Source organism: Bacteroides sp. 11BF, assembly GCF_019633765.1.
GTDB classification, from domain to species: Bacteria; Bacteroidota; Bacteroidia; order Bacteroidales; family Bacteroidaceae; genus Bacteroides; species Bacteroides hominis.
In genome coordinates, this window is the sequence record NZ_JAFKPJ010000004.1 from 57,672 (window position 1) to 115,342 (window position 57,671).

Consider the following 57,671-nt stretch of genomic DNA (forward strand, 5'->3'; position numbering starts at 1 on the left):
GTTTACAGCAAACATAATGGTGCTGATCATGGCCAAAGCTACTAATGATAATACTTTCTTCATTCTTTGTCTTTTATTGTGTATTGTTCAATAACTCCTTTCAGTTCGCTACCTTGGATCATACCGGAATGTCTCCAGACTGCTTCTCCCGTTTTGAAAAGGATGAAAGTAGGCACTGCCTGGATTCTGTATTTTACCGCCAAGTCCTCATGGGTATCCACATCTATTTTTACAATGCGGGCTTTTTCTCCTATCTGTTGTTTCAAATCTTCAAGAATCGGTTTCATTGCTTTGCAAGGTCCACACCATTCTGCAAAAAAATCTACTAAAACGGGACTTTGTGACTGTATCAAATCTTCGAATTTTTCCATAATTTTTTCCTTTCTTTTGGTAAATATAAGCCCTCGTTTAGACAGGGCAAATATAGCTATTTGTTTTATTATAATAACAGAGAAACCCCGATTTTGTTCATCATATAGTAACCTTGCATTCATCCTCCTGTAATCTGAAAACAGGATCTTTGCGTAACGAAAAAACAAAAAGTTATGCATTTACGCACGTATTATCCCACAGTAGTTCTTTCGGATATTCATCTGGGAACACAGCATTCTAAAACAGAAGAGGTTACTCACTTTTTGAAATCGATTAATTGTGACCGCCTGATCCTGAATGGTGATATCATCGATGGATGGCATTTACAGAAAAGCGGTTTGGGAAAATGGAAAGCTAAACATACGGACTTCTTTAAAGTGATTATGAAAATGATGGAGAATTTCGGAACACAGGTGATTTATGTTCGTGGCAATCATGATGACTTTCTGGATAATCTGGCACCTTTGAACTTTTATAATGTCCAAATTGTGAAAGACTGCATCTATGAGAGTCATGGCAAACGTTATTATGTGACCCATGGAGATATTTTCGATACAGTGACCACCCAAATGAAGTGGTTGGCGAAACTGGGAGACACTGGATATACTTTTCTGTTGTGGTTGAATAAAGTTTATAACGCCCGCAGAATGAAGCAGGGTAAGCCTTATTATTCTCTTTCTCAATCTATCAAGAATAAAGTGAAGACCGCTGTTTCTTATATTTCTGATTTTGAAAAAGAGCTTGTAGGACTGGCAAAAGTTAAAAGGTGTGATGGGGTGATATGCGGGCATATTCATCACCCTGCCAATACTTATTGTGATGGTATTCATTATCTTAATTCGGGTGACTGGGTAGAAACACTTTCGGCTTTGACAGAAGATGAAGAAGGAAACTGGACTATCCGTTATTTTGATAGTGAACTATTGAAAGAAAATAATAACAAAGAGAAAAAAACTACACCAATAACTAAAGCATCATGAAATTTTTGTTTATCGTTCAAGGAGAGGGGAGGGGACATTTTACCCAAGCCATTACTCTGGAAGATATGTTGTTGCGTAATGGACACGAAGTAGTGGAAGTACTTGTCGGGAAAAGTTCATCACGTACTTTACCCGGTTTCTTTAACCGAAGTATTCAGGCACCCGTAAAGCGCTTCACCAGTCCGAATTTTTTGCCTACCACTGAAAATAAGCGGGCTAATCTGAAAAAGAGTTTTGTTTATAACCTGATACGTACACCGGAATACTTTCGCAGCATGTGTTATATCGATCAGCGTATTAAGGAAACAGGGGCGGAAGTCGTGATCAACTTCTACGAACTTCTGACTGGACTTACCTACGCACTCTTCCGTCCCTCTGTTCCTTATGTCTGCGTCGGGCATCAATATCTGTTCTTGCATAAAAACTTTGAGTTTCCACGGAAATCTATGATCCAACTTTCCATACTTCGCTTTTTTACACGTTTGACGAGTCTGCGTGCCAATAGGCGGTTAGCGCTTTCTTTCCATAAGATGAATCCGGACCGGGCAGAAGGTATAACCGTCGTTCCTCCTCTGCTTCGTAGGGAAGTGACTGCCATCCAACCGGAACAAGGCAATTATATTCACGGATATATGGTTAATTCCGGTTTTGCAGATAGTGTAGAAGCCTTTCATGTCTTACATCCTGAAGTACCTATGCATTTTTTCTGGGATAAACAGGATGTTGACGAGGTAATCAAGGTAGATGCTACCCTAAGTTTCCATCAGATTGATGATGTGAAATTCCTCAACCGAATGGCCGGTTGCAGAGCATATGCCAGTACGGCCGGTTTTGAATCTATTTGTGAGGCAATGTATTTGGGAAAACCTGTGCTGATGGTACCTGCCCATATCGAACAGGATTGCAATGCCTATGATGCTTACCGGTCCGGTGCCGGAATTATTGGCGAATCTTTTGATTTGGAGTCGTTGCTACGTTTTGCCGGGACGTATGTTCCCAACAAAGAGTTTATTCGTTGGGCCCGTAGTAGTGAGCGGCAGATTATAGGAGAACTCGAACGACTTATCGACCAGCAGTCGGTCATTACTGTACCTACATTAACTAATTATTTTCCGATATGAAATTGAATAAAACTGATTATGTGCTTGAACGTACATCCGATGGAGGTTATTATGCCTGGCTTACTGTAAGTATGCAGTGTAATGCGTATGGTGATTCACCTGAAGAAGCAGTAATAAATCTGGAACAAACCATGGAAGATATGGTTGAAGAGATGTATTTGGTAGAAGATTTTGTCTGAAGCTATCAGGTAATCAGTGGGAGTGAAGAATTTTATTGAGAAATACTTTCATTGATATTTTAAAGAAAGAGAGTACACTTTAAGTGAAGTGCACTCTCTTTTTATATTATTCCACAATATCGAGTTCTTTGATGATATGTGAAGCGCCTGCATATTTATCAATAATAAATAGAGTATAGCGAATGTCAACCACTGCTGCACGTTGTGAAGAAGGACGGAAAGCAATATCTCCTGTCAAACCTTCATAATTACGGTCGAATCCGGTACCAATCAGTTGACCTTTTCCATTGAATACCGGACTTCCGGAGTTTCCTCCTGTGTTGTCTGTATTGACAATGAAACATACTGGCATTTCTCCGTTTTTCATAGCGTAGCGTCCGAAGTCTTTCGCCTGATATAGTTGTTTCAGTTTGGTGGGTACTACAAACTCCCAATTGCCAGGATCTTCTTTCTGCATCACACCTTTCAGAGTCGTATAGTAGTTGTATACTGTTCCGTCAGCAGGTTCGTACGGCAATATCTGACCATAAGTCAATCTGAGAGTCGAGTTTGCATCCGGATAGATAGGTGTGCCGGCGGCCTGGCGCATGTCCATCATACCTTTCACCCATACTTTGTGGGCGGCATCATAGTTTTTATTGGCATCTTTCATTGCGAGAGCTGTTTGCAGTAATCCGTCTGTGATGGAGTATTTGAAGAGAACCATCCAGTCCTTATCGAGTTTGTTCAGAGTAGGACGAGCGATAAACTTGTCGAAGTTTTCTTTCGACCCGAAGATTGAATACTTGAAGCAAGCATCGATAAAGGCATTCTTATCTCCTTTGAAACGGCTGTTTATTACTTTGAAAATACCGATCTGTTGATCTTCCGGAATATATCCGGCATAGGTTTCGAGCATTTTTTTGCCTACGATTTGTTCTACTTCCGGGAAAGGGACAGATGCAAAATATTTATCTGCTGCAATTTTCAGTTTATCGGTTTCTTCTTTAATTTTTGAAGCATTTTTACTTTCAAGCGCTTTTTTCAATCCGTCGGTTGAAGGGATTTTCATAAAATCAAGTGCAGTTACCAATGCTTCGTTAATAGCCTGTTGATGATACATCGCATCATGGCGGTGAGCTACAATCGAACGTATTTCGTCGAAGGCCTTCTGGTAAGAATCATCTTTCTTCTCACGTCCCATTGCCAATAACTGTTCTTGTTGCTTTTCTTTGGTATCCAACACTTTCAGGCGAACAAGCCCTTCGTTCATGCCAATGGCATTTTTCCAGTAATTAGCTGAAGAGGCATATTTGCTTGCGTAATGTATGCGCACCGCAGGATCTTTCAGCATTTGTTCCATCAGTACAGCTTGTCTTGCTTCGCGTACATGATGGCGCATGAAGTTAGTGGTTTGCATCCGTTCTTTTACTTCGTCGGCAATCATGTAGCGCCAGTTACGTCCGGGAAATCCCATAACGAAGGTGAAGTCACCCTCTTTTACTCCTGCCAAACTAATTGTCAGGTGTTTTTTTACTTGTAGGGGCACGTTGTCTTTAGAATATTCTGCCGGCTGGCCACTTGGGTCTGCGTAAATGCGGAATAAAGAGAAGTCTCCTGTGTGACGCGGCCACATCCAGTTATCTGTGTCAGCTCCGAATTTGCCAATAGAGGAGGGAGGAGCACCTACCATGCGGATGTCACTGTAGACGGTCTTTACAAACAGATAGTACTTGTTACCGCCATAAAACGGCTTTAGTTCCAGGCGTGTTGCCGGTGTGATTTGGATTTTTTCCGCCTTTACGAAACGGTCGGCAACCGTTGCCAGATATTTGGGAGACAAATAATTGACTCCGTTAGGATCATCATCTTTTTTGAGCTGTTCATTTACATAGTCCGTTACGTCGAGAATACGGTCGATAAAGGTTACTGTCAGTCCTTTGCATGGTAACTCTTCGTTTCGGCTCATTGCCCAGAATCCGTCTGTTAGATAGTCATGATCTACACTGCTGTGTTGCTGGATCGCCCCATATCCGCAATGGTGGTTGGTCAGTACCAATCCTTCTGCTGAGATAATTTCACCGGTACATCCGCCTCCAAAATGCACAACAGCATCTTTTAAAGCTATTCCGTCCGGATTGTAAACCTCTTCAATGGGGATTTGTAATCCAAGGTCCATCATAGCAGCTTCATTCTGCGCTTTCAGGTCAGTAAGCATCCACATTCCTTCGTCGGCACTGATGGTCAGTGCCATCAGTGCGAACGTAGTAGATAATAATTGCTTTTTCATCATTATTCAACAATCGTCATTTCGTTAATCAAATGTCCGCATCCTCCCAGTTTTTCAAGAATAAATAGTACATAGCGAATATCCAGATTGATACAGCGTTGCAGGTTGTTATCGAAATTGATGTCGCCACTCAGTGATTCCCAGTTACCATCAAACGCACAACCAATCAGTTCTCCATTTTCATTCAGTACCGGACTTCCGGAGTTACCACCGGTAATATCGTTAGTAGACAGGAAGCAAACAGGCATTTCACCATTCGGTAATGCGTAGCGTCCGAAGTCCTTTTTCTCAATCAGCTCTTTCAGTTTGGCCGGGACCACGAACTCACGGTCTTCCGGGTTCTCTTTTTCAAGGATTCCATCGGTTGTTGTGTAATATTTATAATATACACCGTCTTTGGGGCTATATGGCTTCACATTTCCGTAAGTCAGTCGGATTGTGAAATTTGCATCGGGATAAGATGGTGTAGGCAATTTCATTTCACCCAGTCCACGGATATATGTTTTATGTAATAAAGCCAGTTCTTCCGGCAGTTTGCCCATCTGTGCAGCCAGGTCGGTATACTTATCAAATTTAGCACGTGAGTATTGTGTGGCTATATCTTTTTCGATTGCCTTTACAGTTGGCTTTTTGATAAACTTATCAAAATTAGACTGATTTGCTAAAATTGAAGTATTATACATTGCATCCACGTATGCATTGTAGTCTCCTTTATATTCTTTTTCAATCACCTCGTAGATAGCGGGACGCTGTCCGGCAGGAACCATCTCTGCATAAAGTGGTAGCAAAGCTTTGGCTACTTTACGATCTACTTCGTGGTCGTAATCTTTATTATGGATGTTGTCAAACACCTCTTTTAATACCGTGATGTTAGCCTGAATATTAGAGTCGTTTTTCTGCTCCAACGCTTCTTTCAGTTTATCCATCACCAGATAAGGACTGCCAAATTCAATACCGCCGAAGAATGTTTCGGTCAGGCAGGTTTGCTGATATTTGATCGGAGAGGTTTTTGATACGGCTTCATTGATCTTAGATACTACCTGCATATAGTCAGTGTTATTTTTTTCTTTGGCGAATTGTGCAAATTTTGCTTCCTGGTCTGCTTTCGTGCCTAAAACATTATTATCGATAATGGCTTTGTTCATACCGATAGAATTTTTCCAATAATTGCTGGAACCTGCATATTTGTTGGCATATTGAATACGTACTTTGTCGCTGGCATTCATGGCTTCTTTCAGTACGTCCTGACGGGTGCCGCGGATGCGGATACGGGGAGCATTGCTTGCTTCCATACGCTCTTTCACTTCCGATACAGTGAGGTAACGGCTGGTACTTCCCGGGAATCCCATAATCATTGCATAATCTCCCTCTTTCAGCCCTTTGATAGAAATGTTCAGGTGCTTTTTAGTTTTCAAGGGTACATTGGAAGCATTGTATTCTGCCGGTTCTCCGTTGGCATCGGCGTAGATTCTGAACATTGAGAAGTCACCGGTATGGCGTGGCCACATCCAGTTGTCGGTTTCTCCGCCGAATTTGCCGATTGATGAAGGCGGGGCGGCAACCATGCGTACATCCGGATATACTTTCTTATAAAACATGTAGAATTTGTTTCCGGCATAGAAAGGCAATGCTTGCGGAACGATTCCTTTTTTTCCTTTCAGATCACTCTTTTCGAACAATTCCTTGGCCAGTTTATTGAGAAAAGCACTGCTGAATGATTCTGTCTCGGTGATTTCTTTTGCGGCGATTTTGGCATTTACAATATTAGTGATGTCTTCTATACGTTCGATAAATGTAAACTTTAACCCCGGTGTAGGCAGTTCTTTGTCTCTTGAGGTTGCCCAAAAGCCATCTGTCAGATAATCGTGTTCAACAGAACTATGTTGTTGGATAGAAGCGTATCCGCAGTGGTGATTAGTTAATATCAATCCTTCCGGTGAAATGATTTCTCCGGTACATCCCCCACCGAAGATACCTACAGCATCTTTCAGTGAAACTCCGTTCGGATTATACAGGTCTTGGGCTTCAAGTTTCAGTCCCTGTTTTTTCATCATATCGATAGAGTGTTGTTCCTGCATCAGTTGCAGTAACCACATGCCCTCGTCCGCCTTTGCGGAACAAACGACCAACGCAGTCAGCGCCAGTAAGTAAAGTTTGAGTCTGTTCATTAGTTTATTAAAAAATTAGTATGATTTGTTGCTTTTCTATTTTAATCTATGATCAATTTGTTTCCTTTGATAGCGTCCATCACATTAGCGGGCGGACGTTGGTTCATTAGTTCATTTTTCATAAAGTCCATGTAAGGAGCCACATGTTTGAAGAACTGATGATATCCTTTGCACAGGTAGTTGAGCCCCGGTTCGCCGTTTGCTGTACGGCTGAAACGATTCTTAGGGCATTCACCATTGCAGGCAAACAGAAATTCGCATTCCTTACATTGGGTGGGCAGTGAATTCTGTTTCATTTGTCCGAAAGACGTCTGGCGTTCGCTGTACATCATTTCTACCAGAGTCTGATTGTAAATGTTTCCCAATTTGAATTCCGGAAACACAAAATGGTCACATGAATATACATCGCCATTGAACTCCATTACACCGGCATGTCCGCAAGTTTTTGCCATAGAACAGACACCCGGTTGTTCTCCTACCCAGTTGGCAAGCGTAGAGTCGAAAAGTTGGATATAATAGTTACCTACATCTTCTTTCACCCACTCGTCGAAAAGTGTACAGAGAAAGTTTCCCCATTGTTCAGGAGTAACGGAGAATTCAGCTATTTTTCCATCTTCCCGTTGTGTCAGGGATGCCAGATGGCGTCCGTCTTTATGGGGAAAAATTCGTTCCACTATTGGGGCAAACTGAATATAATGGCAATCTAACTCCTTGAAAAAATGATAAAAGTCGAGCGGATAGTCTGCATTAAAATCATTCACTACCGCCATGGCATTCCATTCTACTCCATGCTTTTTTAAAAGATTGATACCATTCATGACTTTCACAAACGATGGCTTTCCAAGTTTGTTCTTTCGGTATTCGTCGTGAAATTCCTGAGGCCCATCTATCGAAACTCCTACCAACCAATTGTTCTCACGAAAAAAATCGCACCACTCGTCGGTTAGCATGGTACCGTTGGTCTGTATACAGTTGTCTATACTTCTTCCGCGAGCATATTTTTTTTGCAGTTCCATCGCTTTCTTATAGAAAGAGAGTGGACGCATCAATGTTTCTCCTCCGTGCCAGGTGAAGAGTACCTGCGGCATAGTTTGCGAATTGATGTATTGTTCGATGAACTTTTCGAGTAATTCATCACTCATCACATGTTTGGGATTTTCTTGATAAAGTCTGGACTTTTCCAGATAATAACAATAATCACATGCAAGGTTGCATACAGCCCCTACGGGCTTGAGCATTACGTATAGCGGCTTGGCAAAGGGTGCGTAGGTAGTAGACATTTTCTATATTATACGATTACAATTTTACGGGTTAACGGGCTGACTAATTCAATAACTCATTGACTATTTGTCAACTCCGAAAGTGCAAATTTAGATAAAGTAAATGAAAAATCCGTCCTTATATAGATGTTTATAAGGATTATTAAAGAAAAGAGTCTTACAAGTTTTAAATATTGATAAAATGTTTCATTTGCTTACGAATCCGTTGTACCTTTGTCACCGAAAAAGTTGTGTATCCTATGAATAAAGTATTGCCTTTTTTACTTTTGCTTTTTGTTTTCACTTCTTGTAGTCGTAAGTATAAGATTGAAGGCGCCTCTTCTGTAACCAGTCTGGATGGTAAGATGCTTTTTATTAAAGTGCTTCAGAACGGTGAGTGGCTTAATATTGATTCTGCAGAAGTGATACATGGATTGTTTTCGATGAAAGGCAAAGTGGATTCAGTAGTGATGGCTACACTTTATATTGGCGACGAGAGTATCATGCCTTTGGTAATTGAAAAAGGTAATATTCAAGTTTCAATTACAAATACTGAATTGGTTGCGAAAGGCACCTCCTTGAACAATGCACTTTATGCTTTTATTGATAAAAAGAACTCATTAGATATCCAGATAGAAGAGTTGCAACGTAAAGAGGCACGCATGGTGATGGATGGTGCTGACTTGGCAGATATTCATGAACAACTGACTCATGAAGGTGATTCGTTGATGCAGGATATGAATGGTTTTATCAAAAAATTTATTTCCGATAATTACGAAACGGTTTTAGGTCCAAGTGTATTTATGATGCTTTGCAGTACTTTGCCTTATCCGGTTATGACTCCCCAAATTGAGGACATCATGAAAGATGCTCCTTATTCTTTTAAAAATAATAAATTAGTAAAAGATTTTATTACAAAAGCGAAATCAAACATGGAGCTGATTGAAGAGCATCAGCGCATGGAACAAAATGCAACTTTAAATCGTTAAACTTTAAGTTTTTTCCGTATTTTTGCGAAAAACTTAATGAAAATGAACACGCACTTACGATTTGGTTATCTTTTTGTTGTTTTATTTGATCTTTTGGTTGTATCATGTCATTCGACGCCGGATACAGTTGTATTATCATTGTCCCAAGCTGAGAGAATAATGGAATCTGATCCGGATAGTGCTATGACTATTTTAAAGCACATTCCAACTCCTGAAAGCCTTCATGGCAAAGCTCAAGCAGATTATAGCCTACTAATGACTCAGGCTATGGACAAGAATTACATGAAATTTACTTCGGATTCCCTCATTAAATTTGCGGTTGGTTATTATGGCTCTTATACTGAAGATATTGTATCCAAAGGAAAAGCTTTCTATTATTATGGAAGAGTGATGGAAAGTCTTGATAAAGTGGAAGACGCTATGAAATTTTATTTAAAGGCGAAAGATGTACTTCAAAATACTAAGCAGTTTAAGTTGCTGGGACTTGTGACTGAAAAGATTGGAGACTTAAATCGTAGGCAAAAATTGCTTGATACAGCTCTAAATGATTATAAAGAGTCCTTTGATTATTATGCTTCGATACCAGATTCTTTATATATGATTTATGCTTATAGGAATTTGGGTAGGGGATTTTTATATAAAAATCAAATTGATAGTGCTTACCATTATTATGATAAAGCATTGTATATATCAAATCTTAAGAAATCTTCCGTTGTGGGATCAATACTTTTAGAATTAGGAGTAATTCATCGTTCTGCGAAGGATTATGCCGGTGCAGAACAATATTTCTTATCTTTTATAGAAAAAGAAAAAGATCAGGGAAAATTATATTCAGGATATTTGGCTTTGGGAAATCTGTATTTATATATGAATAGATTGAAAGATGCAGAGAAATATCTAGTATTGTGTCTTAGAAGTTCTAATCTTATTATAAAAAGAGATGCATGTGAATGTTTATATGATTTGGAAAAAGAATTGAATAATTTTAAAGGAGCCATTGGTTATAAAGATATAGCTGATTCATTACAATTACTAACTCAAGATATAGATACTCGGAATACTATGGCTGATTTGCAAAGTAAATATGATAGTGAAAAATGGCAGAAAGAAAGTTTACAAGCCAGCATTGAGAAAAAGAACATTCTCTTAATCGGTTCGTTTATAGGCTTTATTGCTATATTGGTTATTGTATATATTTATTATAAATATCGAACTAATCAGAAGTTAATCAGAGATATTAGCCAAAGGATTCGTCAGAATGCTACCGAGATAGAAATGTATCAAGAGCAAATACATAGTTATAGAAACTTACAAAAAGAAACATTACGAGATTATAGAAATCAGATAGGAGAATTACAAGGAAAAGTGTCTGTTCTTGAAGATCAGAATAGAACATTATCTGTTCATTTAGTTGAGAAGAAGGGGAATATACCAGATAGTGATGATGGTGATCTTTATGCTATCTACATGCAAGGACTTCGTATACTACTAATGTTGAGAAAGAAAGAGGACATGGAAAATGCCTCTGATAAAAAACAACTTTTGGATGGTGATTGGGATAAGTTATTTCATCTTTCCAATGCTTTACACGATGATTTCATTATACGTATTAAAAAGGAATTTCCTAATTTGACTAAGCATGATATCGAAATTTGTTGCTTGTTGAAATTTGGCATTACACATGAAGTTTTGGGACTCGCTTTTCTAACGACTTCTGAGTCGGTGACAAAAGCTAAAGGACGTTTAAAAAAACGATTAAATTTATCAGTATCCGATGATTTGGATGATTTCCTGCAGAAATATTAGTTTAATTTTATGTTGGTTGTCCGGGTATATACCTCTACTTGTTTGTGCAAATTGTTTATATATAGTGCTTTATGTGATATTAACCCTTGCTGTATTTGTCCGGGTGATTTGTTTTGCTATCTTAGCCAAATGCGCTATATTTGACGAAACCAAAACAAATAAAATATGAAATTGCGTGTTATTTTATCATTGATTGTGGCATTGTTCATTGGACAATCCATGTATGCTATGTCAAATGAAGTTCTTCGTAGACCTATTATCTTGGATGGGGAAATTATTGAGGAAGGAAATCGTTCTATCAATCCACTTATTCCTATTTCTGCAGATATCGATGGTTCTACCTTATTTATTAAGTTCTCAAAGGCTATAGGTAATGTAGATATTGCAGTGAAAGAAATTACTGATGCTAAAAAAGAAGTTTATTCGTCTTCTATGGATGTAACTGTTGCTGGTCAGGTTACTTCGTTCTCTATTGTTGATTTAACTCCGGGAACTTATGTGCTTGAATTTACCAATGCAGCTGGTGGGTATGTATATGGGCAGTTTATTGTAGAATAGTTATTATAATGAAGAGAATTTTATTATCAACATGCGACAGAACGTATACGCAACTAGGTAATCAGGAAGCCTTGGTTTCTTTATTGAAAGGTGCGGGGTATGACGTGAGCTATACATCGGAAGTAAGTGAACAAGAGTGGGTAAATTATCCTTTGATTATCGCTTTTAAAGATGAAGAGTATGTTCGTATTAAAGAAATGAATTTGCAAAGTAATTTATTGTCAGTCAATGAATTAATGGGTGATGTTTGTTTGTTGCCCTCTCGTGATAGATGGACGAATAATGTGAATGATAATGAGAAGAAATCTATTTTGATTTGGGTTAATGAGTTTCATCCCATATTGAGAGTTTTAGCTCTGTTGAAAGGATATTCCACGTGGAGTACTGCGTCTGTAGTCGATTTGAAATTACGTGATTTCACTCGGGTTGTACAAACCTTCCAAGCGCAGCTATGCCAGACCTCCGAAGTGATGGAGCATGCTTCGAAAGCTGATTTAATCATAAGTGATGGACTTTTCGCTGCTCAAGCTGTTTTAAATTATAAGCCTGTGATTATTGTTGATTCTTATGGTTGGAATGGTTTAGTTACTGATGCTACGTTTATGAGTCAATATGTTGCCGGTTTTACTGCAAAACCTGTTCAGAGTGATAGAGGGTATTTTCCATTATATGATTTATCTATTGCGATAAATAGGGCATTTGAAATGGAGCAGTCTGAGTTGAAAAGTTGCTCTAATAAACTCCTACAGGAGAATGAGCATATGTGTGAGAAGATTCTAAGAGTAGTTTCATCTCGGTGTTAACATTGATGTAACACTGGATTGGGACTTGTTTTTTTATATAGTACTATCATATGTTTTTAGTTTAATTGTTTAATACTTAAATGGTTGCTGTGTGCGGGGTGCGTGATGTATCTCGCACATTTTTTATTCTGTGTGCTTTTAGGGTTCTTATGGAGAGGAAGAAATTAATAAGATAGTCTACAAGAAGTTAACTTCTTGCAATTACGATGTTAACTTCGTAAAGTTACAATGTTAACTTCCTGTTTTTATGTGGTTTTGTCATCTACCAATATATAACATTCTTCGTTTTTTTTATCTGTTATGATCGTATATTTGCTGCCTATTTCTTCCAAAATTCTTTTTAATTTGTTGATGGCACTTGTCATATTATTGGTTGGATCAGCATTTTGAGGCCAGAATTCTTTCTTTAAATCACTTTTATTTATTCTGTAATTTGGACTGTTTAAGAAAAAAGTTAATATTTTTTGTTGCTGATTAGGCATTTTGATCGGATGGTTTTTGAATAAGACAAAATCTTTTTCAAAAACAAATTGATCCTTTAATGATAACTCTTCTTTTATGGTAGAATTAGTTTGCTTTTCTGTTTCTACACTACTGCCGACTGGTATGGTTTCGATGATATGAGGTGCAGGCTCTGCTGTATCGGCTGCTGGTACTGATGTCTTTTTTCGATACTTCCTATGATACCGTATAAACAGAATGATGATGTAGATGAGAATCAGTTCCACTATTAAATTGATGTAGATATTGGTTTTAGGCATTCGCTTCCACAAAGTTGAGAAACTATAGTCGATATACATGATGTAATCTACATTGACAATTTCATTTTCTAAACGATAGATAATCATTTCTGCATTGTGGGGGATACTACTTGGGGGCTGACTCCATATTTCTCTCTGTAAATGTTTGGAAACAATAATACCGGTATTGATATACCCTTTTATCCCATTTTTGTCTAAATTTTCAACTGTTAAGTTCTGTATGTCAGTACTCTGTAAACTGTCCATCATAAGTAAGCCTAATTGGCGTGCGAAGAATATTTCAGTATCCATGTCCTGTATTTTATGTTGATAGGTAAACAGGGTATCTTTTGAGCAGAAAGTACGAGTTTCGTACATGCCTATCTTGTTGGGTGAGTTATTAAAACCGTTTAAAGGTAAATATTTGCTCTTCTGAATTGTATTGTTAATAACTGCTTCTTTCAGAACATTTTCGACTTGTGGCCTGAAAGTTTCTTTTTCTTTCTGAATAAGAGAGTGGATGATTGTATAGGTTGAAACACCTATAGCAATCATAATAAAAAGTATGATGACCCCGATTACTAAAAATATTCTTTTATTCATATTGTCAGATCTTGTGTTGGTGCTGCAAAGTTACTTTAAAAGTTTTAATTTACCACCTTGTTTGTCGTATTAATGATAAAATCAATTGCTATTTTATTGGAACTTAATATATTGATATTTAGACGTCATTAAATAAAATGACGTTATCAATAAAAGTGTTGACGTAGAATATTTGTGCGCTTCTATTTGCTCGCTTATCTTTGCTGATATTTATTAAATTATTGGCGAAATGAAAATAAAGATTTTAGCAGTATTAGTCGTTATTACAGTAGTTGTAGTCTCTATATTTATAAGAGAAAAGAGAGAAGATCCTTCATCATTAGTAATGATGAACATAGAGGCATTGGCGACAGGAGAAGGTACTTCCCCCGCTATGTGTGTCGGATATGGTTCAGTGGTTTGTCCCAATGACGGATCCAAAGTACTATATTATTATTAATTAAGACCTATGAGATACTATCTGACATTTCTCGTTTTTCTGTTGACGTTTACTGCATGTACTTCAGATTCTCCAAAAGATAGGATGTTATATGCTTCTTTTCCGAAAGAAGAGACACTACACTCCAAGGTCATTCAGCTTGATTCAGTTTATATGCGTTATCCGTTTCGGATTCATGTATCCGGTGATCAGGCGGTCGTCTTGGATTTACATGGTAGTGATGTGTATTGTCATCTTTTTCATTACCCTGATTTCCACTATCTGTCTTCGTTTGGCAGGCGGGGAGATTCACCGGAAGAGATGCTTTCAGTAGAAACAGTGAAATGTATAGATGGTTCGTATTGGACTTTAGATGCCAACAAAGGCGAGTTAACTAGGTTTGAGTTTGTTTCGGATAGAGATTCGCTTCTGCGTGCAGAAGCGATCTCTTTCGATAAAGACAGCATTCTGCGTGCTCTCGATTTTGTTGCATTCAATGATACTACTTTTCTAATTCCCGACTATTCGGGAGATAGTCGTTTTTGCTGGGTGAACCGGCAGGGAAAGTTCTTGAAGAAAAGTGGAACAATTCCTTCTTCCAATGAAGAAGCCTTGAAGGAAGCTCGTCCGGCTTTGGCACAAGCTTGGCGTAGTTTTATCGACTACAATCCTCACAATGGTGTGTTGATTGCCGCTACTCAATTAGGAGAGATTCTTGAAATTTATAATCTTCAAAATGGTTCTCATAAAGTCTGTCAAGGTCCAAAAGGGGAGCCGGAATTTAAGTTGGCAGGTGGCTATGCAATTCCTGACGGGATCATGGGATTCTCGGATGTACAGGTTACAGATGATGCTATTTACGCTATTTTTCATGGACGCACATTTAAAGAGATCATGGCGCAACACCAAAAGGAGGGAAGAGCTACAGACGGTGGACAGTATATTTATGTATTTAATCTTGAGGGTGAACCTTTGTGTAAATACACCTTAGATCGTTATATCACAGGTTTCCATGTAGATGAAAAAAATAAGACTATTACAGCGACAGATGTTAATAATGACCAGCCCATTGTGGAGTTCCGCTTTAGTTAAGGTCAAGTGTAACAGGTTCGAAAAGGAGCGGGTAAAGCCGACTTGTCGATAGGGAAGCTATTTCCCCGCTCCTGACAACCTTTAGAAAAGGAGGTTTAACAGGCACAAATATAATAAAAAAACTGATGGAAAACATAAATGAAGCATTTAGATTTTCTGCCGGAGGGATTGTCTTTTCCGAGAATGAGACATAGATAAAACTATTATTATCAATATAAAATTGAAAGAATGAAAAAGAAATTTTATGCAGCGTTATTAGTTGCAGTTGTTATTGCATTTACGGGGTATAATGTTTATCAAAGTCAAAAAGCGGATGCTATTTTATCTGATTTGGCAATGGCTAATGTAGAAGCATTGGCAGATGGAGAACTTTCAAATGGAAATTGTGAGGGTTCTTGGTCACAAGAATGTTGTAAGTGTGATTATATTCATTATACTTATGCTTGTGCAATAGAAGTGACTGGTAATAAGTGCTATACGGTAAGTGGTTGTAGTCATTATGCAAACTAAAATTTAACAGAAAGGATGTGTCAGTTGTAATATCTATGACACATCTTTTTTATTTATTAAAATTATGTATAAAATTGCTTTTTATATTATTTCTGTTTTAACAGTGTTTACTTCCTGTACATCCACAGATGTACCTGATAAGATGAGTTTACAACCCCAGGTAATGAATGATAGTCTTTTGACGACTATGCCTGGTGATTTATTGCTAATAGATGATTATTTAGTATGGTCTGATCCTTTCTCTGATAACAAGTTTCTGCATGTACATCGTTCTTCCGATGGAAAATATATCGGTTCTATGGGGCAGAAGGGAGAGGGGCCGCAGGAATTTGTAAGTCCTTTGATCAATCGCTTTTCCATTAATCGCTGTATTGCCGCTCATGATGCTAACGGGAAAACCAGAGGCTATTTATCTATTGACAGTTTAATTGCCGGAAAAGAACCTTTTATGTCTTTATCAGATTTTGACCGGAATATACAAATGGCTAAACTGGACAAACAACTGTATCTGATTGAAACAGAAAATGGCGAGAACGATTATTTCAAGGTGAGTTCAAATGGGAAAGAATCTACATTTGGAGTCTATCCGGTTCGTGAAGTGAAACAGCATATGGGTACTTATAAAACATACGATAAAGATCGTGGACTGCTTGCTTTTGGTCCTTTTTATTTTTCTTATTTGGCCTTATATAAAAAGGAAGGAGACAATTTTAAGTTATTATGGGAACGTATGCCTGAAAAAGAAAACTATTCTGTTGTTGATGGGGCAATTAGGTTTGATCGTAGTGTGATGGGAGTGAGAGACATATGCATGACTAAAGAGTATATTGTTACTCTGGAGCGCGACCGGGAAGTTGATCCGCTGGATGAAAGGACTGTTGGACGTAATGCAAGTAAATGTCCCCGTACGGTTTTTGTATATGATTATAATGGCAAATTACTGAAAATAGTAGATTTGGGCATGCCTGTAATGCGTATTGCTGCTGACGGACGAAGCAATGCCCTGTATGCGATAGGAGTTAATCCTGATTTTGTGTTGGCGAAATATGATTTATAGAAATTGGCTTGGGGGCATTGGGATAACTTGTGTACTTTTTGTCTCATGTAAACCCGCGGAGGTTGATGTACCTGTTACTTATTGTTCGTCTTTCCTTTTGAAAGATACTACTGTTATGCTTTCTGAAGTAGAGATGGATCCTATACAGGTAAATGCACGGTGTATGGTGTGGGATGGTGATAAGCGGGTATTGGTTCGTACGTCGACTTCAGATTCTATTTATGCCGTGTTTGCTTATCCGGAAATGAGATTTTTGAGCTATACAGGCAGCTTGTCAGAATATAAACAGATATTAGCTAAATGCAACGAAGGCTTTTATTTAGTAAAAGATGATTCGTTACGTGTATATCATTTAACTGATAAGGATTTGTTACAGAAAGCGACAACTCATTTTCTGTATGATAGTAATAAAATTCGATTATCTAACATTAAGAAATTGAATGATAAAATATATATAGCTTATGCATATACAGATCCTTCTTATAATGATACTAATTTAAATGAGTTCTACATGCTTGATGCTGAAAGCAATGTTTTATATCCTAAAGGGTATTATCCTGAACGTACTGGGGTAAGATTTAAAACGATATTTGACTTTAAGTTTGCTTATGCGCACGGTGTATGGCCAAAACCGGATGGAAGTCGCATTTTAGTTAACTATGTGAGGACCCGTCGTTTTCGGATTTATGATTCGGGTGCTCGGTTATTGCACGATGTATGTCTTGATTATGCACCTAATAAATATGTTGTGGATGCAGACCCTAATCGTTGGACGACGTTTATTAGAGATTGTTTTGTTACCGATAAATATATTTATTTGCTATGTCCGGAAGGTGAGAAATCCAGTCTGGTTATAGTAGATTGGGAAGGCAGGCCAATAGCGCGTTATCGTTTGGATGAAAAGATATTTTTCTTTTTTATCGATTCCGACCGAAATCTTTTTTGTGGTATTAATTCGAATCATGAGCGGTCCTTTTATTTTCTCGATTTGGATATAAATTAGTAGATATTTATGAAATATTTGTATGTATTGTTAGCTTTTTCCTTTTTGTTTTCTTGTAAAGATGAGAACAAGAAACAAGCGGAGTCTATTTTGAAAGAATGGATGAATAAGGAAATTGTTTTTCCAAAGAAAATGTATTTTAGTATTCAAGGTAAAGAGAATGTTGATTTTCGTATAAAAGACACCGAATATAAGATTGTCGCCTATGTTGATTCTGCCGGTTGCACCAGTTGTAAGTTACATTTATCTAAATGGAAAGAGTTAATTCACTATATGGATTCTGTGCAGCCTGAGCATGTGCAGTTTTTGTTTTTCTTTTTTCCTAAGAATGGTAGAGATATATATCATACTATGCGGATGGATAAATTTACTTATCCGGTTTGCATTGATACTCTTGATCATTTCAACCAATTAAATCATTTTCCTTCAGATGTAAGATTCCAGACCTTTTTACTTAATCAAGATAATAAGGTTGTGGCAATGGGTAATCCTGTGCAAAATCCTCAAATAAAAGATTTGTATTTAAAGATTATTTCCGGTGGTAAAGCTGATTTAAAAGAAAATCGCACTCAGACCGATGTCGAGCTTGAAGACACATTAGTGGATTTGGGAATTTTCGATTCTACGAAAGAACAAAAATGTATTTTTACTATACAGAATACCGGTAAGAATCTATTAGTGATTGATGATATCAACACTTCGTGCGGATGTACTACCGTAGAGTATTCAAAAGAACCGGTTCAATCAGGAAAATCGATAGATATAGCGGTAACTTATAAAGCTGAGCATCCGGAGCATTTTAATAAAACAATCACGGTTTATTGTAATTCGGAATCTTCGCCTTTGCAACTGAAGATAAAAGGAGACGCTAAATAAAGGTAAAAATATTGCCGGCTGACGATTGGGTTGTGGTGGACAAATAACCAAGGGGGGCGATTTTGTTCAATGGTTTATTTCTAGGAGTAGTTGGTAAACTTGCTGCAATTCATTGTAAGCCGGCTTTTTAATATAAAGTTAAAATCTATGTTATGAGAAAAATAATCTTTTTGTTGTTCGTAGGCTTTTTGTTTGCATGTAATCGGCAAGCAGAAGATATTCTTCATTCAGGAGAACGTTTGTCAAATAAAGAAATATATTTGGATTCTGTAGTTGTTGATGCTAGTTATACTAGTGGTTGGGGAAATTTTTATTTGGTTGATTCTATTATAACATTTGCTGATACATATTATTCTAAGTTTTATGACTATAAGGCTAATTCTGGAGATTCTATTGCAGAGTATTTTAGAAAAGGAAATGGTCCTGGAGAATTAAATGAGTTTATGTTTGCCTATCCTGTTCGTAATAAAAAAGAACAGTGTTTAATTGTTGATAATTCAATCATGCTCCATTCTTTTAAACGGTGGGACCATGAATTGTTTCATCATGGGAAAGTTGATTTTGGTTGGGATGGGATATGTAAAGATTATGAGTCTCCAAGAGTTTATAATATGATATATTTAACTGATTATGGAGTTGATTTCTACTATCTGAATGATTCTATTCTAATTTTCCCTGTAAATTTAGTAGATCGTTTTGTTTCAGAGAAGCAGATAGGGTCAGATCGTTATGACAAATTGCATATTTTTGGTGAGTTAAATGTAAATACTATGATGGTTGAACGTGTTACAGGGAAAATGCCTGAAATTTATCATGAAAAACCTATACCGCATTTTGAGTCTTTTCGTTTTGCAATGAAGGGAGATACTGTGTATGTGAATCATTACGTGGATTCGTTAATTTATGTGTATTTATATCCGGATAAGCTTATTTATACTATGGGGTTTGAAGGTAGGAATATTAATCGTAACTATACACAGACTACGGAGCTTGATGAGGGAAAGACATTTATGAAAGATTATAAAACTGTTGGCTCAAGTGCTGGATTAGATTATGTACCGGAAACTAACATGTTAATTCGAACTTATGTGAAAGAAAGGATTACAAGAAAAACTGGAATACAGTTTTATCAAAACTCAAACATGTTGGCTGATGTGGATATGCCTGATTATTTTATGTTTCTTGGATATAACAACGGTTGGTACTATGGAGTACGTAAGTTACCTTTGGAAACGGAAAATGATATACGTTTTGTTTTTTATAAATTTCGAATAGAATGAGAACTTTTTTTAAATAAATATCTTATTAGTGCTATTGTGGATTGATGCCTTGCTAATTATTTGATAATCAATAAAGTATATAAATTTATATACTTGTTATGTCTGGAAAGAAGAAAATTATGATAAAGACCTATTTGCTTTGCGGATTATTGAGTGCTGTTGTCTGCTGTTCTTGTACGGAGAACAAGCGGCTGAAGTATGCTTTGGAGTTTGCCGGAGAGAATAGGGGAGAACTTGAGAAAGTTTTGGAACACTATAAGGATAGCGGGCTGAAACAGGATGCCGCACGATTTCTGATTGAAAATATGCCTCGTTATTTTAGTTATGAAGGGTGGCAGTTGGATACTTTAAAAGCAATTCATGCGGCTACAGTACATACGGATGGTTGGGTAAATAAGGAAGCTCGTAAAAAGTGGGAGCATTTCTCTTATCGGACTTTAAAAAGGGTATATGATGCTAAGGTAATTAGAGCTGAGTTCCTGATTCATCACATTGATCAAGCATTTGAGGTTTGGGAAAAACGACCTTGGAATAAATATTTGCCGTTTGATGATTTTTGCGAGTTGATTTTACCGTATCGGGTCGGGGATGAACCTTTAGAGGAGTGGCGTAGTTGGTATAAAGAGCGTTATGAATCTATATTGGATTCGCTCTACCAAGGGACAGATGTTGTGGAAGCTACTGATTGTTTGGGAGCCTATTTGCGTCAGGAAAAAGATTTCAGGTATAGTGTCGAGCTGGAACTACCGCATCTGGGTGCAGGATTTTTGCTGGCCAATAGGGTTGGAAGTTGTGAGGCTTCTTGTGATTTTACGGTTTATGTCTTACGTGCTCTGGGTATTCCCGCCGCTACAGACATTTATCATTATGGTCCTGGGAAAGGGGCCGGACATGTTTGGAATGTATTGAGGGATACAACAGGGGGATATGTACCTTTCTGGTTTATTCAGACTAAAGTGGAACGGGGAGGAAATGATAAACGTGAAAAAGGGAAGGTGTACAGGCAATGCTTTGGAGCGCAGCAGGAAAAGATATCGGGTATCCGGCGTGATCAGTCGGTTCCGTTCCCACTGAAAGATCCGTATCTGAAAGATGTGACTGATGATTATTTTCCGGCAAACCAGGTTGAAATCGAAATTGATTCTCAGGTTAACAAAAAATACATTTGTTTAGGCGTGTTTACGTTGGAAGGGTGTATGCCAATAGATATTACATCGCAGAAAGGAAACAAAGCTACATTTACAAATGTGGAACCGGGCATTTTGTTTCAACCACTTTATTTTAATGGCATGAAGTGGGTAGCGGCCGGATACCCTTTTCTTGTGGATGAAAAGGGAGAGGTGAAGTATCATAAGCCTGATTTTTCCAAAAAAGAAAGTATGGATCTGAATCGTAAATTCTTGTTACGGCAATATCTGAAAGATTATCTCAGTGCTGTGGTGGGAAGTAAGATAGAAGGGGCTAATCATTTGGACTTCTCGGATGCTTGCCTGCTGTATCAGATAGTAGATACTCCTAAAGTAAGCTATCAGGCAGCTTATCCGCCATCGGAAAAGAAGTATCGGTATATTCGTTACACATCACCTCCCGATAAGCCGCTTCAACTGGCTGAACTACAGTTGTTCCGAAATTCAGATGATCAAGAGAAGCTTTCTGCGAAAGTTGTTGGTGGCAGTAATACTTTTATTGCGGATGACCGGTTCGATAGTTTAAAAGTGAATGATGGCGATGGGCTAACTTTTTTTCTCACCAAAGAAAAAGGAGCTTTTGTGACACTTGATTTAGGGAAAGCGGAAAAGATCGGAAAGATTGTCTATATGCCTCGTAACGATGATAACTTTATTCGGTTAGGAGATCAGTATGAGTTGTATTATCAGAATGGATTTAATGGTTGGATCTCGTTGGGTAAGCAAGTGGCTACAGAATTAACATTGCATTATGATAATATTCCCCAAAATGCAGTGCTTTGGCTCCGAAATTTATCAAGAGGAAGAGAGGAAACTGTATTTCGGAACGAAGAGGGCCGGCAGGTTTTCTTTGTGAAGTGGTAGAAAGATGAAAATATCAGACCATAAAAAGAAAGCTATGTTGATTTTCTTTGTCGGATATGATACAAATGCTCAAATGACCTGAATTTACTGCTTTTTGACCTGTAATTGTCCTTTAAAGCCCTTTTTTTTCTCAAACTTTGTGGTGTAAAGCTGACATAAAAGTTTGATTATCATGAAAAAAAGATTGAGAGTTCGTGGAATTTTATGGGGGATTTTATTGATAACTGTATCAAGTTGTATAGAATCTGATAGGATTATGCATTATGCTCAATTTGAGCATACCATAAATTTGAAATCCGATAGAATACAGGTTCCTTCGGTGTTATTGTATCCACGGAGTTTAGTTTTATGTGATAGTAATCTGATAGTATTCAATGAAAAAATGGATACTATGTTTCAATGCTTCCATTTGCCGGATTTGACTTTTCAATATAGTTTTGGAACACAGGGGCAGGGACCGAATGATTTCGTTCTCCCTTCTATTACCCCTGTGAAATATCAAAAGAATGGATTTGTCATGTTAGACGGAATTAACTTGAAACATATTAGTGTTGAGAAAGATAAAGCTACCGTACAGACTTCGACTTTAAATTATGGATTTAATTGTTTTAATGACTTGATAAGTATTTCCGATAGCAGCTACTGTTGTAATGGCGGCTTTGAGAATGAAAAAGAATTTAGGTTTCTTTATCCTGACGGAAATCATGAATCATGGGGAGAATATCCCGAAACAGAGGAACGTTTCGGATCTGTTTTGGGCAGGAATCAAGCGTATATAAAGATGACCGTCGCCAAGCCTGATAAGAGTTGTTTCGTTTCGTTCTACCAACATATACGCCGTTTCAGAATTTATGGCCAGGATGGAAAACTAAAAAGAGATGTAATTTTAGATCTTTTCCCGGGACAGGAATGTCCGGAGGTAGATGATAATATGAGGCTTATACATCCTATATGTGTGTACACGACGGATAATTACATTTATACGCTAAATTTGGATATGACAACAGAAGATGTAGAGGATAGGAAAACAACCCCTAATATTCAAGTCTTTGATTGGGAAGGGAAACCACTCATACAATATAAACTCGACTGTTTTATTAACACTTTTGCTGTTGATGAAGTTGCACATAAGATTTATGGCGTTTTTGTGGAGGACGAAGATCATATTTATGTATTCAATTTACCCCAGTTATGAAATTGACAGCTTTGCTTCTTTTAAGTTTTTTATTTTGTGCTCAGGTTGTTGCGCAAGTTTCTCAACCCCACGGAGATCTTTTGCGTGGTGAGACGTATGTGATTGAAGTGCCTAAAGGATGGAATCGCCCTTCTGCTGTGCGTTCCTGTGATGAACCTTTGAGGCGTACAAGAGAAGGGTATGAAACGACAAAGTTTATGAGGGTATATTCTAAGCGTAAAGATCGTTGTGGTTCTGTTTTGACTATTATAGAAGTACAAAACTGTAAATGTTATCAGGAAATATTTGAGAGGGACAGTGTTTCGGCATTAGCAGATGCTACTCGGGTAAAGGTTATATATAGATCGATTAATGGTAGAAAAAAGATGATTGTCTCTTCTTATAAAGCCGATCGCCATCCGGAAACTAATGAATTATCAGCGCTACAGAAAGTCGAATGGTATTTGCAAGGGAATAAATGCGTGTATTATATTAGTTTCTCATCCTGTTCTATGTTTCTGGAGTTACTTCCACAGGTCAAAGGGATTGTAGCATCGTTAAAGGAAATCTGAGCGGAATTGATAATTTAGTATAGTATAAATATAGCATTTTATTGGTATTATGATAATGATTAGGAGTTTTGTATTTGTAGTTTTATTGGGGATAGTTGTAGGTTCTTGTCAGCAGGATAAGAAAACTGTAATTCATAGAACTGATGATTATACATTAGTAGCGAAGGAAGATAAATGTTTTCCGTTGGACAGTGAAACGGTTCAATTATCAGATTATTTACAATTGATCTATATGGATGGAAAACTGGTTTTTTCGTTTATAAATAACTATGATAACTCGATTGTACTGTATGATTACGGGACTGTGAAAAATATGGGTAAGATTAAGTTTGAGCAGGAGGGCTCGAATGGAGTTGGCAGTATTACTTCATACTTGTTTTTGAATAAAGATTCGATTTATTTGTATGATAGGATGACACGTTATCTGTACCTGACGAATGATAGTAGTCATGTGAAAGATAAGAAACGAATAGACATTGTCAGACGTTTGAAAGGAGATTCCATTTTTGCACCTTCTGAATTGTTTCCGCGTACAAATTCTCCTATTTTAAAAATAGGTGATGAATTGTTGTTGTCCGGAACTCTTTTTTATGAATTTGAGGGTGAAAATGATTCAAATCGTCCTGTGATGGCTTTCTATAATTTGCAGAAGAACACTATTAGGTATTCTGATAGTTATCCATCTATGTATCATTCGGGAAATTGGGGAGGAAGTTTTACATATCGTTTCCCTTATTATACCTTGTCTCCTAATAATGAACTGGTTATTAGTTTTGCTGCCGATCATAATATAAGAGTACATCATGTAGACTCACTGCAATATCATGAGTTTTATGCCGGAACCAAAGAAGATATCGTTATTGAACCAGTTGAGAAAAGTCTTGATTTCGAACATTTTTCTCCAGAAGCCGATAGAGATCACTATGTCCATAGTTTGAATTATGGATGCATTCACTATGACTCATATAGAGAGGTTTACTATCGTTTGGCAGGACATCCAGACAGTAGTATTGATCCTAAAGAGGGGGTGCTGCGCAAACCAATGTCAGTGACTATTTTAGATAAGAACTTTCAAATTGTGGGAGAAACAATGTTACCCCAAGAACTTTATTTATTAAATCAATGTTTTGTCGGTCCGGATGGATTTCACATTCAAGTGGAGTCAGAGGATGATGATATAATGCGTTTTAAAACATTTGAACTATTAAAATTATGAGGAAACTGGATATAGTATGGAAATATTGTGATTATACCTAATGTGGGCTGTGGTGGGTGTATTTCAGAGTCAGAGGCTTTTTTGAAAAGGAATACAAATGATAGTATCTTTTTTGTTTTTACGAATATTTCATCTTTGAAAGCACTGAGTTTAAGAATGGGGGATAAGCTTCAGCAGAAAAATGTATATGTGGACGAAAATAATGATTTCTTGTTTAACGATGAGCGGATTGATAGTTATCCTGTAGTATTGCAGGTTAGCAATCCTAAAAAAGTAGAGTGGGATTTTTTGGAGCCAGGGAACAGTTTTGAACAAACTATCCATATCCACAACGAAGATTATTCTAAAATGATATCGAAAATATTCCTTTATTAACACGCTTATAATAAGAATATTACGTCTTTATTCTGCACCATTATCTGGGCCCGTGTACCCGGGCTTGTGGGCCTGTGTACTCGGGCTTATGGGCCTGCATACCTGGGCTCATGGGCACAGGTATGCGGGACGGGATAAAGAAAAGACCATTTTCACTAAAGATAGCAAGAAAAACAAAATACAATAATAGACATAAACAGATAAGAAACTAACTATATGTATGTGCATATCAGATATTTATGGCTTATTTATTCCTTAAAAACGGAGGTGGAAGATGGAAGATGGAGGTGGAAGATAAATGGCTTAAAAACACGATCTTCCACCATGTTATTATATTGATTATTAGTGAATTAAACTTAAAATGGTGGAAGATGGAAGATCGAAATGCGTTTTTTGTAGGAAAGTGTCTTTTCACCACAGGATTGCACAATACGGAAACCTTCTTAATCTTTTGTTTCAATCATTTTTAAACAGGATCTAAAACATTTGGTAATGTTTTTACGAATAAGATGTGTTTATAATTTAAAATGTATTATTTTTGCGAGTATAGAAAAAATATCATAATATGTAGCCTTGACTAATATATGTGGAAGAAGTTGTTATTGTATGTTTGTTTAATAACTATTTTGTGTTCTTGTCAGAAACAACATAGTGCTTATGCACCTCCTACGTTTCCGGAAGTAAAGAACATACATGCTCATCGTTTGTCGGACGAACTGCTGATCAGCTATCCTTTGGATATGGCTGTTAGTGAGGACTATATCTTTATATTGGCTTTGGTTGATAATACATGGTTGCAAGTATATGATAAGAGCACAGGCCAATTGCTTGGAAGTTTTGTAAGAAGGGGACAGGGACCGGGTGAAGTGACTACTGCAAACATGTGCTATTATGATGCACGTGAAAAGAACATTTCGGTGTATGATGAATCTTCTATGAAGTTATTGACTTATCAGTTTGATAAAGAGGATGATAATTGGGGAACATTGATAGAAGAACAGCCTTTTTATAATTTAGGAGCTACAGTACGCCGGGTGTGGGGACTTCGGGATGATAAATTTCTGGTGGATGGTCAGTTGGGAACAAAGTCGGATCAGCAAAAACGTTTTCAGATATTGGCCGATACTGAAGTGTCGGCTGATTATAACGATTTTCCTATAGATACTCCGGAAGAACGTGCCGTTTGGTCATCGCCTGCAATTGCGGTATCTCCGGATTGTAAAAAAATGGTTGTAGGAACTTTATATGGAGGAGTCCTTGAATTATTTGATTTATCAAAAGGCATAGAATTAAAAGCAATCCGAAAATTTTATCCTCCGGTTGTGCAATATTTATCCGGAACTATCCAAAGCACAGGGGAGACTGTTTGGGGCTTCTCTGCGTTATGTGCCACGGATGAAAAGGTTTATAGTGTATTTATAGGTGACAAGAATCCCAATTTATTCAATAACTTATCTGTTTTTGATTGGAACGGTCGGGAATTAATCAAATATAATACTGATTGCCTCATTCTGAGAATTTGTGCTTCAATCCGGGAACCTAATAAACTTTATGGGATTGCTTTTTCTAAAACCCGGGAATTTTATTTGGTCTCTTTTACTTTCGATTCTTGACAGGAGATCGTATTAAAATATATATGTAGATATGAAGAAAGAAGTTTGGGTGAAACTGGTGAAACGAATCGGAAACTGGATTGTGAATATCTGTTTCTATTCTTGTGTGGCTTTTGTAGCCTGGATGGTATTACAGGTATTTTGCTTGACTTCTTTCAAGATCCCTTCAAACTCGATGGAACCGGCCTTACTTTCGGGAGATAAGATATTAGTGGATAAATGGACCGGAGGGGCACGACTGTTCAATATCTTTGCATCGTTACGGGGTGAGGACGTTCCTATCTATCGTCTGCCGGGCTTTGGCTCGTTTAAAAGGAACGATGTGCTTGTATTTAATTTCCCTTATCAGGATGGGAGTGATAGTATCGGATTCGATATAATGAAGTATTATGTGAAGCGGTGCATTGCTCTTCCGGGAGATACGTTGGAAATACGCAGGGGATATTATCATATCAAGGGGATAAAAGACAGTTTGGGGAATGTGAAGGCACAACATCGGATTTCTCGGGTCAGAAGGGAGGATTCGCGAGGGATTGTGATAGATGCTTTTCCGTGGGACGGGCGTTTGGGATGGACCATTCAGGAGTTCGGTCCTCTTCCGGTGCCGGCAAAGGGGCAGGTAGTGAAGATTGATACGTTGTCCCGTTTACTTTATGAAAGATTGATTCATTGGGAACAGAAAAAGAGATTGCAACAAAAGGGGAATTCAGTTTGTCTGGGCGATAGTGTGATAAGAGAATATAAGTTTATGGAGAATTATTATTTCGTATCGGGGGATAATATGGAAAACTCAAAAGATTCCCGCTACTGGGGCATGCTGCCCGAATCATATATTGTGGGAAGAGCATTTACGATATGGCGTTCGGATGATCCTTTGCGTGAAAAAATTCGTTGGGATAGGGTATTTAAAAAAATAAAATGACGGAGATGAAGGTAGATTATATACATATTATACTCCGTGGGGGACTTTTGGCGATAGTGTGCACATTGCTGTCTGTGGTATGGGTAAATGATCCGATGCTTCCGGCAGGTGAACTGTCCGGACAATGGGCTTATCTGGCAAAGGCCGCTATGGGGGCTGCTACAGGACTTTTATTGTTGGCTTTTGTCTATTATAAAAAGAGGTATGATATGGGGAGGGATTTTTATCAGGTAGTTGTCTGGAGTCTTATAGCGTTGGCTGCTTCTGAGGCTGTTTATGGATTAAGACAACTTTATGGTTTTACTTCTTCCCATCATTCTCTATACTCCCTGACCGGGTCTTTTTTTAATCCGGGGCCTTATTCCGGTTATCTGGCCATGGTCTTTCCGCTTTGTCTGGATCAATGGCTAAAATTGCGAAAAAGGATAAATAAAAACTGGATCGAGTGGACCGGATATTATGGGGCATTGGCAGTATTGTTTCTTATACTTTGTGTGCTTCCGGCAGGTATGAGCCGTTCGGCATGGTTGGCTGCCATTGTTTCCGGTATTTGGGTATATGGTGTACATAAGTCCTGGCTGATACATCTGAAGAGGATATGGATGCGTAAAAGAGCAAAGATGGTGGCAATTGCTTCAGTTTTGTGTATAGTTGTGCTGGTTGGAGGAGTTTGTCTGTTTTATCTGAAAAAAGATTCAGCCAGTGGACGATTGTTCATGTGGAAAATCAGTACGCAGGCTGTTATGGAAAAACCATTTACAGGCTATGGTCAAGGGAGTTTTGCACTTGCATACGGGACAGCTCAGGAAACTTACTTTGCAAAAGGAGATTATTCTCTACGTGAAGAACTGGTGGCAGGAAGTCCGGAGTATGCTTTTAATGAATATTTGCAGATTGCAGTCGAACGGGGAATTCCGGTTTTGTTCTGTTTCTTGGCTTTTGTTGGTTTTTGCCTGTGGCGAGGTGTCGGCTTGAAGCGTTTAGGCGTATGTGGTGGAATAATCTCGTTGCTGGTATTTGCTTTTTCTTCTTATCCGATGCAGTTGCCCGCCTTTGTTATCTCTTTACTGGTTTTATTGATGGCTTGTGTCGCAGATCGTTTTCTTGCCTGGCAACTGGTCTTTGCCTGTGTATTGGGGATTTCCGGATACTATTGGCAGCAGGCGGACGTATATAAAGAGTGTAAAGACTGGGCTAATTGTCGCATGTTATATCAGGCAGGAGCTTATCAAAGTGCCAAAGAAGGCTATGAGCGTTTATATCCGAAGTTGAAGAAAAGAGGGGCCTTTTTATTTGAGTACGGGCATTGTTTGCATAAATTAAAGGAGGCGGATGCTTCAATTTTATTATTAAAAGAGGCTTCTACCCGAAGTTGCGATCCGATGATACTAAATATTATTGGTAAGAATTTTCAGGAAAAGGGGGAATATGCTGAAGCCGAAAAATGGTTATTACGTTCCACTCATTTATTGCCGGGCCGGATTTATCCATATTACTTGCTGGCAAAACTGTATGCTGTTCCTGAGTATTTACAACGGGATAAATTACAAAAAATGGCGGAATTGGTCTTGACTAAAGAACCTAAAGTGCAGTCGACTGCCGTAAGAGAGATGAGAGAAGAAATTAGGAAGCTACTTGTAAATGTAAGTAACGAAAAAATCGTAAAAAGCAGAAAAGTAAATGATTAATATGTTTTAAATGCAAAAAAAAGTCTGCTTTTTCTTTTGGCATTTTAAATATTAGCAATTATATTTAGGGTCTCGATTGAGGTCATTCCGGCTTTGGTTTCAATGCCGGCTATATTTGTTCTCCGGAAATAGGATATCAGATAAGCAGGTTTCTACCGTGAAGAGGAATGAGTATAATAGTGAGAATAGAGGATGAAATGCGATAGGATTATCTGATTTTTTACGGATTAACCGGGGTGAAATGTTTTTTGTCCACCTCTGCTAGTAACGTAAAAATCGTAAATAGCAAATTATCAGTGTTTTAATGACGGTGCGCCAGTAGGATTTAGTCCGCCATTTATTTTGTGTGTTAGAAAATAACCAACTATATTTGCAACCATAATTAATAGAGAAAAGTTTAATAACATTATGAAAAACCAATATCCCTTCTATACGCTTTGCCTGGCATTGGCAATGCTGACAGCTTGTTCCGGTGAGAAGAAAGAAAGTGCTTCTGAAAAAGGAGTGGAAACTGTGTTGCCCGACACGAAAAATGAAGTGTCCGTTATGACCTTGAAGAAGCAGGTATTCAACCATGAACTGGTGAGTAATGGAAAAGTATCTGCCAAGGGAATGGCTGATCTGAGATTTGAAAGTGGTGAGGTGATAGCTCATATTTGGGTGAAGAACGGAGACCGGGTGCAGAAGGGACAAAAGTTGGCAGAGTTGGATAAGTTCAAACTTGACAATCTGTTGTCACAGGCAGAAGATGCTTTGAAAAAATCCGAGCTCGAGTTGCGTGATGTGCTTATCAGTCAAGGTTATCCGGCAGATGATATCAGTCAGGTACCTGAAGAAACCATGAAATTGGCGAAGGTGAAGAGTGGTTATGACCAAAGTAAATCGCAATATGAAATGGCAAAATACAATGCAGAGCATGCTACATTGATAGCACCTTTTGCCGGGGTAGTTGCTAACTTGTTTTCGAAGCCTTATAATCTGGCGAATACTTCGGAAATATTCTGCACGGTGATCGATATGCAGGGAATGGAAGTAGACTTTACCGTGCTGGAAAGTGAGTTGCCTTTAATAAAGAATGGAGATAAGGTGGTGATTAAACCTTATTCTGATGCGGCGACAGTACATGAAGGAAATATATCGGAAATCAATCCATTGGTGGACGATAAAGGAATGGTGAAGGTGAAAGCCCGGGTGAACGGGGCAGGCAGACTGTTTAGCGGAATGAATGTGCGTGTCAGTGTGCACCGTTCGTTGGGAGAGCAGTTGGTGATTCCTAAAAGTGCAGTGGTGCTTCGGTCGGGCAAACAGGTTGTGTTTACTTTGAAAGATGGAAAGATGGCTCAGTGGAACTATATTCATACCGCTCTGGAAAATGCTGACAGCTATAGTGTTGCCGATGGACTGACAGAAGGAGATACTGTAATTGTAACCGGAAACATCAATCTGGCACACGAAGCTCCGGTCACTATCATTGAATAAGGATGAATCACTAACACAAAACAATTATGATTAAATTCCTGATACAACGTCCCATTGCCGTATTGATGGCTTTTACGGCTTGCTTCATAGTGGGGTTGGTGACGTATTTCACGTTGCCGGTATCGTTGCTGCCGGATATCTCTATCCCAGAGATTACCGTACAGGTAGCAGCGAAGAATACTTCGGCACGTGAATTGGAAAACACAGTAGTGAAGCCTATCCGCCAGCAATTGATTCAAGTGGCTGCTTTGAAAGACATGTCCAGCGAAACACGTGATGGTGCAGGTATTATCCGGCTTAATTTTGATTTTGGTACCAATACGGATTTGGCGTTCATAGAGGTCAATGAAAAAATTGATGCGGCTATGAATTATCTGCCAAAAGATACGGACCGTCCGAAGGTGATTAAGGCAAGTGCAACCGATATTCCGGTGTTCTATCTGAACCTGACCCTGAAGACGGACAGTGCTTATGAAGAGACAGATCAAAGGGCATTTCTGAATTTATGTGAGTTTTCCGAATCGGTCATCAAGCGCCGTATCGAACAATTGCCCGAAGTGGCAATGGTAGACGTTACCGGATTGTTGGAAAGACAGTTGCAGATTGTGCCTGATATGGACAAACTGGCTATGCTCGAATTGTCTATTGAAGATATTGAAACGGCTTTGGCACAAAACAATGTGGAGCCGGGGAGTATGACTGTGCGGGATGGATACTATGAATACAACATTAAATTTTCTACTTTACTTCGTACTTCGGAAGATGTGGAGAACATTTATATCCGGAAGGGAGACCGTATCATACAGTTGAAAGAATTCTGTCGCATAGCGGTGGTGCCGGTTAAAGAAAAAGGAGTATCCGTTTCGAACGGAAAGAGAGCGGTGACTCTTGCCATCATTAAGCAAGCTGACGAAAACATGGATAAAATGAAGGAGGCACTGTCGGAAACGATGGACTATTTCAAAAAGATCTATCCGGATATCGAGTTTAGTGTGAGCCGAAATCAAACTGAACTGCTGGATTATACGATATCCAATCTCCAGCAGAATCTTTCACTTGGTTTCTTCTTTATTTGTATTGTTGCCGTACTGTTCCTGGGCGATATCAAATCTCCTTTTATTATTGGACTGAGTATGGTGGTATCCATCGTCATCAGTTTCTTGTTTTTCTACTTGTGTAAGATGTCTCTCAACATCATCTCCCTGTCCGGATTGATCCTTGCATTGGGTATGATGATCGACAGTTCGATTATTGTAACTGAAAATATATCACAATACCGGGAAAAGGGCTATTCGTTGAGGAGAGCCTGTGTGGCAGGAACAAGCGAGGTGGTAACTCCTATGCTTAGTTCTTCTTTTACGACAATTGCCGTATTTGTGCCTTTGGTATTTATGAGCGGTATCGCAGGTGCTATTTTTTACGATCAGGCCTTTGCCGTAACGGTAGGACTGATGGTTTCATATTTTACAGGTATCATGTTGCTTCCTGTTTTGTATATGTTGGTCTATCGTACCGGAATAAAAGGAGGCCCGAAATGGCTGAGGCTGAAGATTAACAATCCGTTGAAAGAACATACCTTGGATCGTTTCTATGATAAAGGAGTCGATTGGGTATTTAGCCATAAAACGCTGAGTGTACTGTTCTGCGTTATTTCTTTCCCGCTATGTATTTTCTTTTTCTTCTTTATTGATAAGGAGAGAATGCCGGACATCGATGAAAATGAATTGATCACCCGTATCGAATGGAACGAGAACATCCATGTGGACGAAAATCAGCGTCGTGTAGACGAGTTGTTCCGTGAGTTGCAGGGGCAATCTGTAGAGCAGACGGCCTCCATCGGACTGCAGGATTACATCTTAAATCGTGAGCAGGAGTTGTCGTCATCAGAGGCAGAACTGTATTTTAAGACAGAAACTTCGAAGGAGATTGCTCCGTTGCAGTCAGAGATTTATAAAAGGCTGAAAGAGCGCTATCCCTTGGCGGTAATTTCGTTTTCTCCACCAGAGACTGTTTTTGAGAAACTGTTTGTGACAGGGGAGGCTGATATTGTGGCCGAGTTGTATGCCCGTAATAAAGACAAGGCACCCGAACCTGGTACCTTACGCGGACTGGAACAGACGTTCAGGCAAAAAACGGGAATACCTCCGACGGGTATTGCTTTCGAAAATCAGTTGAATCTTAGCATTAACCAGGAAAAGTTATTGTTGTATCAAATCTCTTATAATGAACTGTACCGGGTGCTGAGAACTGCTTTCAAAGAGAACAGTGTAGCTATGTTGCATTCTTATCAACAATATCTGCCTATCAGCATTGCAGGAGACGAAAAAACGGTCAATCAGGTTTTGCAGGAAACATTGATTCAGACCCAGCCGGATAGTAAGACGGGAGAGGTGAACTTCATCCCCTTGCGTGAGTTGATAAAGGTAACTCCCGCCGAAGATTTAAAGAGCATCACGGCCGGAAGAAACGGAGAGTATATTCCTTATAGATTCTATGGAGTGGAGGATGCCGAACAACTAATGACTGAGGTGAAAGAAGTGACTAATGAAACAGGAGATTGGGACATCGGCTTTTCCGGTAGTTTCTTTTCCAATCAGAAGATGCTGGACGAGTTGGTCGTGATTCTGTTTATTTCATTGTTGCTGATGTATTTTATTTTGGCAGCCCAGTTCGAGAGCTTTATGCAACCCTTGCTGGTGTTGATGGAAATACCGATTGACGTGGCGTTTGCATTGGTACTGCTCTGGATATGCGGACATACATTGAATTTGATGTCGGCCATCGGGTTGATTGTGACTTGCGGTATCGTGATCAATGACTCTATCCTGAAGTTGGATGCTATTAATGAATTGCGTAAAGAAGGGGTACCTTTGCTGGAAGCCATTCACGAAGCCGGGCGCAGAAGGTTACGTCCGATCATTATGACATCATTGACCACCATCTTCGCAATGGTCCCGTTGCTGTTCTCGTACGACCTTGGATCCGAGCTTCAGAAGCCGCTTTCCATTGCCATGATTGGTACCATGACGATCGGTACACTGGTGAGTTTGTTTATCATCCCTTTACTGTACTGGTTTATTTATAGAAATAAAGTAAAACGATAGATATGAAGAAAAGATATTATATAGTAATGGCAACTTTGCTGCTTGGAGTTTCTGTAGCGAAGTCTCAGGATCATATAAAACTTGATTTGCAGAAAACGATACAATTGGCCAATGATAGTTCACTGGAAGCATTCCGCACACAGAATATGTATCTTTCCGGTTACTGGGAGTACCGGACTTACAAGGCCAACCGTCTGCCGAGCCTTACTTTGAATATGACTCCCGCCGAATATAACCGGGATATTACCAAGCGATACGATTCGGAAAATGACTTGGATGTTTATCGTAGCCAACAGTCGTTTTATGCTTCCGGTAATCTGGCTATCCAGCAGAATTTCGACTTGACGGGTGGTACTTTCTATCTGCAATCTCAATTGGGATATATGCGCAGTTTTGGCGGAAGTAAGTCGACACAGTTTACCAGTGTGCCCATCCGACTGGGATATTCACAAAGTTTGGTAGGATATAATTCGTTCAAGTGGGAAAGAAAAATAGAACCCCTTAAATACGAGAAAGTAAAGAAGGAGTTTGTATATAATGTGGAGGCTGTATCCGTGCAGGCTACTACCTATTTCTTTAACCTGGCAATGGCGCAGGCTGAATATAATCTGGCCAAAGAGAATATGGTGTCGTCGGATACGTTATACAGCATTGGAGTACAGCGTCAGAAGATAGCAGCCATTTCGAAGGCGGACCTGTTGACATTGAAACTGGACGTGGTAAATGCACGCAATACATTGCAAAATAAAGCGAGTGCCCTGAAACGTGCTATGTTTTCTTTGGTTTCTTTCCTGAATTTGGATAAGAATACGGTTATTGATATCGATTTGCCCGTACGTCCGCAGGAATTGGTGATACCTGTGGATAAGGCTTTGCAGATGGCACATGAAAACAATCCTCAGCTACTGGGATTGAAGCAGAATGTACTTGAAGCCGAACGCAATGTGGATAAAACCAAAAAAGAATCACGTTTTAATGCGAGTGTGAACGCCAGTATCGGTTTCAACCAGGTAGCTGATAACTTTGGGGATGTGTATCATAAACCCATGCAGCAGGATTTGGTGTCGGTCAGTGTCAGCATTCCATTGGTGGACTGGGGGGTAAGAAAGGGTAAGTATAACATGGCCCGCAATAACCTGAATGTGGTGAAGACTTCTGCCCGTCAGGATGAAATCAGTCTGGATGAAGAAGTGATTATGACTGTAAACGATTTCAATATCCAGCAAAACCTGATAACCAGTGCCGAAGAGGCACTTGATCTTTCCATTCTGGCTTATAACGAAACCCGCCAGCGGTTTATCATCGGGAAAGCGGACATCAACAGTCTGACTCTGTCCCTGAACCGTCAGCAGGAAGCACAGCAGAACTATATTTCCGCTTTGCAGAACTATTGGCTGAACTATTATAAGATACGTAAACTGACGTTGCATGACTTTGCTACCGGAATCCCGCTGACTGAAAAGTTTGACTATGCGGGGGGACAATTGGTGAGATAGTGCTACCTAACATTGAAACGATGGATAATCCTTCTAAAATAAAAGCGCAGACGAAAGCCTCTTCTTTCACGCTGATTGTCGCCTTTATATGCGTGGCGTTGATTGGTCTGGCCTTGATTCCCCTGCTCCCCGTAAAACTGAATCCTTCAAGAACTTTACCGGGTTTTACGGTACAGTTCAGTATGCCCGGCACTTCGGCAAGGGTGGTGGAGATAGAGGCAACCAGTAAACTGGAGGCCATGTTGGCACGTATTAAAGGTATAAAGAACATCTATTCTACCTCCGATAACGGTTCGGGGAGCATCACCATTGAATTGGACAAGTATGCGGATATAGATGCGGTACGTTTTGAGGCATCAACCATTATCCGGCAGACCTGGCCTCAGCTTCCCGACGGAGTGAGCTATCCCTATATCAGGATGAAGCGTCCGGACGATAATGCCTCACGTCCTTTCATGTCGTTTACACTTAATGCACCTTCTACTCCCATCTTGATTCAGCAATATGCTGATGAACATATCAAGACGAGGCTGGCACAGATTCAGGGTATCTATAAGATAGACTTGAGCGGAGCCACACCCATGGAGTGGGTGTTGGAGTATGATAGCGAACAACTGAGACGATTGGGTATTTCTTTGAGCGATATCCAGCAGGCTGTTGCCCGCTATTATCAAAAAGAATTTTTGGGTACTTATAATATAGAGTCGGCTTCAGGTGGTAAAGAGTGGATCCGGCTGGCCCTGATGCCCGAGTATAAAGAGGAAGGATTCGATGCTTTCCGTATCCGGGTGAAAAGTGCAGAAGGTAAATTGATCAGTCTGAACGAGCTTGTAACGGTGAGCCACATGGAGGAAGCTCCTCAGAGCTATTATCGTATCAACGGACTTAACTCTATTTATTTGTCGATTACAGCTGAGGAAACTGCCAACCAGTTGCAACTGAGTACACAGGTTAAAGAAGAGATGGAGGCAATACAGAAAGTGTTGCCTGCCGGATATGAGATCCACACAAGCTACGATGCTACGGAATTTATTCACGAAGAGCTGAATAAGATTTATTTGCGTACCGGGCTTACGGTCCTGATTCTGCTGTTTTTTGTGCTGCTTATCACGCTGAATCCACGCTATTTGTTTTTGATCGTGGTCAGTCTGAGTATCAATATAGCCGTGGCGGTGATTTTCTATTACCTTTTCGGACTGGAAATGCAACTCTACTCGCTCGCCGGTATTACGGTTTCGCTCAATCTGGTGATAGACAATACGATTGTGATGACCGACCATATCCTGCACCGGCGTAACCTGAAAGCCTTTATGTCCATTCTGGCTGCGACCCTGACTACAATGGGAGCTTTGGTCATCATTTTCTTCCTTGACGAGAAGATACGGTTGAATCTGCAAGATTTTGCAGCCGTAGTGATTATCAATCTGGCTGTATCTCTGTTCGTAGCTCTTTTCTTCGTACCGGCTCTGATCGAAAAGATCGGGTTAAGAAAGAGAAAGCGCCGTCAGACCAAATCCCGTTTCTTCCTTCTTCGTGCTTCTCTTCCGCGGAGAATAACAGTTTACTTTACCCGTTTCTATGGCTGGATGATACGTAAATTATGCCGTTGGCGTGTGGTTGTCTGCATCTTGTTGGTACTGTTGTTCGGACTCCCGGTATTTATGCTGCCGGAAAAGATGGAAGGTGAAGGGCGTGCCGTGGAATGGTATAACAAGACCTTAGGATCATCTACTTACAAAGAAAAAGTGAAACCGGCTGTGGACAAAGCACTGGGAGGCAGTTTGCGCCTGTTTATCCAGAAGGTATACGAAGGCAGTTATTTCACCCGGAACGAAGAAGTAGTATTGTATGTTTATGCCAATCTTCCGAACGGCAGTACGTTGGAGCAGATGAATGAACTGATTAAAAAGATGGAGATTTATCTGAGTCAGTTTAAGGAAATCAAACAGTTCCAGACTTCGGTGTACAGTGCCCGTCGTGGTAATATTAATGTCTATTTTACCAAAGAGCATCAGAATAGCGGTTTCCCCTATACACTGAAAGCAAATATTATCAGCAAAGCCTTGCAATTGGGTGGAGGCAGCTGGGGGGTATACGGTTTGCAGGATCAGGGGTTCAGTAATGATGTGCGTGAGGGAGCCGGTTCTTTCCAGGTGAAGATGTATGGATACAATTACGATGAATTGTATGAATGGGCTGAGAAGTTGAAAGCCAAATTGCTGACTCACCGACGGATCAAGGAAGTTATAATAAACTCTTATTTCTCTTATTGGAAAGACGATTATCAAGAGTTCTACTTTGACCTCAACCGGGAACGTATGGCACAGGAGAACATCAATGCCAATATTCTGTTCTCTACGATCCGCCCTATTTATGGTAAGAATATGGAGATCGGATCGGTAGTGGCGGATAATGGTTCGGAAAAAATAAAGCTTTCCTCCAAACAGTCTCAGGAGTATGACATTTGGGCCATGCAATATTTTCCGTACGGAACGGATGACAAACAGTATAAACTGTCTGAACTGGCTACTATGGAAAAGGGACAAATGCCGCAACAGGTTGCCAAAGAGAATCAGCAATACAGGTTGTGCCTGCAATACGAATATATCGGTTCGGGGGAACAAGGAAATAAAATTCTGAAACGTGACCTGGAGGAGTTTAACAAAGAACTCCCGATGGGGTATACGGCTCAATCGGAGCGGGATAGCTGGGGATGGGGAAAGAAAGATAATAAGCAATATCTGCTTTTGCTGGTAGTGATTGCTATTATCTTTTTCACGACAAGTATCTTGTTTAATTCATTGAAACAGCCTTTGGCTATCATATTTATTATTCCGGTGTCATATATCGGTGTATTCCTGACGTTCTATTGGTTTAAGCTGAACTTTGACCAGGGAGGTTTTGCTTCGTTTGTTTTATTGTGTGGTATTACGGTGAACGCCAGTATCTATATTCTTAACGAGTATAACGCCATTCGTAGACGTTCTCCCCGAATGTCGGCCTTGAGGGCCTATACCAAGGCTTGGAATGCGAAGATCATTCCTATCTTCCTGACAGTTGTCTCTACGATCCTTGGCTTTATTCCTTTCATGGTAGGTACAGATAAGGAAGCATTCTGGTTTCCATTGGCCGCAGGAACCATCGGTGGGTTAGTCATGTCAATCATCGGAATCTTCTTCTTCCTTCCGGTATTTGTGCTGAAGAAGAGAGTGGGGAAACGATGAACAAATACTCTTTCCACCACAGAGGGCACAGAGTAACACAGAGAAGAAATGAAGTTATTGATTAGGGATATTCCTAAAATAAGAAAATTTAAGGCAACTAAGTCATTGCGAGTTAGTTGCCTTTTTTGTATCTTTAAGCGGGGACATTTACTGAATATCCCTGCTTATCAATAAAAAAACTTTGTGTTACTCTGTGCTCTCTGTGGTGAATCCTGTTCATCGTTCAAAACCGTTTATAAGTCTTGATCTTCATTCTTCACCATCCCTTTGAATTTATCGGGGAGTGCACTTTCTACAGCAGTATAGGCTTCTGCCATGGTAGCTTTAATGTTATCCGCTCCCTGACCTTTGGGGGGGATAGGGTCATGTATGGTCAGAATCATGCGGTGGCGGTGAATCCATTTGCCGGTTCGTGGTAGGATTTCAAAAGATCCGTCTATGGTCACAGGAACTACGGCAAGTTGGAGGTCGTCCGCCAGTTGAAAAGCTCCTTTCTTAAAATATCCCATATGGCCAGTGAAAGACCGTGCCCCTTCCGGGAAGACCACTAATGACACACCGTCCTTCAGAGAGTCTTTGGCCTGGCGAATGGTTTCAAGTACCTTCTTCGGACCCGACCGGTCTACGAAAATATGTCCGGCACTTTCGCATGCTTTTCCTACAAAAGGTATTTTACGGAGACTTTTCTTCATCATCCATTTAAAGTTACGTCCTAAAAAGCCGTAAATGAGGAAGATGTCGAACGAGCCTTGATGATTGGGTACGAAGATGTAAGAGGTTCTTCCATGTAGCTTTTCGCGTCCACGCACTTTTACCGGAATCAACAGGAAAAGGCAGATCAACTGTGACCAGATTTTCCCCGGATAATATCCCCAGATGTGGGCACCTCCCAATAATGAACCAATGATGGTGACAATCGCCGTGAGGATAGTCAATACTAACAAAATGGGCAATGCAATGCAGATTTGATAAATATAGTATAGTATCTTCATAATGATTTTGGTTTTAGCTTGTGCAAAAATAAACAAAATAATATTGCTGTCCTGAATAATTGCTAACTTTGTTTCAAATTTCAATAGCATGATACGTATACTACATACAGCCGATTGGCATTTGGGACAAACCTTTTTCGGATATGACCGGACACAGGAACATGAACACTTTCTGGACTGGCTGGCCGGTGTCCTGACTAAGAACAAAATTGATGTACTGATTGTTGCCGGAGACGTTTTCGATGTTTCCAATCCGTCTGCCGCCTCGCAGCGAATATTCTATCGTTTCATTCACCGGGTGACAACCGAGAACCCGGGATTGCAGTTGGTCATTGTAGCCGGAAACCATGATTCGGCTGCCCGGTTGGAGTCACCTCTGCCGTTGTTGCAGGAGATGCGGACGGAGATTAAGGGGATTGTCCGTAAGCAGGACGGAGAGATAGATTACAGTCATTTACTGGTAGAACTGAAGAATGAATCGGGGAGGGTAGAAGCTCTTTGCCTGGCAGTACCTTTCTTGCGGCAGGGAGATTATCCGGTGGTGGAGACTGAAGGCAATCCGTATGCGGAAGGAGTAAAGGAACTGTATGCTCGTTTGGTGGAATATGCTTTGAAGAAGCGGACGGACGGGCAGGCATTGGTGGCCGTCGGACATTTGCTGGCAACCGGTTCGGAGATTGCCGAAAAAGATCATAGTGAGCGCATCATCATCGGCGGTTTGGAGAGTGTATCGCCCGAGTCTTTTTCCGAACAGATTGTTTATACGGCTTTAGGGCATATCCATAAGGCTCAGCGCGTATCGGGAAGGGAGAATATCCGTTATGCCGGCAGTCCCTTACCTATGTCGTTTGCCGAGAAGCATTATCACCACGGAGTGGTAAAAGTGATTCTGGATGAAGGTTGGGCAGTCGAAATAGAGAAACTTGAATATACACCTTTGGTACGTTTGCTGAGTATACCCGCCAAAGAGCCAGCGGCTCCGGACGAGGTACTGGATGAATTGTGCAGACTGGAACTTCCGGAGAATGGACCGAAGCCCTATCTGGAAGTCAAGGTGAAACTAAGCGAACCGGAGCCGATGTTGCGGCAGCAAATAGAAGAAATACTGGAAGGCAAGCCAGTCCGGCTGGCCCGTATTGTTTCTTCTTACAGGCAGGCGGCAGAGGGGAGCGTGGAAGAAGAAATACTGGCTGCCGGATTGCAGGAGATGAATCCCTTACAGATTGTGAAAGCAACCTTTGAGAACAGTTACCAGACGGAGATGCCGGAAGAACTGGTAAAACTGTTTCAGGAGGCTTGCCGGACAATCAATTTAGAATGAATCAAATAAGAACTCGAGGCTGTGTCGAAACTCTTTTCACCACAGAGTATCACAGAGCTTTTTACTAATAATCAGTAACTTAAAAATACCTCTGTGTTACTCTGTGTCCTCTGTGGTGAGTTATGACACACCCTCTAAAGCAAACCGAATAACCATGAAGATACTAACCATACGATTAAAGAACCTGGCTTCCATAGAAGGAACCTTTGAAATTGATTTCCAAGCCGAGCCTTTACGTTCTGCCGGGATTTTTGCGATATCCGGTCCTACGGGAGCCGGAAAATCGACAATACTGGATGCACTCTGTCTGGCACTGTATGATAAGACACCTCGCTTTTCTGCTTCGGTCGAGAGTCTTTATATGTCAGATATCGGTGAAAGTCGGGTGAATCAGGCCGATGTGAAGAATATCCTTCGGAGAGGGACGGGAGAGGGATTTGCCGAGGTTGATTTTTTAGGAGCGTCCGGACACTGTTATCGTTCTCGTTGGTCGGTACGCCGGACAGGAAGCCGGGCTAATGGTTCTTTGCGGTCGCAGACGATACAAGTGACCGATCTGACTGCCAATCAGGAACTGCAGGGAACAAGGAAAGAGTTGTTGGCACAATTGGTGACTTTGGTTGGTTTGACTTACGAACAGTTTACCCGTACGGTGCTGCTTGCCCAGAATGACTTTGCTACTTTCTTGAAATCGCGTGAGTCTGCCAAAGCCGAGTTGCTCGAGAAGCTGACCGGAACGGAGATATACTCCCGCATTTCCAGTGAAATCTTTCTGCGTAGCAAAACAGCTGATGCAGAACTGAATCTGTTGAAAAGCAATGCCACCCTGATCGAACTGCTTTCCGAAGAGGAAATCAGTCTTCTTCAGACAGAAAAAGGGAGTCTGGTCAGCCTTCGTGAACAGGGAAGTAAAGCCTTGGTAGAATTGAATGCGCAACTATCGGTGCTGCATACTTTGAAGTTGCAACAGGAGCAGCGTGATAAGAAAGTGCAGGACATGCGGCTGGATGAAGAAAAAAGTAAGAAGCTCCGGGAAGAACACACACGCCAGTCCGACTATCTTATTCACTTCAGGGAACAGTGCGAAGCCGTGCAACCCGATCTTAGCCGGGCACGTGAACTGGATGTTCAGATCCAATCACTGGTCAGCCAATCTAAGCAGGCGGAGGAGGTCCTGCAAGGTGCTGAAAAGGCAGCGACTGCACAAGCCAATAAATTGCAATCTGTGCAGGGAACTCTGCATACTTCCTGCCATACGTTGAAGAACCTGACGGGAGAGATCGATCTACCGGTTACGGAAGAGACGGGGCTGTTTCTTGAATCTGTCCGGAACAGGCTGAAAGAGCAGGAAGACCACCTTGCCATTCTTCAGAAAGAGAACGAAGAGCGTGTGAACCGTCTGAACGCTTTTGGGGTTGAAGCGGTGACTGACGAGCAAGCCCGATGGATGCAGGAACAAACCCGTTTGCAGAATGCCCGCCAGCAAATGTTGGAATGGGGAAAGGCGAGGACAGAAGCCGAACGTCTGAAAGTACAGCAGGAAGAGGTGGTGCACAAACAAGAACAGATGCGGAAAGAAATGGCCGCTCTGACCACCCGGTTGGCGGAGAAGGAGACTGAACTGAAAGTGCTGCAACGCCTTTTTGAGAATGCCCGTATCGCGATGGGAAAGGACGTTAGGACATTGCGGCAGAATTTGCGTGAGAATGAACCGTGTCCGGTATGTGGGAGCACTGATCATCCTTATAGAAACGAGGAGCAGGTAGTCCATACCCTGTATCACAACATCGAATTGGAGTATCAAACCGCATCTGGTGAGTATCAGCAACTAAATAACCGGAATATCGCCTTGAAACAGGATTTGCTCCATCAGACGGAACTGTCCGGACAGATAACCGTACAGTTGCAGGCGTTGCTCCAGGAGGTTGAGCAGAAACGTCCTTCATCGGAAGAGGAGCAAAATCCGGACTATTTTGAGAAACAACTGCATACCGTACAAGGGAAGCTAAATCTGCTCGCAGAGAAAATGCGCCAATACCAGCAACTCCATAAGGAATGGCAACAGCACGAGGAGCGGATCAGGACACTTCGCTCGGCTTGTGAGGCTTTGCGTGAAGGTGTAGCCCGCTGCCATCTGTTGATGCAGCAAGTTCTGGCTGCTAAAGAGCAATTTACGTTACTGAAAACGGCGGAGATGACTGCTCGCGAACAGTTCCGGGTGGTCAGTGAGCGGTTGATAACTCTCCGTCAGGAACGGGCTCCTCTGTTGAAAGGCAAATCTGTCGAGGATGCGGAAGCCGCCATTCGGAAAAAAGAGAAACAATTAAACGACTCCCTGGAACAGGTGCGCAAGGAGGGAGAAGAAGTCCAGTCGCGTATTTCCGGCATACAGGGAGAGATCAGGCAACTGAACATTTCCATCGACGAACTGATGCTTCGGAAAGAACAGATAGCCGATCCGGAACATCTGCCGGAGACGATCGCCCGCCAGCAAGCAACCAATCAGGAGACGGAACGTCGTCTGTCCACCGTAGAGGCACGTCTTTTGCAACAGGAGCAAAACCAGAAGAAGCTGAGGCAGCTGGAACAGGAACTGACCGAAAAACAGGAGACGGCCAACCGATGGGGAAAACTCAATAAACTGATTGGCAGTGCGGACGGGACAAAATTTAAGGTGATTGCGCAAAGCTATACGTTGAATCTGTTACTGATGCATGCCAACAAACATCTGTCTTATCTTTCGAAACGTTACCGTTTGCAGCAGGTGCCGGGAACACTCGCCCTGCAAGTGATCGACTGCGATATGTGTGACGAGGTGCGTACCGTCTACTCTCTTTCCGGCGGAGAATCTTTTCTTATCTCCCTGGCGCTGGCCCTCGGGCTGTCGTCTCTTTCGAGCAATAACCTGAGAGTGGAGTCACTTTTCATCGATGAAGGATTCGGTTCGCTCGATGCCGATAGTTTACGCACTGTGATGGAAGCTCTCGAGCAGTTGCAGATGCAAGGACGGAAGATTGGAGTTATCTCGCATGTGCAGGAGATGAGTGAGCGCATTGCCGTACAGGTACAACTCCATCGTGCGGCGAATGGGAAGAGTGCTATCACTTTGACAAATTGATAATCGGAAATCGTTTGGCTACGTTTTTTCAGGGCGGACGGCGGGCTGAACGGAAAAGACGCCTTATTTTAGCTTTTCTGATTACCGGATGGAAAGAGAATTTTCGTGTTTGCCGGTAGAATGTAAGTGAGGCTCCGCAATCTCTTCCGTATCCTCCTTTGTGGCGGATACTTTACTTGAACTGCTCTTCGTTCAGCGAGTAGTATTTTCCTTTCAGTGCGAGTAACTCCTGATGGCTGCCTTGCTCGATAATCTCCCCGTGTTCCAGCACCAGAATCGTATCAGCATTGCGGATGGTAGACAGGCGGTGAGCAATAATCAGGCTGGTGCGTCCTTGCATCAATTGGTCCAGTCCTTTTTGAATCAGTATTTCACTGCGTGTATCAATGTTGCTTGTTGCCTCGTCCAGCAGCAGGATGGCCGGATCGGCCACTGCCGCGCGGGCGATGTTCAGTAGCTGCCGTTGTCCTTGACTCAGGTTTGCCCCGTCATTTTCGAGTAGCGTGTCGTAGCCCTGTGGCAAACGTTTGATGAATGAATGGGCCGCTGTCAGCCGTGCAGCCGCCACTACCTCTTCATCGGTCGCGTTGAGGCGGCCGAAACGGATGTTCTCCCGTACCGTACCCGTGAAAAGATGTGTATCCTGCAGTACGATGGCCATCGATCGGCGAAGGCTGTCACGCCTGATACGGTCGATGGGATGATTATCGATGGTGATCTCTCCGGACTGAATGTCAAAGAAGCGCGGCAGCAGGTTCAGTATGGTTGTCTTTCCTGCTCCGGTAGCGCCCACCAAAGCTATCTTCTTTCCGGCAGCCGCATGCAGGGATACTCCTTTCAGGATGGTTTTTTCCGGACGGTAGCCGAAATATACATTCTTCAAGGCTACATCTCCTTTTGTTTTTTCGAGTGTGATGGCATCCGGCGCATCCTTCTGCTCCGGTGCTTCGTCTATGATCTCGAAGATGCGTTCGGCTCCGGCAATGGCTGCCTGTATGCTGTTGTAGAGGCTCGCCAGTTCATTGATGGGGCGTCCGAATTGCCGGGAATATTGCAGGAAAGCCGCCAGTCCGCCCACGTCGAACCCGCGGAAGATGGCCAGTAAGGCTCCCACGATGGTGATGATCACATAGTTCAGCGTATTCAGGTTTTGCATGACCGGCATCATCAGCCCCGAGTAGAATTGTGCCTTTAGCGATTTCTCCTTTAGGCTTTGGTTCAGTATCCCGAAGTCCGTTTCCACTTTTTGTTCGTGTCCGAAGACCTTCACCACTTTCTGTCCACTGATCATTTCTTCCACATAGCCGTTCATCATCCCCAATGACTCCTGTTGTGCTTTGAAGTATTTCCGGCTTCGTTTTACGATTCCTTTGGCGCTGAGGAACATCAGGGGGACGGTAATCAGTGTTACCGCTGTCAGTATCGGACTGATGAAGAGCATCAGACAGAAAATGCCCGCAACTGTCAGTGCGCTCGACAACATGTCGGACAGGCTGTCGGTCAGTGCGTCGCTGATACGGTCTATATCATTGGTGTACCGGCTCATGACATCTCCGTGCTGATGGGTATCGAAGTATTTGACAGGCAAGCGTTCCATCTTTCCGAACAGTTCTTCGCGCATCCGGGTTACGGTGCGTTGCCCGATCTTATTCAGCAGAATATATTCGATGTAAGTAGCCGCTACCCCTGTCAGGTAAATGCCTGCCAGTACCAGCAGGATGCGTACCAATCCGTGGAAGTCTCCCGGCAGGATGTAGTTATTGATAATCGGTCGGAGCATGTACGATCCGGTGAGATTGGCTGCGATGCTCACAACGATCAGTACACCGATTACGATCAGCAACCGTCGGTCGCAGGCCACGTATGATACCAGGCGGAGGAAAGTTTTCTTTCCCGCCTTAGGCTTTCCGCTGTATTTCAGATGATCTCCGTGTGCCATGGTCAGATAACGATTTGTTGTGAGTGATAGATTTCCCGGTACATCTCCGAGCGTTCCAGCAATTCTTCCGGTGTTCCGATGGATTCTACCTCTCCGTCGTCCAGCAGAATGACCCGGTTGGCCGATTGCATGGTATATATGCGTTGCGTGATGATAAGCACCGTGGTATCGTGCAGCCATGCATTCAGGTTGTTCCGGATGCGGAGTTCTGTTTCAGAGTCTACGGCACTGGTGCTATCATCCAGTATCAATATCTTGGGTTTACGCAGCAAAGCCCTGGCGATGCAGATGCGTTGCTTCTGTCCGCCGGAAAGGTTTACTCCGCCCCGTCCTAACTGCGTGTCATATCCGGCAGGCAGCGAGCGGATGAACTCATGGGCTTCGGCGGCACGTGCGGCCTCTTCAAGTTCTTCCTGTGTGGCATCGGGTTTTCCCCACCGCAGGTTTTCTGCAATGGTTCCCGTAAAGAGCTCGTTTTTCTGCAACACCATGCCGATGCGGGCATGAAGTTCGTGCAGGTTGTAGTCTTGTACGGGGATGCCGTCAATCCGTATTTCACCGGAACTGACATCATACAGGCGGGGGATCAGTTGTACGAGCGAACTTTTAGCCGATCCGGTAGCACCTGCCACAGCCACCGTCTCGCCCGGACGGACGTGGAAACTTATGTTCCGCAGCACATCCGTCTCGCCTCCGCCATAACGGAAGCTGACCTTCTCAAAGCGAATCTCTCCCTTTTCGATCTGCCGGGTGCTACGCATTCCTTCGGGCGTATCGGTCAGTGAAGGCTGTGTATCCAATACCTCCAGGATACGTTTCGATGAGGCTGAGGCACGGGCATAAGTCATGATAATCATGGACAACATCATCAACGACATCAGCACTTGTGCCAGATAGTTGACAAATGATATCAGTTCGCCCACTTTCAACTCTCCTGCCATCACCTTCTGCCCACCCATCCAAAGGATAGCGATGATCGACAGGTTCATCACCAGTTGCATCACCGGAAAAATGGCGACAATGATGTTGGAAGCGTGAATCACCGTGTCGCGCAGGCTTTCGCTCTTGTCCTTGAACTTGTGTGCTTCGAAGTCCTCCCGCACAAATGATTTCACCACCCGGATGTTGATCAGGTTTTCGCGTACCACCTCGTTCAGTTGGTCTACTTTCTGTTGCACTTTCAAGAAGAAGGGGAACCCTTTCCGCAGGATGAAGAATACACTGAAACCTAACACCGGGATGGCAGCCAGCAGGACGCCTGCCAGTTCCAGGTTGATACGTACCACGAAGAACACTGCCATGACGAGCATCAGCGGAGAGCGCAGCATCAGACGCATCGATACCTGGATAACTTGCTGAATGCGGCTGATGTCACTTGTCAGCCGGGTGATCAGTGAAGCCGTACTGAACCGGTCTATATCGAAAAAAGAGAGTTGTTGTATCTTGCCGAACAGCTTGGTGCGCAGATCGGTCCCGAAACCGATGGAGGCTTGCGAGGAGACATATACATTGGCAATACTGAATATCAGTCCGACAATGGAGATAAGTACCATCTTTCCGCCTACGGCAGTAATGACGGAGAGATCCCGTTGCATCACTCCGTTGTCTATAATATCCGCCATGTACATCGGCTGAATGGTTTCGCACATTACAGACACGAGTACCAGTAGCGGACATGCCAGCAGACTTGCTTTGTAGCCTTTCAGTATTTGCCAGTATTTTTTCATTTATCCAGTGTAATCACGGTAATCTCCGGCCATGCCCCGAAACGGAAAGGCAGTCCGACGAATCCCATCCCTACGTTTACGTATAGCCCCCGGTTGCCTTCTTTGTACATGCCTCCCCATTCCGGATAGATCCAGGAAGCAGGTGAATGATGTCCGATGGCCAGCTGCATGGCATGCGTGTGTCCCGCCAGCATCAGGTCGATGTCCGATTCGGGCAACACTTCACGTCTCCAGTGTGTAGGATTATGACTTAATAACAGTTTGAACAGGCCGTTTGTTCCTGCCTGTGCCTTGGGCAAGTCACCGTGCTGTGAGAAAGGAGGTTCTCCTTCGTTTTCTACCCCGATCAGGGCGATGCTGTCGTTTCCGCGGTGCAGTAGAGTGTGCTCGTTGTTCAGTAACACCCAGCCCATGTCGGCTTGCCGTTTCTTCAAGTCGTTCAGGTTGTTTACCTGGTCGCGTTTACTTTTCCATCGATAGTAGGGGCCGTAGTCATGGTTTCCCAGGATGGAGTATACGCCGTCCCGGGCATGTAGTTGCGAGAGTATCTCTTCAAATCCGTCCAATTCTATGGCCCGGTTGTTTATCAGGTCACCGGTGAATACGATCAAGTCCGGATTTTGTGCGTTAACCAGGTCCACCATCTGTTGCAGGCTCTTGGCATTTCCTTGCCAGCTCCCGATGTGTATGTCCGACAACTGGACAATGCGGTATCCGTTGAAAGCTTCGGGCAGGCGGGAAGAACGGAAGGTGACCTCCTTTACTTCAAAACGGTCTTTGCCCACCATCGAACCATAAAGTATCAGGACTGCGTTGAGCACGGCCAGTACCAGTCCGGTTGCTATAAAAGGAGTCCGGGGCCAGTGCAGCCATCGGTTGAACGGGCGTCCGATGATGGAACAAATCGTAAAGAGCAGTTTCGGAGAGGCAAACAAGAAGAAGACAACGGCGAAGCGTCCTATCCATAACGTATGTTGTTCGGCGTATTCATAGTTGGCAAAGAAAGCTAACGATACTACTCCCGCCATCAGGAAAAGAGTGGGGAAGAAGTAAAGGATTCGCCAAAAAAGACTTAGAGTCATTTGTTTGATAAATGTCCGGTAAATGTAAATGTCCGGCAATACAAGGATTACGATCAGAAAGCCTAAAACTCGTTGCAGCATATTTTCTTAGCTATGGGTTGAATAAATAAAAAGAGGCGTAGGGTATGTCTCGGGGGGACTTGCGAACGCCTCTTCAAAGTTAGAGAGAATTTGTAAAGTACGGTTTAAGTTAAGCTGTATGATTTAATTCTTTTAACTCGTTTAGGTTCTTCTTTATTTCTTTTATATGTCTGAGGTTCCGGCGATACACCCACAGGCAGATTCCAAGTCCGACGGCCCACACGATCAGACTGCTGACGATTCCTGCAGCACCGTATTGCCAGACCTGTTTGTAGAAAGAGAAAAAGGTAGCCATCACAAGCAGGTAGAGTATGCCTATGATCCATTCGCGAACCATCCATCTGTGATATCGGTTGATACGGGAGATTACTGTGACCAGAGGCATTTCATCTATCCGGGTCCGCCCCAGGTAATGGGCGGAATACAAATCCCAGCAAAGGGCCGGGATGCACAGGAAGAGGGCGATCCAATAATAAAAGTCCGTAAGTGCATCATCACATATCCAGAAGATGACTGCCAATGCCAGTATGCCGATTGCGGCAAAACGCAGCTTTCTGTTGAACCGTTCTATGCTGTTAATGTTGTTCCGGGTGCGTCCCAATAATTGTTTCATTTCTTCTTCCTTGATGAACTCCTTGCCTTTGAGGTGTTCATCCAGTGCGTTCCACGATTTCTTCAGATCATCCAGTTCCATATCTTATTCCTCCTTTTTCATCTTTTTTAGTTTGTCTTTAATCCGGCTCAGCTTGGTTGCTACATTAGTCACTGTCAGTCCGGTGATTTCCGAGATTTCCTCGTAACTTTTCTCTTCCAGATAAAGCAATATAATCGACTTATCCAGTTGTCCCAGTTGATTGATCATCCGGTACAGTTGCCGGAGCATTTCCGTCAGTTCGTCTTTCTCTTCCGTCAGCCAGTCGGCTTCGCGGGTGAGTGCCACGATTTCCGGAATGTTTTTCTCTTTGCGGATAAAGCTGATGCAAGTGTTCAGTGCGATCCGGTAAATCCAGGTCGAGACTTTGCACTCTTTCCGGAATCTGGGGTAAGCCTTCCACAGATTGAGAATCACTTCCTGATAAAGATCGCCGAGCGTGGCGTGCTGGGTGGTATAAAGATAGCACACCTTGTAAATCACCCGCTCGTACTCCCTGACTACGGAGAGGAACTCTTGTTCTACGGGTTCGTTGGCTTGCGGCGGACTGGTGGGGTTCATTGTCTTCTTTTCGGGATTACTTTTGTATGGTTAGTCGCAAAGGAAAGGAAATAATCACAAAATAAAAGCGGAAATTAGTGGGAATTTGGACTATTTCCGGATATTTATTATATTTGGAAACGATAAGAATCTGTGGGTGACGGAGTTTGTCAAGTATGAAACGTTTTAAATAAATCCGTATTTTTATGACTGGATGTACAAGTATGGCTTCAAATAGCGAGGACCTGAAGGCCTTTATTTTATCTTTGGAAGAACAAGCTCTGAAGTTATGGAATCGTGGAAACCCGGATGGGTTTATAGAACTGTCATCTGATGATGTTGTCTATATCGACCCCGCTTTCAAGAACAAACTGGAAGGTAAAAAGGCTCTGGAAGAGTATTATAACAGCATTCGGGGAAAAGTCGAGATCGACAGGTATAAAATGATAGAACCCACTGTATTGCTGTCATCCGATGTCGCTGTTCTGGCATATGATTATGAAGCTTATAGAGATGACCGGACATTCAGGATGCATTGTACGGAAGTATATAAACTGGATTCGTCTGAACAGTGGAAAATCATACATACCCATTGGTCTTTTTGTCCTGTCTGATAATGGCGGACAGAATGGGAATGGCCGGATCTTTTCCCTACAGGAGGATGCTGGGATATTGCGTTCCATAATATCCTATCCATACCTGAATCATGCTTTCTTCACAACGGTTTGTCTCTGTATCTTTGTAATACTTCTTTCGGATATGTAGTTTTGTCACGTCTTCTTGTATGTCACTGGAAGAGAGGACAGAGGTACTTCGGATTTGTTTGGAATCAAACTGTTTTCTTTTGTTATATTTATAATAAATATTGTAACTTTGCCGGCAATTAACACTATAAATAGACAAAGATGAACAAGAGAAGATTACTGGGCTTGCTCTGCCTGATGGCATTGCTGGCCACCTCCTGTGACAATAAGGGGGATTATTGGGGAGCCATGGAAGCCTCTGAAACCACAATGACATTGGAGCGCATTTGTGACGTGTCTACGCTTTCGCAAGATTCGATAGAATTGCTATCCCGTATCATGGGGATAGATACTGATGAACTGTATCGGGCAGACGCTGTCATGATAGGAAAAGTATCAGGGGGAGAAACCAGTCGGTATTACTATCCTAGGTTTGTGATTGCCAAAGACAAAACAATGGAGGAAGTGATTGCGGAAGCTTATATCCGTCACAGTGCAGGGAATACCTTTTATGCTTTCCTGGATCAAAACATGCTGGCTGTGGGTGAAACTTACTATTGTGCCATGAACGACTATCACTATGGCTATACCGGACGTCCGGGATTGCTGGATCACGTGTTGGGAGAAAATGCGAGTAAAGAACAATATAGTGCAGTGAAAACGTTTCGCCTTTCAGGTTTGCCAAGGTTGATAGTATACGATACACAGCTGTCAGGATTTAGTTGCTACTTGTCTGTAGAGGTTCGTTCTAATACTAAGACTGAAATTATAGAGCAGGGTGCTTGTTACAGTTCTGCCAACACACAGCCTACCATTGCCGACCAGAAGACACTGGCACGGGAAACTCGGGATTATAACTATTCGAATTTTGTAGTAGAGGTAACGGATTTTCTTCCGAATACCCATTACTATGTACGTCCCTATGTGACTACTAAAGAGGGAACCGGCTATGGCCCGGTGGTTGAATTTACAACCGAGCGGGGTTCAGAACCGGAGGTTAACAATTTTACGTTGTATCCATCCGGCTATATGTCGGTTGAACTGTATGCTTCCTTTTATGCAAATGATTTTCTGATTACAAATTATGGATATAGCTATGGCATTTATTCACAGGAAACGGGAATGATGCAGGACGAAAAAAACGTAGAGATTCCCTTTACTGAGGACAATGGATTGACGCTCAGTGAGGTTGTCAATGATTTGCGTCCCGGAACCATTTATAAGTTTCGTGTTTATGTGAAAAATGAAGTAGGGACGACTTATAGTGAATATCTTACTTTTGAGACTCCTGCAGAATAAAATATAGATTTAAAGAACGAAAACAGATGAAAAGAATAATAATAGGAGTGATTGCCTGTATTTGTGCAATCACCGTGATGGCTCAGGTACAGACACACGATGTAAAAGGAGTAGTATTTGACAGAAAGCAGCAACCCATTGTGGGTGCATTAGTCACAGCCAAAGGAACCAATATCAGCACAATAACCGATGTCGACGGTAAGTTCTTCTTGCAGGAAGTTCCTCTTTCGGTCAAAAAGGTGATTGTTACTTCCATCGGTATGGAGACCCGGGAAGTGGACCTGAATATACCGGTACAGCTCACCGGAAAGCGTAAGAAGCTTTCGTTTGTGGCACATGCCGGTATCAGCATGAGTAAATATACTACATATGGTTCCGATTTTAAGGTGGGATATGAGTTTGGTTTAGGTATCGAAGTACGCATGTCAAAACGATGGGCTTTCCAGCCTACTCTGCAAATTTGTAACCGTGGAGCAGAGTTCAATGCCGAAAGAAACGGTGTGAAGTATCAGGAAACTTGGAATCCGGTTTCATTGGATCTGCCGATGTTGTTCATTCTTCGTCATCCGGTAGCCCGTAAAATGAATCTGGCCTTTTCTGTGGGACCTGTGTTTTCGTATGGCTTTGCAGGAAAAGTGAAAGCTACGGAAACAAGTAAACCCGATGAAGAGTATGACATTTATAGCAAAGAGTATGAATATGATTATTATGGCGGGAAACATTCTTTGTTGCATCCTTTCAGCTTTGGTGTTGCTTATGGCATAGGTGTGGAATACAAGAAGTGGTTGGTAGGTGTTTCCGGAAAGAGTATGTGTTTGGGACAGGATGATGAAGGTTTTGAAGCGAAAGAACACAACCTGGCACTTACTTTGGGAGTTACTTACCGTTTCTGATCAAGCGGATATGGAGAACCGGATGTTGAATGTAAAAAATAAAAAAATATGAAAAGATATATAGCATTGGCATTGGTCTGCCTGGCACTGACAGACGTTATGGCCCAAAAACAAAAAGTGGTAGAGAAGATCGTGGATGAAGATTACTATCCGGTAGACGGGGCGGTAGTTACCTTGAAACGTACGAACCAACAGGCTGTCACCGATAAAAATGGAGTTTTTGTACTGGAGGAAGTACCTGTCTATTTCGACTCACTACAGGTGACAAAAGGTAAACGCAGCGGATATGTAGATCTCCCGATGCGTATACAAATGCGTACACAAGTGATGCAACGCTTCTCGTTGATCGTGAAGGCTGGAATTGGAGCAGGTAAGTTTATGCAAGGACCCGAATCGAAACTGAAAGACGGTCTTAGTATCTATGGAGGGGTAGGGGCCGATATCCGGATGTCGAAACACTGGGCTTTCCAACCCTCACTTTTGTTGGTTTCCCGTAAAATGAAAGGGCATGATTTCTATGATTATTATACGGAAAATAACGGTGATGGCTCTTCATCCGTTTCTTATGATCAGGTGAGTGGTACTTACAATCCATTCTATCTGGAGATTCCTTTACTGTTTGCACTGAAGTATAGAATAGGAAATGATCTGAATCTGGTATTCAGTTTCGGTCCTTATATTGACTTGGGGATCAGTGGAGACGTTAAGAAAGAATTTCGCAAGCGTTCTTATGATAGTAGTGGAGATTATAATAGAGTGGAATATGTTACTGAAAGCCAGTCATTGTTCGGCAAACGGTTTACCGGAGGATTTGCCTATGGAATCGGAGTGGAATACGGGCACTTCCTGATAGGAGGAACCGGAAGAGTGGGGTGTACTTCATGGAATCACTCGGAAGGTTTTCTGGATGTCGCTTTTGAAATAGGATATCGTTTCTAAGTTCACCACAGATTACACGGATTTTCACAGATTATTGGCAATTATGATCTGTGATAATCTGTGAAATCTGTGGTGATAATGTATTGTATTTAAAATCTGTATCCTACTGTCAGAATCCCTCCGATCGGGTAATGTTTCTCGGTATCGCCTGCGTACAGTGTTCCTCCTTTAACCGGCTCCATGAATCCGTGCTGGAAAGAGGCATTGATCAGGTAATGTTTCCATATTTCAAAACCGATGCCTCCCTGAACTCCGATGTCGAAACGTTTCAACAAGGCATCTTTATTTTTCGCTTCAGCTAAGGAAGAGTAGGATTTGAAAGGGTTATGCGACTCACCTTTATGGCCGCCTTTGTTTGTCAGTTCATACTTTCCACCCATGCCTACGGCTAAATAAGGTCCGATATTGATTACAAACTTAACATGGTTTGACACATCCATCTTAAAAGCTGCCAGAATAGGGATGTCCAGATAAATAGGAGCTATTTTGGCTTTATAAGAGATAGGTTCGGTAGACGAGGACAGCGGAGAATACCCGTCGTACTCGGCAGTTGCTCCTTTGCTGGTGACCATCAGTCCCGATTGGATAGCCCAATGCCTGCTGAAATTATATTCCGCACCGACACCGGCACTGAATCCGGTGCGTTCGTCCAAGCCGTCCGGGCGGCGGAAACTGAACAGGCTGACTCCGGCTTTCACATTCCATGAAAAACCTTTCTCTACGGGCTGAAGCTGAATATAGACGTTGGGAGCTACGGCTACCTCTTTGCGTTCCATGCCTACGTGATAGACAACAAGCTGCTGTGCTGAAGCAGGTGCTTCTGTTATTACAAACTTGCCATCTACGTTGGTTACGGCACCAATATTAGTGCCTTTGACAACAATGGCGGCACCGACGGCGGGTTGGCCGTCACCAACTACAACAGTACCCGCTATCCGCTGAGTCTGTGCAAGGATCACTACGCTACAGGAGGGAAGTAACCATAATAACAGAATAAGAACCTTTTTCATAACTTTTTCTATTTTAAAGTATAGGATCAGTTACAAATATACCGAAAGAAAAGATTTACTGCAAGTTTGCTGCCAGAAATTTACGCATCTCTCCAACGCTTTTTCCTCTTCGTGCGGCATAATCCGCCAATTGGTCCTCACCGATCTTCCCCACCGAGAAATAGTGGGAAGCCGGATGTGCAAACATCAATCCGCATACTGAAGCGTGAGGATACATGGCTCCGTTCTCTGTCAGGCGGATACCGATCTGTTTCATATCAAGAATTTCGTCGAGAATAAAGTTCACAGACTGATCGGGTAAAGATGGGTAGCCTACAGCAGGGCGGATACCCTGGTATTTTTCGACAAGAAGATCGGGAATAGAGAGATTTTCGTCTTTTGCATACCCCCATACTTCTTTGCGGACATATTCGTGCATCTTTTCGGTGGCAGCTTCGGCCAGACGGTCGGAGAGTGTTTGTACCAGAAGATGTTTATAAGGGTCTTGTTCGTAAAGTCCCTCCATATCCGCATCAATGGAAGAGGCAAAAACTCCTACTGTATCAGTGATTCCCGAAGACAGAGGGCGTACAAAGTCGCTGAGGCATAAGAAAGGTTCGTTCTCTTTTTTCTTGACTTGCTGCCGGAGCAGCGGGAAAGTGATACCGTCGATAATCAGGTTGTCTCCGTCGGCATTGGCTGGGCAAAGTTTAAAAACGCTTTTCACTTCAAAGTCCCTGTCCAATTCGTCCAGCATCCGGTTGGCTTCTTTATAGAGTTGCATGGCTTCGGAAGCTTTGCCCCGTTCTTCTTCCGGAAAGGTTGTCAGCCAGGAAGCACGACAGGCGTCACATCCGTGGATATTGGCTATGGCGGCATAACGCGGCTGAAACCCCCAGGCGTGAAAAAAATAAATCCAGTTGATGTAGGGGGATAAATCATGAACACTGAACGATAAACGGTTTTCAAACGCTGAACGATCAACTGTTTCTGAACGATGAACGAGGGATGATGACGGGTTATGCTTTTCCATATTTGACTGTTTTAATGCTGGTGATAATAAGTTTCATTGATCCGTTTGCGTTGGCAAACATGCTTGAATATTCAGTTTCAGATAAATATTCGGTTTTAAATAACAATTCTTTCATTCAGAGACTTATGTAGGTTTACGATTCGTATCGCGAAAGCCCTGCTTTTATCTTTCAATATATTTCCCATTCTTCTGCATTTATCGTTCCCGGTTTATCCCCTGCTCCTTGTTTATCATTTAGATGGTTGATCGTTCAGAAATTGTTCATCGTTTAAAATAGATTTCTTGTCCGCGATAAGCTTCATCTACCTGTCCGTCAGTATACAATAGGTGTCCGTTGGCAAATGTCTTTTCTACTTTCCAGTCAAAGGTACGTCCTTCGAGCGGACTCCATCCACATTTGCTTAAGATTTGTTCTGCACTTACCGTCCATAATGCGTCCGGCCGAACCAGTACCAGGTCTGCCTGATAACCGGGACGAATGAAACCGCGGTTATGGATATTATATATTTGGGCGGGTGCATGGCACATTTTCTCAACGACTTTTTCAATCGTGAAGATACCTTCGTTCACCAGTTCAAGCATACTGATCAGAGAGAACTGGATCATAGGCATGCCTGACATTGCCTTTAACGGGCCTCCTTCTTTTTCACTGAGCAGGTGTGGTGCATGATCGGTGGCAATCACGTCTATCAGGTTGGAGTTGACAGCCTGACGAAGTGCATCCCGGTTGGTTTTAGCTTTGATGGAAGGGTTACATTTGATACGTGTACCTAATTCCGCATAATCCGAAGAGTCGAATAACAGGTGCGAAACACAAGCTTCTGCCGTAATCCTTTTTTCTTCCAATGGAATATCATTATCAAAAAGAGAAAGCTCTTTGGCTGTGGAGATATGCAGGATATGCAGACGAGCGTCTGCAATGCGTGCCAGGCGTACAGCCAGTTCGGACGACTCGTAGCAGGCTGCTATCGAACGTATCTTTGCATGGTAACCCATCGGAAGGGTTTCGTGGTGAACATGGTAGTACTGATAAGGATATTTTTCAATATATTCTCTTACGTATTTCTCCGTATTCTTTTTAATTGTTTCATGATTCTCACAGTGGGCGGCAATCAGCAAATCGGTTCCATTGAAGATGTTCAGCAAGCTGTTCATCTTGTCTACCAGCATATTGCCTGTACTCGATCCCATAAAGAGCTTGATTCCGCATACACGGCTTTTATCCAGTTTGTCAAACTCGGTATAGTTATTGTTTGTTGCTCCGAAATAGCATGAATAGTTGACACTGCATTTCTCGGCAAGCAAATCGAACTTGGAATTGAGTGC

The 57,671-nt window shown here is 41.8% G+C and carries 47 protein-coding genes (2 of these 47 cut by a window edge); 32 read left to right on the forward strand and 15 right to left on the reverse strand.

Annotated elements, in window-relative coordinates:
• Together JZY04_RS05165 and trxA are read right to left on the reverse strand one after the other, a co-directional pair.
• On the reverse strand, nt 1–63 hold the start of the coding sequence (locus JZY04_RS05165; protein ID WP_005780298.1) for a co-chaperone YbbN. It extends 405 nt beyond the left edge of the window; only the first 63 of its 468 coding nucleotides appear in the window; it begins with the start codon at nt 61–63; the stop codon falls past the left edge of the window.
• Nucleotides 60–371 carry a thioredoxin gene (gene trxA, locus JZY04_RS05170; protein WP_005807441.1) on the reverse strand — a complete coding sequence of 104 codons (312 nt, stop codon included), beginning with the start codon at nt 369–371 and terminating at the stop codon, nt 60–62. The genes JZY04_RS05165 and trxA overlap by 4 nt, the downstream gene beginning before the upstream one ends.
• Before the next feature lie 174 nt (nt 372–545).
• On the opposite strand from trxA, the gene JZY04_RS05175 reads away from it, so the two are divergent.
• Genes JZY04_RS05175 through JZY04_RS05185 form a run of 3 tightly spaced genes read left to right on the forward strand, consistent with a single transcriptional unit; the run spans nt 546 to nt 2,652 of the window.
• Nucleotides 546–1,352: a UDP-2,3-diacylglucosamine diphosphatase gene (locus JZY04_RS05175; RefSeq protein WP_005780295.1), complete on the forward strand. Its 807-nt coding sequence runs from the start codon at nt 546–548 to the stop codon at nt 1,350–1,352.
• Nucleotides 1,349–2,473 carry a glycosyltransferase family protein gene (locus JZY04_RS05180; RefSeq protein WP_005780293.1) on the forward strand — a complete coding sequence of 375 codons (1,125 nt, stop codon included), beginning with the start codon at nt 1,349–1,351 and terminating at the stop codon, nt 2,471–2,473. The genes JZY04_RS05175 and JZY04_RS05180 overlap by 4 nt, the downstream gene beginning before the upstream one ends.
• Complete coding sequence (locus JZY04_RS05185) at nt 2,470–2,652, forward strand: type II toxin-antitoxin system HicB family antitoxin (RefSeq protein ID WP_005780291.1); 183 nt, start codon at nt 2,470–2,472, stop codon at nt 2,650–2,652. Before JZY04_RS05180 ends, JZY04_RS05185 begins: the two co-directional genes overlap by 4 nt.
• Nucleotides 2,653–2,758: 106 nt before the next feature.
• Here the strand turns inward: JZY04_RS05185 and JZY04_RS05190 are convergent, their stop codons facing one another.
• From JZY04_RS05190 to JZY04_RS05200, 3 genes are read right to left on the reverse strand one after another with little or no spacing between them, the layout of a single operon-like run.
• Nucleotides 2,759–4,921 carry a S46 family peptidase gene (locus JZY04_RS05190; RefSeq protein ID WP_122141811.1) on the reverse strand — a complete coding sequence of 721 codons (2,163 nt, stop codon included), beginning with the start codon at nt 4,919–4,921 and terminating at the stop codon, nt 2,759–2,761.
• Nucleotides 4,922–4,923: 2 nt separating this feature from the next.
• Complete coding sequence (locus tag JZY04_RS05195; RefSeq protein ID WP_181996279.1) at nt 4,924–7,089, reverse strand: S46 family peptidase; 2,166 nt, start codon at nt 7,087–7,089, stop codon at nt 4,924–4,926.
• Nucleotides 7,090–7,130: 41 nt separating this feature from the next.
• Nucleotides 7,131–8,369, reverse strand: a complete 1,239-nt coding sequence (locus tag JZY04_RS05200) for an anaerobic sulfatase-maturation protein (RefSeq protein ID WP_005807432.1) — start codon at nt 8,367–8,369, stop codon at nt 7,131–7,133.
• A 239-nt stretch (nt 8,370–8,608) separates the two neighbouring features.
• Here JZY04_RS05200 and JZY04_RS05205 point away from each other — a divergent pair, with 239 nt between their 5' ends.
• The 4 genes from JZY04_RS05205 to JZY04_RS05220 all read left to right on the forward strand — a co-directional run bounded on the left by JZY04_RS05205 (nt 8,609) and on the right by JZY04_RS05220 (nt 12,504).
• Nucleotides 8,609–9,337 carry a DUF4369 domain-containing protein gene (locus tag JZY04_RS05205; RefSeq protein WP_005807430.1) on the forward strand — a complete coding sequence of 243 codons (729 nt, stop codon included), beginning with the start codon at nt 8,609–8,611 and terminating at the stop codon, nt 9,335–9,337.
• Between the two features lie 42 nt (nt 9,338–9,379).
• Nucleotides 9,380–11,143 (forward strand): hypothetical protein, encoded by a 1,764-nt coding sequence (locus JZY04_RS05210; RefSeq protein WP_122141843.1) that lies wholly within the window; start codon nt 9,380–9,382, stop codon nt 11,141–11,143.
• 165 nt (nt 11,144–11,308) lie between these two features.
• The gene (locus tag JZY04_RS05215; RefSeq protein WP_122141809.1) at nt 11,309–11,701 is read left to right on the forward strand and encodes a DUF3244 domain-containing protein; all 393 of its coding nucleotides are present in this window, start codon (nt 11,309–11,311) and stop codon (nt 11,699–11,701) included.
• 8 nt (nt 11,702–11,709) lie between these two features.
• On the forward strand, nt 11,710–12,504 hold the full coding sequence (locus JZY04_RS05220) for a hypothetical protein (protein WP_122141808.1): 795 nt from the start codon (nt 11,710–11,712) through the stop codon (nt 12,502–12,504).
• Between the two features lie 245 nt (nt 12,505–12,749).
• Here the strand turns inward: JZY04_RS05220 and JZY04_RS05225 are convergent, their stop codons facing one another.
• On the reverse strand, nt 12,750–13,847 hold the full coding sequence (locus tag JZY04_RS05225; RefSeq protein ID WP_122141807.1) for a helix-turn-helix domain-containing protein: 1,098 nt from the start codon (nt 13,845–13,847) through the stop codon (nt 12,750–12,752).
• 229 nt (nt 13,848–14,076) lie between these two features.
• On the opposite strand from JZY04_RS05225, the gene JZY04_RS05230 reads away from it, so the two are divergent.
• The 19 genes from JZY04_RS05230 to JZY04_RS05320 all read left to right on the forward strand — a co-directional run bounded on the left by JZY04_RS05230 (nt 14,077) and on the right by JZY04_RS05320 (nt 38,997).
• Nucleotides 14,077–14,286, forward strand: a complete 210-nt coding sequence (locus JZY04_RS05230; RefSeq protein ID WP_005807419.1) for an NVEALA domain-containing protein — start codon at nt 14,077–14,079, stop codon at nt 14,284–14,286.
• A 9-nt stretch (nt 14,287–14,295) separates the two neighbouring features.
• Nucleotides 14,296–15,357, forward strand: coding sequence for a TolB-like 6-bladed beta-propeller domain-containing protein (locus JZY04_RS05235; protein WP_005807418.1), 1,062 nt, complete (start codon nt 14,296–14,298; stop codon nt 15,355–15,357).
• Between the two features lie 228 nt (nt 15,358–15,585).
• Nucleotides 15,586–15,867: an NVEALA domain-containing protein gene (locus JZY04_RS05240; RefSeq protein WP_122141806.1), complete on the forward strand. Its 282-nt coding sequence runs from the start codon at nt 15,586–15,588 to the stop codon at nt 15,865–15,867.
• Nucleotides 15,868–15,931: 64 nt separating this feature from the next.
• Nucleotides 15,932–16,924 (forward strand): BF3164 family lipoprotein, encoded by a 993-nt coding sequence (locus JZY04_RS05245; RefSeq protein WP_122141805.1) that lies wholly within the window; start codon nt 15,932–15,934, stop codon nt 16,922–16,924.
• A complete protein-coding gene (locus JZY04_RS05250) occupies nt 16,914–17,927 on the forward strand; it encodes a hypothetical protein (RefSeq protein WP_122141804.1) in 1,014 nt (337 codons plus the stop codon). Before JZY04_RS05245 ends, JZY04_RS05250 begins: the two co-directional genes overlap by 11 nt.
• A 9-nt stretch (nt 17,928–17,936) precedes the next feature.
• A complete protein-coding gene (locus JZY04_RS05255) occupies nt 17,937–18,803 on the forward strand; it encodes a DUF1573 domain-containing protein (RefSeq protein WP_122141803.1) in 867 nt (288 codons plus the stop codon).
• Nucleotides 18,804–18,955: 152 nt separating this feature from the next.
• Nucleotides 18,956–20,083 (forward strand): hypothetical protein, encoded by a 1,128-nt coding sequence (locus JZY04_RS05260; RefSeq protein WP_032542526.1) that lies wholly within the window; start codon nt 18,956–18,958, stop codon nt 20,081–20,083.
• A 119-nt stretch (nt 20,084–20,202) separates the two neighbouring features.
• Entirely contained in the window at nt 20,203–22,134 is a 1,932-nt protein-coding gene (locus JZY04_RS05265) for a transglutaminase domain-containing protein (protein ID WP_250706961.1), read from the forward strand.
• A 184-nt stretch (nt 22,135–22,318) separates the two neighbouring features.
• On the forward strand, nt 22,319–23,329 hold the full coding sequence (locus JZY04_RS05270) for a BF3164 family lipoprotein (RefSeq protein ID WP_032535823.1): 1,011 nt from the start codon (nt 22,319–22,321) through the stop codon (nt 23,327–23,329).
• Nucleotides 23,326–23,880 (forward strand): hypothetical protein, encoded by a 555-nt coding sequence (locus JZY04_RS05275; RefSeq protein WP_032530590.1) that lies wholly within the window; start codon nt 23,326–23,328, stop codon nt 23,878–23,880. Before JZY04_RS05270 ends, JZY04_RS05275 begins: the two co-directional genes overlap by 4 nt.
• Before the next feature lie 55 nt (nt 23,881–23,935).
• On the forward strand, nt 23,936–25,096 hold the full coding sequence (locus tag JZY04_RS05280) for a DUF4221 family protein (protein ID WP_005807401.1): 1,161 nt from the start codon (nt 23,936–23,938) through the stop codon (nt 25,094–25,096).
• Nucleotides 25,097–25,123: 27 nt separating this feature from the next.
• On the forward strand, nt 25,124–25,471 hold the full coding sequence (locus tag JZY04_RS05285) for a hypothetical protein (protein ID WP_250706959.1): 348 nt from the start codon (nt 25,124–25,126) through the stop codon (nt 25,469–25,471).
• A 584-nt stretch (nt 25,472–26,055) separates the two neighbouring features.
• A complete protein-coding gene (locus tag JZY04_RS05290; protein ID WP_122141801.1) occupies nt 26,056–27,084 on the forward strand; it encodes a BF3164 family lipoprotein in 1,029 nt (342 codons plus the stop codon).
• A gap of 31 nt (nt 27,085–27,115) precedes the next feature.
• On the forward strand, nt 27,116–28,006 hold the full coding sequence (lepB, locus tag JZY04_RS05295) for a signal peptidase I (RefSeq protein ID WP_122141800.1): 891 nt from the start codon (nt 27,116–27,118) through the stop codon (nt 28,004–28,006).
• Nucleotides 28,003–29,694, forward strand: a complete 1,692-nt coding sequence (locus JZY04_RS05300; protein WP_122141799.1) for an O-antigen ligase family protein — start codon at nt 28,003–28,005, stop codon at nt 29,692–29,694. Before lepB ends, JZY04_RS05300 begins: the two co-directional genes overlap by 4 nt.
• Nucleotides 29,695–30,102: 408 nt before the next feature.
• On the forward strand, nt 30,103–31,173 hold the full coding sequence (locus tag JZY04_RS05305; protein ID WP_005780239.1) for an efflux RND transporter periplasmic adaptor subunit: 1,071 nt from the start codon (nt 30,103–30,105) through the stop codon (nt 31,171–31,173).
• A 26-nt stretch (nt 31,174–31,199) separates the two neighbouring features.
• Nucleotides 31,200–34,277, forward strand: coding sequence for an efflux RND transporter permease subunit (locus JZY04_RS05310; RefSeq protein WP_122141798.1), 3,078 nt, complete (start codon nt 31,200–31,202; stop codon nt 34,275–34,277).
• Nucleotides 34,278–34,279: 2 nt separating this feature from the next.
• Nucleotides 34,280–35,773 (forward strand): TolC family protein, encoded by a 1,494-nt coding sequence (locus JZY04_RS05315; RefSeq protein ID WP_005780236.1) that lies wholly within the window; start codon nt 34,280–34,282, stop codon nt 35,771–35,773.
• A gap of 20 nt (nt 35,774–35,793) precedes the next feature.
• A complete protein-coding gene (locus JZY04_RS05320) occupies nt 35,794–38,997 on the forward strand; it encodes an efflux RND transporter permease subunit (protein WP_122141797.1) in 3,204 nt (1,067 codons plus the stop codon).
• A 233-nt stretch (nt 38,998–39,230) separates the two neighbouring features.
• Here the strand turns inward: JZY04_RS05320 and JZY04_RS05325 are convergent, their stop codons facing one another.
• A complete protein-coding gene (locus JZY04_RS05325) occupies nt 39,231–39,989 on the reverse strand; it encodes a 1-acyl-sn-glycerol-3-phosphate acyltransferase (RefSeq protein WP_005780232.1) in 759 nt (252 codons plus the stop codon).
• 88 nt (nt 39,990–40,077) lie between these two features.
• On the opposite strand from JZY04_RS05325, the gene JZY04_RS05330 reads away from it, so the two are divergent.
• Nucleotides 40,078–41,310: an exonuclease SbcCD subunit D C-terminal domain-containing protein gene (locus JZY04_RS05330; RefSeq protein WP_122141796.1), complete on the forward strand. Its 1,233-nt coding sequence runs from the start codon at nt 40,078–40,080 to the stop codon at nt 41,308–41,310.
• Nucleotides 41,311–41,464: 154 nt separating this feature from the next.
• Nucleotides 41,465–44,428 (forward strand): AAA family ATPase, encoded by a 2,964-nt coding sequence (locus JZY04_RS05335; RefSeq protein WP_122141795.1) that lies wholly within the window; start codon nt 41,465–41,467, stop codon nt 44,426–44,428.
• Between the two features lie 172 nt (nt 44,429–44,600).
• On the opposite strand, the gene JZY04_RS05340 is transcribed toward JZY04_RS05335, so the two are convergent.
• The 5 genes from JZY04_RS05340 to JZY04_RS05360 form a co-directional block, all read right to left on the reverse strand.
• The gene (locus JZY04_RS05340; RefSeq protein WP_122141794.1) at nt 44,601–46,367 is read right to left on the reverse strand and encodes an ABC transporter ATP-binding protein; all 1,767 of its coding nucleotides are present in this window, start codon (nt 46,365–46,367) and stop codon (nt 44,601–44,603) included.
• Nucleotides 46,368–46,369: 2 nt separating this feature from the next.
• A complete protein-coding gene (locus tag JZY04_RS05345) occupies nt 46,370–48,094 on the reverse strand; it encodes an ABC transporter ATP-binding protein (RefSeq protein ID WP_122141793.1) in 1,725 nt (574 codons plus the stop codon).
• Nucleotides 48,091–49,257: a metallophosphoesterase gene (locus JZY04_RS05350; RefSeq protein ID WP_122141792.1), complete on the reverse strand. Its 1,167-nt coding sequence runs from the start codon at nt 49,255–49,257 to the stop codon at nt 48,091–48,093. The genes JZY04_RS05345 and JZY04_RS05350 overlap by 4 nt, the downstream gene beginning before the upstream one ends.
• A gap of 109 nt (nt 49,258–49,366) precedes the next feature.
• Nucleotides 49,367–49,951 carry a hypothetical protein gene (locus JZY04_RS05355; protein WP_022012447.1) on the reverse strand — a complete coding sequence of 195 codons (585 nt, stop codon included), beginning with the start codon at nt 49,949–49,951 and terminating at the stop codon, nt 49,367–49,369.
• 3 nt (nt 49,952–49,954) lie between these two features.
• Nucleotides 49,955–50,470: an RNA polymerase sigma factor gene (locus tag JZY04_RS05360; RefSeq protein WP_005780219.1), complete on the reverse strand. Its 516-nt coding sequence runs from the start codon at nt 50,468–50,470 to the stop codon at nt 49,955–49,957.
• A gap of 185 nt (nt 50,471–50,655) precedes the next feature.
• Between JZY04_RS05360 and JZY04_RS05365 the strand changes: the two genes are divergently transcribed.
• The 4 genes from JZY04_RS05365 (at nt 50,656) to JZY04_RS05380 (ending at nt 54,323) form a co-directional block, all read left to right on the forward strand.
• On the forward strand, nt 50,656–51,063 hold the full coding sequence (locus JZY04_RS05365) for a DUF4440 domain-containing protein (RefSeq protein ID WP_122141791.1): 408 nt from the start codon (nt 50,656–50,658) through the stop codon (nt 51,061–51,063).
• A gap of 291 nt (nt 51,064–51,354) precedes the next feature.
• Nucleotides 51,355–52,491, forward strand: a complete 1,137-nt coding sequence (locus tag JZY04_RS05370; RefSeq protein ID WP_122141789.1) for a fibronectin type III domain-containing protein — start codon at nt 51,355–51,357, stop codon at nt 52,489–52,491.
• A 26-nt stretch (nt 52,492–52,517) separates the two neighbouring features.
• Nucleotides 52,518–53,384, forward strand: coding sequence for a porin family protein (locus JZY04_RS05375; protein ID WP_122141788.1), 867 nt, complete (start codon nt 52,518–52,520; stop codon nt 53,382–53,384).
• Nucleotides 53,385–53,432: 48 nt separating this feature from the next.
• Nucleotides 53,433–54,323, forward strand: a complete 891-nt coding sequence (locus JZY04_RS05380) for a porin family protein (protein ID WP_101603313.1) — start codon at nt 53,433–53,435, stop codon at nt 54,321–54,323.
• Nucleotides 54,324–54,412: 89 nt separating this feature from the next.
• On the opposite strand, the gene JZY04_RS05385 is transcribed toward JZY04_RS05380, so the two are convergent.
• From JZY04_RS05385 to JZY04_RS05395, 3 genes are all read right to left on the reverse strand, one after another.
• Nucleotides 54,413–55,333, reverse strand: a complete 921-nt coding sequence (locus JZY04_RS05385; protein WP_122141787.1) for a porin family protein — start codon at nt 55,331–55,333, stop codon at nt 54,413–54,415.
• 55 nt (nt 55,334–55,388) lie between these two features.
• Nucleotides 55,389–56,345: a vitamin B12 dependent-methionine synthase activation domain-containing protein gene (locus JZY04_RS05390; protein ID WP_122141786.1), complete on the reverse strand. Its 957-nt coding sequence runs from the start codon at nt 56,343–56,345 to the stop codon at nt 55,389–55,391.
• Between the two features lie 261 nt (nt 56,346–56,606).
• Nucleotides 56,607–57,671: the 3' portion of a dihydroorotase gene (locus tag JZY04_RS05395; RefSeq protein WP_122141785.1), read on the reverse strand. It continues 315 nt past the right edge of the window; 1,065 of the gene's 1,380 nt are visible here — the last part of the coding sequence; the start codon falls outside the window, past its right edge; it ends in the stop codon at nt 56,607–56,609.

What these genes read in the sequence shown, in the direction of transcription:
- trxA (WP_005807441.1), bottom strand. Translation starts at nt 371, where the DNA reads ATGGAAAAATTCGAAGATTTGATACAGTCACAAAGTCCCGTTTTAGTA.
- JZY04_RS05175 (WP_005780295.1), top strand. Translation starts at nt 546, where the DNA reads ATGCATTTACGCACGTATTATCCCACAGTAGTTCTTTCGGATATTCAT.
- JZY04_RS05180 (WP_005780293.1), top strand. Translation starts at nt 1,349, where the DNA reads ATGAAATTTTTGTTTATCGTTCAAGGAGAGGGGAGGGGACATTTTACC.
- JZY04_RS05185 (WP_005780291.1), top strand. Translation starts at nt 2,470, where the DNA reads ATGAAATTGAATAAAACTGATTATGTGCTTGAACGTACATCCGATGGA.
- JZY04_RS05190 (WP_122141811.1), bottom strand. Translation starts at nt 4,921, where the DNA reads ATGAAAAAGCAATTATTATCTACTACGTTCGCACTGATGGCACTGACC.
- JZY04_RS05195 (WP_181996279.1), bottom strand. Translation starts at nt 7,089, where the DNA reads ATGAACAGACTCAAACTTTACTTACTGGCGCTGACTGCGTTGGTCGTT.
- JZY04_RS05200 (WP_005807432.1), bottom strand. Translation starts at nt 8,369, where the DNA reads ATGTCTACTACCTACGCACCCTTTGCCAAGCCGCTATACGTAATGCTC.
- JZY04_RS05205 (WP_005807430.1), top strand. Translation starts at nt 8,609, where the DNA reads ATGAATAAAGTATTGCCTTTTTTACTTTTGCTTTTTGTTTTCACTTCT.
- JZY04_RS05210 (WP_122141843.1), top strand. Translation starts at nt 9,380, where the DNA reads ATGAACACGCACTTACGATTTGGTTATCTTTTTGTTGTTTTATTTGAT.
- JZY04_RS05215 (WP_122141809.1), top strand. Translation starts at nt 11,309, where the DNA reads ATGAAATTGCGTGTTATTTTATCATTGATTGTGGCATTGTTCATTGGA.
- JZY04_RS05220 (WP_122141808.1), top strand. Translation starts at nt 11,710, where the DNA reads ATGAAGAGAATTTTATTATCAACATGCGACAGAACGTATACGCAACTA.
- JZY04_RS05225 (WP_122141807.1), bottom strand. Translation starts at nt 13,847, where the DNA reads ATGAATAAAAGAATATTTTTAGTAATCGGGGTCATCATACTTTTTATT.
- JZY04_RS05230 (WP_005807419.1), top strand. Translation starts at nt 14,077, where the DNA reads ATGAAAATAAAGATTTTAGCAGTATTAGTCGTTATTACAGTAGTTGTA.
- JZY04_RS05235 (WP_005807418.1), top strand. Translation starts at nt 14,296, where the DNA reads ATGAGATACTATCTGACATTTCTCGTTTTTCTGTTGACGTTTACTGCA.
- JZY04_RS05240 (WP_122141806.1), top strand. Translation starts at nt 15,586, where the DNA reads ATGAAAAAGAAATTTTATGCAGCGTTATTAGTTGCAGTTGTTATTGCA.
- JZY04_RS05245 (WP_122141805.1), top strand. Translation starts at nt 15,932, where the DNA reads ATGTATAAAATTGCTTTTTATATTATTTCTGTTTTAACAGTGTTTACT.
- JZY04_RS05250 (WP_122141804.1), top strand. Translation starts at nt 16,914, where the DNA reads ATGATTTATAGAAATTGGCTTGGGGGCATTGGGATAACTTGTGTACTT.
- JZY04_RS05255 (WP_122141803.1), top strand. Translation starts at nt 17,937, where the DNA reads ATGAAATATTTGTATGTATTGTTAGCTTTTTCCTTTTTGTTTTCTTGT.
- JZY04_RS05260 (WP_032542526.1), top strand. Translation starts at nt 18,956, where the DNA reads ATGAGAAAAATAATCTTTTTGTTGTTCGTAGGCTTTTTGTTTGCATGT.
- JZY04_RS05265 (WP_250706961.1), top strand. Translation starts at nt 20,203, where the DNA reads ATGATAAAGACCTATTTGCTTTGCGGATTATTGAGTGCTGTTGTCTGC.
- JZY04_RS05275 (WP_032530590.1), top strand. Translation starts at nt 23,326, where the DNA reads ATGAAATTGACAGCTTTGCTTCTTTTAAGTTTTTTATTTTGTGCTCAG.
- JZY04_RS05280 (WP_005807401.1), top strand. Translation starts at nt 23,936, where the DNA reads ATGATTAGGAGTTTTGTATTTGTAGTTTTATTGGGGATAGTTGTAGGT.
- JZY04_RS05290 (WP_122141801.1), top strand. Translation starts at nt 26,056, where the DNA reads ATGTGGAAGAAGTTGTTATTGTATGTTTGTTTAATAACTATTTTGTGT.
- lepB (WP_122141800.1), top strand. Translation starts at nt 27,116, where the DNA reads ATGAAGAAAGAAGTTTGGGTGAAACTGGTGAAACGAATCGGAAACTGG.
- JZY04_RS05300 (WP_122141799.1), top strand. Translation starts at nt 28,003, where the DNA reads ATGACGGAGATGAAGGTAGATTATATACATATTATACTCCGTGGGGGA.
- JZY04_RS05305 (WP_005780239.1), top strand. Translation starts at nt 30,103, where the DNA reads ATGAAAAACCAATATCCCTTCTATACGCTTTGCCTGGCATTGGCAATG.
- JZY04_RS05310 (WP_122141798.1), top strand. Translation starts at nt 31,200, where the DNA reads ATGATTAAATTCCTGATACAACGTCCCATTGCCGTATTGATGGCTTTT.
- JZY04_RS05315 (WP_005780236.1), top strand. Translation starts at nt 34,280, where the DNA reads ATGAAGAAAAGATATTATATAGTAATGGCAACTTTGCTGCTTGGAGTT.
- JZY04_RS05320 (WP_122141797.1), top strand. Translation starts at nt 35,794, where the DNA reads ATGGATAATCCTTCTAAAATAAAAGCGCAGACGAAAGCCTCTTCTTTC.
- JZY04_RS05325 (WP_005780232.1), bottom strand. Translation starts at nt 39,989, where the DNA reads ATGAAGATACTATACTATATTTATCAAATCTGCATTGCATTGCCCATT.
- JZY04_RS05330 (WP_122141796.1), top strand. Translation starts at nt 40,078, where the DNA reads ATGATACGTATACTACATACAGCCGATTGGCATTTGGGACAAACCTTT.
- JZY04_RS05335 (WP_122141795.1), top strand. Translation starts at nt 41,465, where the DNA reads ATGAAGATACTAACCATACGATTAAAGAACCTGGCTTCCATAGAAGGA.
- JZY04_RS05340 (WP_122141794.1), bottom strand. Translation starts at nt 46,367, where the DNA reads ATGGCACACGGAGATCATCTGAAATACAGCGGAAAGCCTAAGGCGGGA.
- JZY04_RS05345 (WP_122141793.1), bottom strand. Translation starts at nt 48,094, where the DNA reads ATGAAAAAATACTGGCAAATACTGAAAGGCTACAAAGCAAGTCTGCTG.
- JZY04_RS05350 (WP_122141792.1), bottom strand. Translation starts at nt 49,257, where the DNA reads ATGCTGCAACGAGTTTTAGGCTTTCTGATCGTAATCCTTGTATTGCCG.
- JZY04_RS05355 (WP_022012447.1), bottom strand. Translation starts at nt 49,951, where the DNA reads ATGGAACTGGATGATCTGAAGAAATCGTGGAACGCACTGGATGAACAC.
- JZY04_RS05360 (WP_005780219.1), bottom strand. Translation starts at nt 50,470, where the DNA reads ATGAACCCCACCAGTCCGCCGCAAGCCAACGAACCCGTAGAACAAGAG.
- JZY04_RS05365 (WP_122141791.1), top strand. Translation starts at nt 50,656, where the DNA reads ATGACTGGATGTACAAGTATGGCTTCAAATAGCGAGGACCTGAAGGCC.
- JZY04_RS05370 (WP_122141789.1), top strand. Translation starts at nt 51,355, where the DNA reads ATGAACAAGAGAAGATTACTGGGCTTGCTCTGCCTGATGGCATTGCTG.
- JZY04_RS05375 (WP_122141788.1), top strand. Translation starts at nt 52,518, where the DNA reads ATGAAAAGAATAATAATAGGAGTGATTGCCTGTATTTGTGCAATCACC.
- JZY04_RS05380 (WP_101603313.1), top strand. Translation starts at nt 53,433, where the DNA reads ATGAAAAGATATATAGCATTGGCATTGGTCTGCCTGGCACTGACAGAC.
- JZY04_RS05385 (WP_122141787.1), bottom strand. Translation starts at nt 55,333, where the DNA reads ATGAAAAAGGTTCTTATTCTGTTATTATGGTTACTTCCCTCCTGTAGC.
- JZY04_RS05390 (WP_122141786.1), bottom strand. Translation starts at nt 56,345, where the DNA reads ATGGAAAAGCATAACCCGTCATCATCCCTCGTTCATCGTTCAGAAACA.